General features: G+C 66.2%; 51 protein-coding genes, 1 tRNA gene and 1 riboswitch (1 of these 53 only partly in view). Of the genes, 25 read left to right on the top strand and 27 right to left on the bottom strand.

From position 1 onward, the window contains the following. Positions 1-192: 192 nt before the first annotated feature. Positions 193-732, bottom strand: a complete 540-nt coding sequence (locus DSD28_RS16435; RefSeq protein ID WP_119257512.1) for a GcrA family cell cycle regulator — start codon at positions 730-732, stop codon at positions 193-195. A 423-nt stretch (positions 733-1,155) separates the two neighbouring features. Here DSD28_RS16435 and DSD28_RS16440 point away from each other — a divergent pair, with 423 nt between their 5' ends. The 3 genes from DSD28_RS16440 to DSD28_RS16450 all read left to right on the top strand — a co-directional run bounded on the left by DSD28_RS16440 (position 1,156) and on the right by DSD28_RS16450 (position 4,471). Then, positions 1,156-2,349, top strand: coding sequence for an aspartate aminotransferase family protein (locus tag DSD28_RS16440; protein WP_119257766.1), 1,194 nt, complete (start codon positions 1,156-1,158; stop codon positions 2,347-2,349). A 25-nt stretch (positions 2,350-2,374) separates the two neighbouring features. Beyond that, positions 2,375-3,286 carry an ornithine carbamoyltransferase gene (gene argF / locus DSD28_RS16445; protein WP_119257513.1) on the top strand — a complete coding sequence of 304 codons (912 nt, stop codon included), beginning with the start codon at positions 2,375-2,377 and terminating at the stop codon, positions 3,284-3,286. A gap of 192 nt (positions 3,287-3,478) precedes the next feature. After that, entirely contained in the window at positions 3,479-4,471 is a 993-nt protein-coding gene (locus tag DSD28_RS16450; RefSeq protein WP_119257767.1) for an Hsp33 family molecular chaperone, read from the top strand. 180 nt (positions 4,472-4,651) lie between these two features. Here DSD28_RS16450 and apaG read toward each other — a convergent pair whose 3' ends face one another. Together apaG and DSD28_RS16460 are read right to left on the bottom strand one after the other, a co-directional pair. Next, the gene (apaG, locus tag DSD28_RS16455; protein WP_119257514.1) at positions 4,652-5,044 is read right to left on the bottom strand and encodes a Co2+/Mg2+ efflux protein ApaG; all 393 of its coding nucleotides are present in this window, start codon (positions 5,042-5,044) and stop codon (positions 4,652-4,654) included. Positions 5,045-5,167: 123 nt separating this feature from the next. Then, complete coding sequence (locus tag DSD28_RS16460; RefSeq protein WP_119257515.1) at positions 5,168-6,352, bottom strand: O-succinylhomoserine sulfhydrylase; 1,185 nt, start codon at positions 6,350-6,352, stop codon at positions 5,168-5,170. A 42-nt stretch (positions 6,353-6,394) separates the two neighbouring features. Further along, positions 6,395-6,473: riboswitch (SAM riboswitch) on the bottom strand. A 79-nt stretch (positions 6,474-6,552) separates the two neighbouring features. Between DSD28_RS16460 and DSD28_RS16465 the strand changes: the two genes are divergently transcribed. The 7 genes from DSD28_RS16465 to DSD28_RS16495 all read left to right on the top strand — a co-directional run bounded on the left by DSD28_RS16465 (position 6,553) and on the right by DSD28_RS16495 (position 14,339). Next, positions 6,553-7,659, top strand: coding sequence for a 2'-deoxycytidine 5'-triphosphate deaminase (locus DSD28_RS16465; protein ID WP_119257516.1), 1,107 nt, complete (start codon positions 6,553-6,555; stop codon positions 7,657-7,659). 105 nt (positions 7,660-7,764) lie between these two features. Continuing rightward, entirely contained in the window at positions 7,765-8,790 is a 1,026-nt protein-coding gene (locus tag DSD28_RS16470; protein ID WP_119257517.1) for a LacI family DNA-binding transcriptional regulator, read from the top strand. A 45-nt stretch (positions 8,791-8,835) separates the two neighbouring features. Continuing rightward, positions 8,836-8,909: transfer RNA gene (locus DSD28_RS16475), tRNA-Gly, on the top strand. 219 nt (positions 8,910-9,128) lie between these two features. Then, on the top strand, positions 9,129-9,875 hold the full coding sequence (locus tag DSD28_RS16480; RefSeq protein WP_119257518.1) for a transporter substrate-binding domain-containing protein: 747 nt from the start codon (positions 9,129-9,131) through the stop codon (positions 9,873-9,875). A 63-nt stretch (positions 9,876-9,938) separates the two neighbouring features. Beyond that, on the top strand, positions 9,939-11,594 hold the full coding sequence (locus tag DSD28_RS16485; protein ID WP_119257519.1) for an amino acid ABC transporter permease: 1,656 nt from the start codon (positions 9,939-9,941) through the stop codon (positions 11,592-11,594). Next, entirely contained in the window at positions 11,575-12,252 is a 678-nt protein-coding gene (locus DSD28_RS16490; RefSeq protein WP_119257520.1) for an SDR family oxidoreductase, read from the top strand. The genes DSD28_RS16485 and DSD28_RS16490 overlap by 20 nt, the downstream gene beginning before the upstream one ends. A gap of 65 nt (positions 12,253-12,317) precedes the next feature. Further along, positions 12,318-14,339, top strand: a complete 2,022-nt coding sequence (locus tag DSD28_RS16495) for a beta-galactosidase (protein ID WP_432430869.1) — start codon at positions 12,318-12,320, stop codon at positions 14,337-14,339. A gap of 16 nt (positions 14,340-14,355) precedes the next feature. Here DSD28_RS16495 and DSD28_RS16500 read toward each other — a convergent pair whose 3' ends face one another. Beyond that, the gene (locus tag DSD28_RS16500) at positions 14,356-16,305 is read right to left on the bottom strand and encodes a glycosyltransferase family 2 protein (protein ID WP_119257521.1); all 1,950 of its coding nucleotides are present in this window, start codon (positions 16,303-16,305) and stop codon (positions 14,356-14,358) included. A 55-nt stretch (positions 16,306-16,360) separates the two neighbouring features. Here DSD28_RS16500 and DSD28_RS16505 point away from each other — a divergent pair, with 55 nt between their 5' ends. Further along, positions 16,361-17,242 carry a transporter substrate-binding domain-containing protein gene (locus tag DSD28_RS16505; RefSeq protein ID WP_119257522.1) on the top strand — a complete coding sequence of 294 codons (882 nt, stop codon included), beginning with the start codon at positions 16,361-16,363 and terminating at the stop codon, positions 17,240-17,242. Between the two features lie 12 nt (positions 17,243-17,254). Here the strand turns inward: DSD28_RS16505 and DSD28_RS16510 are convergent, their stop codons facing one another. Beyond that, on the bottom strand, positions 17,255-17,917 hold the full coding sequence (locus DSD28_RS16510) for a S24 family peptidase (RefSeq protein WP_119257523.1): 663 nt from the start codon (positions 17,915-17,917) through the stop codon (positions 17,255-17,257). Positions 17,918-18,012: 95 nt separating this feature from the next. Continuing rightward, positions 18,013-18,918 carry a DMT family transporter gene (locus DSD28_RS16515; protein WP_119257524.1) on the bottom strand — a complete coding sequence of 302 codons (906 nt, stop codon included), beginning with the start codon at positions 18,916-18,918 and terminating at the stop codon, positions 18,013-18,015. Between the two features lie 188 nt (positions 18,919-19,106). Between DSD28_RS16515 and DSD28_RS16520 the strand changes: the two genes are divergently transcribed. The 4 genes from DSD28_RS16520 (at position 19,107) to DSD28_RS16535 (ending at position 23,099) form a co-directional block, all read left to right on the top strand. Then, a complete protein-coding gene (locus tag DSD28_RS16520; protein ID WP_119257525.1) occupies positions 19,107-19,988 on the top strand; it encodes a DMT family transporter in 882 nt (293 codons plus the stop codon). A 115-nt stretch (positions 19,989-20,103) separates the two neighbouring features. Beyond that, positions 20,104-21,600, top strand: coding sequence for a sensor histidine kinase (locus DSD28_RS16525; RefSeq protein ID WP_119257526.1), 1,497 nt, complete (start codon positions 20,104-20,106; stop codon positions 21,598-21,600). Next, positions 21,597-22,043: a response regulator gene (locus DSD28_RS16530; protein WP_119257527.1), complete on the top strand. Its 447-nt coding sequence runs from the start codon at positions 21,597-21,599 to the stop codon at positions 22,041-22,043. The genes DSD28_RS16525 and DSD28_RS16530 overlap by 4 nt, the downstream gene beginning before the upstream one ends. Next, positions 22,044-23,099 (top strand): sensor histidine kinase, encoded by a 1,056-nt coding sequence (locus DSD28_RS16535; RefSeq protein ID WP_119257528.1) that lies wholly within the window; start codon positions 22,044-22,046, stop codon positions 23,097-23,099. A gap of 905 nt (positions 23,100-24,004) precedes the next feature. Here the strand turns inward: DSD28_RS16535 and DSD28_RS16540 are convergent. From DSD28_RS16540 to DSD28_RS16585, 10 genes are all read right to left on the bottom strand, one after another. Continuing rightward, entirely contained in the window at positions 24,005-24,226 is a 222-nt protein-coding gene (locus tag DSD28_RS16540) for a hypothetical protein (RefSeq protein ID WP_119257529.1), read from the bottom strand. A 172-nt stretch (positions 24,227-24,398) separates the two neighbouring features. Then, positions 24,399-24,635 carry a 30S ribosomal protein S21 gene (gene rpsU / locus DSD28_RS16545; RefSeq protein ID WP_119257530.1) on the bottom strand — a complete coding sequence of 79 codons (237 nt, stop codon included), beginning with the start codon at positions 24,633-24,635 and terminating at the stop codon, positions 24,399-24,401. A 68-nt stretch (positions 24,636-24,703) separates the two neighbouring features. After that, on the bottom strand, positions 24,704-24,988 hold the full coding sequence (locus tag DSD28_RS16550) for a cold-shock protein (RefSeq protein ID WP_119257531.1): 285 nt from the start codon (positions 24,986-24,988) through the stop codon (positions 24,704-24,706). A 222-nt stretch (positions 24,989-25,210) separates the two neighbouring features. Continuing rightward, positions 25,211-25,420, bottom strand: a complete 210-nt coding sequence (locus DSD28_RS16555; RefSeq protein WP_119257532.1) for a cold-shock protein — start codon at positions 25,418-25,420, stop codon at positions 25,211-25,213. A 312-nt stretch (positions 25,421-25,732) separates the two neighbouring features. After that, positions 25,733-27,943, bottom strand: coding sequence for an FAD-dependent oxidoreductase (locus tag DSD28_RS16560; protein ID WP_119257533.1), 2,211 nt, complete (start codon positions 27,941-27,943; stop codon positions 25,733-25,735). Between the two features lie 13 nt (positions 27,944-27,956). After that, positions 27,957-28,355: a YbaY family lipoprotein gene (locus DSD28_RS16565; protein WP_119257534.1), complete on the bottom strand. Its 399-nt coding sequence runs from the start codon at positions 28,353-28,355 to the stop codon at positions 27,957-27,959. A gap of 61 nt (positions 28,356-28,416) precedes the next feature. Continuing rightward, a complete protein-coding gene (locus DSD28_RS25955) occupies positions 28,417-28,557 on the bottom strand; it encodes a hypothetical protein (RefSeq protein ID WP_162911432.1) in 141 nt (46 codons plus the stop codon). Between the two features lie 91 nt (positions 28,558-28,648). Beyond that, positions 28,649-29,857 (bottom strand): acetyl-CoA C-acetyltransferase, encoded by a 1,209-nt coding sequence (locus tag DSD28_RS16575; RefSeq protein WP_119257536.1) that lies wholly within the window; start codon positions 29,855-29,857, stop codon positions 28,649-28,651. Positions 29,858-29,914: 57 nt separating this feature from the next. After that, positions 29,915-30,154: a hypothetical protein gene (locus DSD28_RS16580; protein WP_119257537.1), complete on the bottom strand. Its 240-nt coding sequence runs from the start codon at positions 30,152-30,154 to the stop codon at positions 29,915-29,917. A gap of 21 nt (positions 30,155-30,175) precedes the next feature. Continuing rightward, positions 30,176-31,972, bottom strand: coding sequence for an acyl-CoA dehydrogenase C-terminal domain-containing protein (locus DSD28_RS16585; protein ID WP_119257538.1), 1,797 nt, complete (start codon positions 31,970-31,972; stop codon positions 30,176-30,178). Between the two features lie 691 nt (positions 31,973-32,663). Between DSD28_RS16585 and DSD28_RS16595 the strand changes: the two genes are divergently transcribed. From DSD28_RS16595 to DSD28_RS16605, 3 genes are all read left to right on the top strand, one after another. Further along, the gene (locus tag DSD28_RS16595) at positions 32,664-36,560 is read left to right on the top strand and encodes an SEL1-like repeat protein (RefSeq protein ID WP_119257540.1); all 3,897 of its coding nucleotides are present in this window, start codon (positions 32,664-32,666) and stop codon (positions 36,558-36,560) included. Positions 36,561-37,065: 505 nt separating this feature from the next. After that, on the top strand, positions 37,066-37,992 hold the full coding sequence (locus tag DSD28_RS16600; RefSeq protein WP_119257541.1) for a sulfite exporter TauE/SafE family protein: 927 nt from the start codon (positions 37,066-37,068) through the stop codon (positions 37,990-37,992). Next, positions 37,989-38,783 carry a TIGR02186 family protein gene (locus DSD28_RS16605; protein ID WP_119257542.1) on the top strand — a complete coding sequence of 265 codons (795 nt, stop codon included), beginning with the start codon at positions 37,989-37,991 and terminating at the stop codon, positions 38,781-38,783. Before DSD28_RS16600 ends, DSD28_RS16605 begins: the two co-directional genes overlap by 4 nt. A 4-nt stretch (positions 38,784-38,787) precedes the next feature. Here DSD28_RS16605 and DSD28_RS16610 read toward each other — a convergent pair whose 3' ends face one another. After that, positions 38,788-39,228 (bottom strand): universal stress protein, encoded by a 441-nt coding sequence (locus DSD28_RS16610; protein WP_119257543.1) that lies wholly within the window; start codon positions 39,226-39,228, stop codon positions 38,788-38,790. Positions 39,229-39,306: 78 nt separating this feature from the next. Beyond that, positions 39,307-39,810, bottom strand: a complete 504-nt coding sequence (locus DSD28_RS16615; RefSeq protein WP_119257544.1) for a winged helix-turn-helix transcriptional regulator — start codon at positions 39,808-39,810, stop codon at positions 39,307-39,309. Between the two features lie 114 nt (positions 39,811-39,924). On the opposite strand from DSD28_RS16615, the gene DSD28_RS16620 reads away from it, so the two are divergent. Next, on the top strand, positions 39,925-40,485 hold the full coding sequence (locus DSD28_RS16620; RefSeq protein ID WP_119257545.1) for a dihydrofolate reductase family protein: 561 nt from the start codon (positions 39,925-39,927) through the stop codon (positions 40,483-40,485). Here the strand turns inward: DSD28_RS16620 and pdeM are convergent. The 5 genes from pdeM to DSD28_RS16645 form a co-directional block, all read right to left on the bottom strand. Beyond that, positions 40,475-41,200, bottom strand: coding sequence for a ligase-associated DNA damage response endonuclease PdeM (gene pdeM, locus DSD28_RS16625; protein WP_119257546.1), 726 nt, complete (start codon positions 41,198-41,200; stop codon positions 40,475-40,477). The two genes, DSD28_RS16620 and pdeM, sit on opposite strands and share 11 nt — an antisense overlap. 14 nt (positions 41,201-41,214) lie before the next feature. Beyond that, complete coding sequence (locus DSD28_RS16630) at positions 41,215-43,740, bottom strand: ligase-associated DNA damage response DEXH box helicase (RefSeq protein WP_119257547.1); 2,526 nt, start codon at positions 43,738-43,740, stop codon at positions 41,215-41,217. Positions 43,741-43,813: 73 nt separating this feature from the next. Continuing rightward, positions 43,814-44,062: a hypothetical protein gene (locus tag DSD28_RS16635; protein WP_119257548.1), complete on the bottom strand. Its 249-nt coding sequence runs from the start codon at positions 44,060-44,062 to the stop codon at positions 43,814-43,816. A gap of 40 nt (positions 44,063-44,102) precedes the next feature. Next, entirely contained in the window at positions 44,103-44,732 is a 630-nt protein-coding gene (locus DSD28_RS16640) for a YitT family protein (protein ID WP_119257549.1), read from the bottom strand. Between the two features lie 19 nt (positions 44,733-44,751). Further along, positions 44,752-45,705: a methyltransferase domain-containing protein gene (locus DSD28_RS16645; RefSeq protein WP_119257550.1), complete on the bottom strand. Its 954-nt coding sequence runs from the start codon at positions 45,703-45,705 to the stop codon at positions 44,752-44,754. Between the two features lie 144 nt (positions 45,706-45,849). Between DSD28_RS16645 and DSD28_RS16650 the strand changes: the two genes are divergently transcribed. From DSD28_RS16650 to DSD28_RS16660, 3 genes are all read left to right on the top strand, one after another. Continuing rightward, positions 45,850-46,116 carry a DUF6460 domain-containing protein gene (locus tag DSD28_RS16650; RefSeq protein WP_119257551.1) on the top strand — a complete coding sequence of 89 codons (267 nt, stop codon included), beginning with the start codon at positions 45,850-45,852 and terminating at the stop codon, positions 46,114-46,116. A gap of 2 nt (positions 46,117-46,118) precedes the next feature. Next, positions 46,119-46,601 carry a CAP domain-containing protein gene (locus tag DSD28_RS16655; RefSeq protein ID WP_119257552.1) on the top strand — a complete coding sequence of 161 codons (483 nt, stop codon included), beginning with the start codon at positions 46,119-46,121 and terminating at the stop codon, positions 46,599-46,601. A gap of 170 nt (positions 46,602-46,771) precedes the next feature. Then, a complete protein-coding gene (locus tag DSD28_RS16660; RefSeq protein WP_119257553.1) occupies positions 46,772-48,118 on the top strand; it encodes an MATE family efflux transporter in 1,347 nt (448 codons plus the stop codon). Between the two features lie 21 nt (positions 48,119-48,139). On the opposite strand, the gene DSD28_RS16665 is transcribed toward DSD28_RS16660, so the two are convergent. The 3 genes from DSD28_RS16665 to DSD28_RS16675 all read right to left on the bottom strand — a co-directional run bounded on the left by DSD28_RS16665 (position 48,140) and on the right by DSD28_RS16675 (position 50,070). Next, positions 48,140-48,499: a DUF2934 domain-containing protein gene (locus DSD28_RS16665; RefSeq protein ID WP_119257554.1), complete on the bottom strand. Its 360-nt coding sequence runs from the start codon at positions 48,497-48,499 to the stop codon at positions 48,140-48,142. A gap of 138 nt (positions 48,500-48,637) precedes the next feature. Beyond that, positions 48,638-49,723, bottom strand: a complete 1,086-nt coding sequence (locus DSD28_RS16670; RefSeq protein ID WP_119257555.1) for a quinone-dependent dihydroorotate dehydrogenase — start codon at positions 49,721-49,723, stop codon at positions 48,638-48,640. After that, complete coding sequence (locus tag DSD28_RS16675; RefSeq protein WP_119257556.1) at positions 49,723-50,070, bottom strand: DUF952 domain-containing protein; 348 nt, start codon at positions 50,068-50,070, stop codon at positions 49,723-49,725. Before DSD28_RS16675 ends, DSD28_RS16670 begins: the two co-directional genes overlap by 1 nt. Positions 50,071-50,177: 107 nt before the next feature. Between DSD28_RS16675 and DSD28_RS16680 the strand changes: the two genes are divergently transcribed. The 3 genes from DSD28_RS16680 (at position 50,178) to DSD28_RS16690 (ending at position 52,191) form a co-directional block, all read left to right on the top strand. Beyond that, a complete protein-coding gene (locus DSD28_RS16680; protein WP_119257557.1) occupies positions 50,178-50,603 on the top strand; it encodes a hypothetical protein in 426 nt (141 codons plus the stop codon). A gap of 58 nt (positions 50,604-50,661) precedes the next feature. After that, positions 50,662-51,315 (top strand): response regulator, encoded by a 654-nt coding sequence (locus DSD28_RS16685; protein ID WP_119257558.1) that lies wholly within the window; start codon positions 50,662-50,664, stop codon positions 51,313-51,315. Positions 51,316-51,438: 123 nt separating this feature from the next. After that, positions 51,439-52,191 (top strand): alpha/beta hydrolase family protein, encoded by a 753-nt coding sequence (locus DSD28_RS16690; protein WP_119257559.1) that lies wholly within the window; start codon positions 51,439-51,441, stop codon positions 52,189-52,191. A 31-nt stretch (positions 52,192-52,222) separates the two neighbouring features. Here DSD28_RS16690 and DSD28_RS16695 read toward each other — a convergent pair whose 3' ends face one another. Continuing rightward, on the bottom strand, positions 52,223-55,710 hold the 3' portion of the coding sequence (locus DSD28_RS16695) for a hybrid sensor histidine kinase/response regulator (protein WP_119257560.1). The gene runs 13 nt beyond the window's last position; only the last 3,488 of its 3,501 coding nucleotides appear in the window; its start codon lies beyond the right edge, outside the window — the gene reads right to left on this strand; it ends in the stop codon at positions 52,223-52,225.

Raw genomic sequence — 55,710 nt, forward strand, 5'->3', positions numbered from 1 at the left:
GTTCAGGCCCGGAAGGACCAACCGCTCTGCGCATCGTCACCAAGGTGTTGCGATCACCCAAATGACAAACGAGGCCGGATCATCATAACCGATGATCCGGCCTCGTAATGTATAAGGCCGGATCATCTGACGATGGTCCGGCCTTCGATCTATCGGCCCGGCGATGCCAGGCCCCGCTTCGCATCCGCGCGATCAGCGCATCCGGCGGCGCTCGGCCGAGGGCTGGTAGGCGAGGCGCTGGTGGTAGGTGCAGTAGGGCGAGTTGTCCGGGGACTCGTTGCCGCAGAAATGGAAGTCGTCGTTCAGCGGGTCGCCGATCGGCCACTTGCAGGTGCGCTCGGTGAGCTGCGTCAGTTCCAGCTTGCGCGACATCGGCACGACGACCCCGTTGTTGCCGTTGGCCGGAACCGGGAGCTGCGCGCTCTGCATGTCGAAATCGGCGTCGATCTCTTCCTTGGTCAGCGCGTTGCCGGCGGAGCGGGCTGCCGGGCGGGCAGCGACGGGGCGGGCGGCGAAGTTCGACGGACGCGGGGTCGCCGCTGCCGGGCGCTTCGGACGCGAGGCGGTCTGCGTTCCGCCGGCCTTGGCGCGGCCCGGCAGGTTCAGCCGGTGCACCTTGCCGATGACGGCGTTGCGGCTCACGCCGCCGAGCTGGGCTGCGATCTGGCTCGCGCTCAGGCCTTCGCTCCAGAGCTTCTTGAGTTTCTCGACGCGCTCGTCTGTCCAGTTCATCTCTCGTCTCCGTTCGGCGCACGCAATGCGCGAATCAGTCATCGCGCCCCGGACTAGTCCGGGACCTGAACGCCTTGACTCTTTTGGTGACTAGTTCCGCCGCATGCAGTCTAGTAATTGGTCTTTAACCTAGAGACCGGGCGACTCCGTGACAAGAGTCGCGGGAATCGGCGCGAATCGATTTCTAAGTTTTCCCCAACTTGCTGGTCGGGTGTGACTCGATAGCGACACCTTCCGCGCGTGCCGTGAATCCTCACCTTGCGGCAGGTTCAGCGGCATTTCGGCCCCGCGATTTTGTTGACAGGCCGGGGGGAAATGCCGATAGTGCGGCATGCCGCCGAAAGGCGGCTTTTGATTTTTCTGGCGATCGGAAAAGTCAAGCACGAAACTTTTTTCCGCATCTCTTTTCGGAGGATCCGCGCCATGGCCGATGCCGCGCCGCTCTATGAAACCTATATGCGTGCGCCTCTGCGGTTCACGCGAGGAGAGGGCGTCTGGCTCGTCACCGAGGATGGCGAGCGCTATCTCGATTTCGCCGCCGGCGTCGCCGTCAATTCGCTCGGCCATGCCCATCCGCATCTCGTCGCCGCGCTGAAGGACCAGGCCGACAAGGTCTGGCACCTGTCGAACCTCTACGAGATCCCGGGCCAGGAAAGCCTCGGCCGCCGGCTGACGGAGGCGACCTTCGCCGACAAGGTGTTCTTCACCAATTCGGGCGCCGAGGCGCTGGAATGCGCCATCAAGACGGCGCGGCGCTACCATTTCGCCAAGGGCCATCCCGGCAAGTACCATATCCTCACCTTCGAGGGCGCCTTCCACGGCCGCACCATCGCCACCATCGCGGCCGGCGGGCAGGAGAAATATATCGAGGGCTTCGGCCCCAAGGCCCCGGGCTTCCTGAAGCTGCCCTTCGGCGACATCGCGGCCGTCCGGGACGCGATCACCGAGGAGACGGCGGGTATCCTCATCGAGCCCGTGCAGGGCGAGGGCGGCCTTCGCCCCGTGCCGAAGGAATTCATGCAGGAGCTGCGCCGGCTCTGCGACGAATACGGCCTGCTGCTCATCCTCGACGAGGTGCAGACGGGCGTCGGCCGCACCGGCCGCCTCTTCGCCCATGAGAGCGCTGGCGTCACGCCCGACATCATGGCCATCGCCAAGGGCATCGGCGGCGGCTTCCCGCTCGGCGCCTGCCTTGCCACGAACGAGGCCGCCGCCGGCATGGTCGCCGGCACGCACGGCTCGACCTATGGCGGCAACCCGCTCGCCATGGCGGTCGGCAACGCGGTGCTCGACGTCGTCCTCGAGGACGGCTTCCTCCAACATGTGCGTGACGTCGCGCTGGTCTTCCGCCAGGGGCTCGCGGCGCTGAAGGACCGCTTCCCCGAGGTCATCGAGGACATCCGCGGCGAGGGCCTGATGCTTGGCATCAAGGCGAAGGTTCCGGTCGCCGATCTCCTCAAGGCCGTGCGGGCGGAAAACCTGCTCGCCGTGCCGGCCGGCGACAACGTGCTGCGCCTGCTGCCGCCGCTGGTCGTCACGGCGGAAGAGGCGCGCGAGGGGCTCGTTCGCATCGAGCGGGCGGCGGAAAAGCTGCCGGCGGCCGTCAAGGCCGCTTAAGGGACTGGGACAGACAGGACATATCATGGCCAAGCATTTTCTCGATCTTTCCGCCGTTTCGGAAAGCGATCTCCGCGTCATCATGGATGACGCGCACAGCCGCAAGGCCGCCAGCAAGGCCGGCACGGAAGGAAAGCCGCTCGCCGGCAAGATGCTGGCGATGATCTTCGAGAAGCCCTCCACCCGAACCCGCGTCTCCTTCGACGTCGGCATGCGCCAACTCGGCGGCGAGACGCTGTTCCTGTCGGGCACGGAAATGCAGCTCGGCCGCGCCGAGACCATCGGCGACACGGCCAAGGTGCTGTCGCGCTATGTCGACGCCATCATGATCCGCACCACCGACCATGCGCGCCTGCTGGAGCTTGCCGAGCACGCCACCGTGCCGGTCATCAACGCGCTGACGGACCTCACCCATCCCTGCCAGATCATGGCCGACATCATGACCTTCGAGGAGCATCGCGGCCCGGCCAAGGGCAAGACCTTCTCCTGGATGGGTGACGGCAACAACGTGCTGCATTCCTTCGTCGAGGGCTCCGCCCGTTTCGGCTACACCATGAAGATGGCCGTGCCGATGGGCTCCGAGCCGGACGACAAGATCCTCAACTGGGCGCGCGACAACGGCGGCAACATCCTGCTCGGCCATGACCCGGAAGCCATCGCCGATGGCTCCGATCTCATCGTCACCGATTGCTGGGTGTCGATGAACCAGGAACACCGCGCGCGCGGCCACAACATCTTCCAGCCCTATCAGGTCAACAAGCAGCTCATGGCGCGCGCCGACAAGGATGCGCTCTTCATGCACTGCCTGCCTGCCCACCGCGGCGAGGAAGTGACCGACGAGGTGATCGACGGCCCGCAGTCGGTGGTCTTCGACGAGGCGGAGAACCGCCTGCACGCGCAGAAGTCGATCCTTGCCTGGTGCTTCGGCGCCGTCTGACGCGGCCTTGAAATATCTGAGGGCACGCACGATCTAGGTGCCGACACCCGGCGCCGGAAGGCGTCGTCTCTGGCGCTTGCCCGCCCGGTATGGAATGATCGGGCGGCAGGAGCGCGAAATCACGATAGACGCTGTCGGACGTGGCGGGGCGCAAGGCCCGCGGCGCGGCGGTGTGCAAGGAGCAGAACGATGATGGCTGAAAACGCCCTGAAACTCGGTGAGCCCGGCTTTGCCGGCGACGACCATGTCCTGCCGTTCCAGGTGGAAGGCCTCGATGTGCGCGGCAGGGCCGTGCAGCTCGGCCCGATGCTCGATGGCATTCTCGGCCGGCACGATTATCCCGCGCCCGTCGCCCGCCTTCTGGCCGAGGCGATCACGCTCACCGTGCTGCTCGGTACCTCGCTGAAATTCGAGGGCAAGCTGATCGTCCAGACCAAGGGCGACGGCCCCGTCGACCTGCTCGTCGCCGATTTCGCCGCGCCGGAGAACGTGCGCGCCTATGCCCGCTTCGATGAGGCGGCGCTGGAGGCCGCCGTCGCCGAAGGCCGGACGGAGCCGCACGAGCTGCTCGGCAAGGGCATTCTCGCCTTCACGATCGACCAGGGCGCGCATACGCAGCGCTACCAGGGCATCGTCCCGCTTGACGGCCACACGCTGGAGGAGATCGCCGGCGTCTATTTCCGCCAGTCGGAGCAGATCCCGACCAAGGTGCGCCTCGGCGTCGCCGAGCTCTACGACCGCGACGAGGCCGGCAAGGCCCGCCATCGCTGGCGCGCGGGCGGCATGGTCGCGCAGTTCCTGCCGCAATCGCCCGAGCGCATGCGCCAGGCCGATCTTCCCGGCGGCGACGGCGACGAGGCCGGCCACAAGATCGATGACGACGACAACTGGGCGGAAGCCAAGACCATGGTCGAGACGATCGATGCCGACGAGTTGACCGATCCCAATGTCGGCACCGAACGGCTGCTCTATCGCCTCTTCCACGAGCGCGGCGTGCGCGTCTACCAGCCGCAGCAGGTCTTCGACCGCTGCTCCTGCTCGCGCGAGAAGCTGAAAGGCGTCCTTGCCGGCCTCAGCGCCGAGGAGATCGCCCATACGGCGGACGACAAGGGCGAGATCGCGGTGACCTGCGAGTTCTGCTCGACGACCTACCGCTTCGAGGCGGCGGAAGTCCTGCCGCAGTAAGGTCGGCGACTGCCCCTCATCCGCCTGTCGGCACCTTCTCCCCGCAAGCGGGGAGAAGGGAAGGATGCGGCGTCTCGTTTTTCACTTGCGACGATAATTTGAGGAAGCCGGTGCCATGGGTCTCCTTCGCCCCGCAGCCAGGGAGAAGGAGGCCGGCAGGCCGGATGAGGGTCTATCTACTCAATTGAGGGTGCGCGCCTGTCCCGGCGTATCCAGCGAGAACGCCGGAATGGCGACGTCGAAGGCTTCCCCCGTCTCCGCCTCCATGCGATACCGCCCGAACATGATGCCCGACGGCGTCTCCAGCGGGCAGCCGGAGGAATATTCGTAGGTATCGCCCGGCCGCAGCACCGGCTGCTCGCCGATGACGCCCGGCCCGTTGACCTCGTCCACCTGTCCGTTCTGGTCGGTGATGTGCCAGTAGCGCGTCATCAGCCGCACCGCGACGTCGGAATGATTGGAGATGACGACGCGGTATCCCCAGACATAGCGGCTGTCGTCGGGATCGGACTGATCGGCCAGATAATATGGCTCTACGGTCACTTCGATGTCGCGGGTCAGCGCACGATACATGGGAATGCCTTGGAATTTATTAGGCCCAGCTATTCTACAGGAATGTGGCTGCGTCAAGAACATGCAAAGAAGGCACCGGCCGCCCTGGCCGGTGCCTTTCCATCGTTTCCTTGATGGCGCGGTTTACGCCCCGACTTTGGCAAGCGCCCGCGCGAAATCCTCCAGCAGGTCCTCGCTGTCCTCGATGCCGGCGGAGAAGCGCACGGTGCCGGGCGAGATGCCGAGTTCAGCACGGGCCTCGTCCGTCAGGTTCTTGTGCGTCGTCGTGGCGGGATGGGTGATGAGGCTCTTTGCGTCGCCGAGATTGTTGGAGATCTTCACCACCTCCAGCGCATCCTGCAGCGCGAAGGCCGCGTCCTTGCCGCCCTTCAGCTCGAAGCAGACGAGCGTCGAGCCGCCCGACATCTGCCGGGCGATGATGTCCGCCTGCGGATGGTCCTTGCGGCCGGGATAGATGACGCGGGCGACCTGGCTCTGGTCGGCGAGGAAGTCGGCGAGGCGGCTCGCATTCTCCGTCTGCTGCCTGACGCGCAGCGGCAGCGTCTCGATGCCCTTCAGCAGCGTCCAGGCGTTGAACGGCGACATGGCGGGGCCGGTATGACGGAAATAATCCTGCAGGTGCTCGGCGATCCATTCCTTGTCGGAGAGCACGACGCCGCCGAGGCACCGGCCCTGCCCGTCGATATGCTTGGTGGCCGAATAGACGACGATATGCGCGCCGAGCTCCAGCGGCTTCTGGAAGAGCGGGGTCGCGAAGACATTGTCGACCACGACCTTCGCGCCGATCTGGTTGGCGAGCTTCGCCACGCCGGCGATGTCGACGACTTCCAGCGTCGGGTTGGTCGGGCTTTCGAGGAAGAACACCTTGGTATTCTTCCGGATCGCCTTTTCCCAGTTGGCAAGGTCGCGGCCATCGACCAGCGTGCATTCGATGCCGTATTTCGGCGCCAGCGTCTCGACCACCCAGCGGCAGGAGCCGAAGAGCGCGCGGGCCGCGACGATATGGTCGCCGGCTTTCAGTTGGCAGAGGATGGCGGCGGCAACGGCGGCCATGCCGGAGGCGGTGGCGCGGGCGTCCTCCGCGCCTTCCAGCAGGCACATGCGCTTTTCGAACATGTCGTTGGTGGGGCTTGCATAGCGGGCATAGATGAAGCCGTCCGTCTCGCCCTTGAAGCGGGCCTCGGCCGCCGCCGACGTGTCGTAGACGAAGCCTTGCGTCAGGAAGATCGCCTCGGCGGTTTCGCCGTGCTGGGAGCGGGTGGTTCCGCCGTGAACGAGTTGGGTGGCCGGGCGCCAGGACTTGCTCATGTGATCGTGCCTTCAAACAAAAAAACCGGCCGCGTAAGCAGGCCGGTTTGTCACCCGGCCTTTTTAGCTACTTGTTTTACGTGGCTGCAAGCCGGCCGGCCAAATCACCACGGGATAATCTGCTAATACTGCGGCCCTGCGCTTGCGTCAATTGCCGGCATTTGGTTTTGTGCGAGCCCTCTGAGAGGGACGGTACGACCATGGCTTCTGCGACGCGCAGCACGGGCATTCTGGCGGACAACGCCATTCGCGGCTTGTTCGAAAGCGGCAGGCTGAAGAGCGAGGCGGCGCTGGACGGCGACCAGATCCAGCCGGCAAGCCTCGACCTGCGCCTCGGCGCGAAGGCGTTTCGCGTGCGCGCCAGCTTCCTGCCGGGCCCCTCCCATCTCGTCGCCGACAAGCTCGACCGGCTGCAACTCCACGTCATCGACCTTTCCGAGGGCGCGGTGCTGGAGACCGGCTGCGTCTACATCGTGCCGCTGATGGAAAGCCTCGACCTGCCGGCGGAACTCGCCGCCTCGGCGAACCCCAAGAGCTCCACCGGACGCCTCGACATCTTCACTCGCGTCATCACCGACCGCGCGCAGGAATTCGACAAGATCCCGGCCGGCTATTCCGGCCCGCTCTATCTGGAAATCTCGCCGCGCACCTTCCCCATCGTCGTGCGCCGCGGTTCGCGCCTGTCGCAGATCCGTTTCCGCAGCGGCAACGCCTTGCTCGGCGAAAGCGAGCTGCTGGCGCTGCACGCCTCGGACACGCTCGTCGCCAGCGAGACGCCGAACGTCTCCGGCGGCGGCATCGCGCTTTCCATCGACCTCAAGGGCACCGGCCCGGACGGGCTCATCGGCTATCGCGGCAAGCACCACACCTCCGTCGTCGACGTCGATCGCAAGAACCAGCACGACATCTACGATTTCTGGGAGCCGCTGTTCAGCCGTGGCCGCAACGAGCTGATCCTTGATCCGGACGAATTCTACATCCTCGTCTCGCGCGAGGCCGTGCATGTTCCGCCGCTCTATGCCGCCGAGATGACGCCCTTCGACCCGCTCGTCGGCGAGTTCCGCGTCCACTATGCCGGCTTCTTCGATCCCGGCTTCGGCCACGCCCCCGCCGGCGGCTCCGGCAGCCGCGCGGTGCTGGAGGTGCGCAGCCATGAAGTGCCCTTCATCCTGGAACACGGCCAGATCGTCGGCCGCCTCGTCTATGAGCACATGCTGAACGCCCCCGAAGGGCTCTACGGCTCCGGCCTCGGCTCCAACTACCAGGCGCAGGGTCTCAAGCTCTCCAAGCATTTCCGCGCCGGCTGAGACCGGTCTTTTCGCCCTTTACAATGAAGTTAAACGTTTTTATCCTGCGATAGGCGTTTGATGACCTTCGCGCGGGGCGAGGGAAGACGAGCCAGACGGGACGCGATGCCAAGACCCACGATCAAGACCATCGCGCAGGAGACGGGCCTTTCGATCGCCACCGTATCGAAGGCGCTGAACGACAGCCCGCAGGTGCGGCCGGAAACGCGCGCCATCGTCGTGGCTGCCGCTGAGCGCGTCGGCTACCAGCTCAACATGCATGGCGTGCAGCTTCGCACCGGAAAGACCTACCAGGTCGCCGCCATCATGACCGCGCCAGGCCCCAAGCAGAACGAATGGGAAGGCGTCGAATACGCCCAGCTCCTCAGCGGCATTTCCTGGGCGCTGGAAGAAAGCCCCTACCGCGTCTCGCTCTATGCCGTGCGCAATTTCGAGGAGAGCCTCGCCACCATCCGCCAGATCGTCTCCTTGAAGAAAGCCGACGGCATCATCGTGTCCGGTACCCGAGCGGACGATCCGCGCGTGCGCATCATGCAGGAGGCGAGCTTCCCCTTCGTCACCTACGGCATCACGCTGCACAATGCCCCGCATGCCTTCGTCGATGCCGACAACGACCGGATGATCCGCCACTCCGTCGCCCGCCTCGCCGAACGCGGCCACCGCCGCATCGCCCTGATCAATCCCATGGCCGAGCTCAGCTACGCCATCGTCCGCCTGGAAGCCTACCGAGAGGCCCTCGAAGCCGCCGGCCTCCCGTTCGACCCCGCCCTTATCGCCCACGGCCACCTGACGCCCGCCTTCGGCCGCGAGAACGTGCTTGGCATGTCCGCCCTGCCGAACCCGCCGACCGCCTATATCTGCGCCAACGAAGCCTCTGCCCTCGGCGCCTTCTCCGGCTTCCACGAGCGCGGCCTCGTCCACGGCCGCGATGCGGTGATCAACGCGACCGACGACCTCAATGTCAGCCAGTACTTCGCCCCGCCGATCACCACCTACTACCTGCCGATCCACGAGCCGAGCGAGTTGCTCGGCCGATACATCCTGCGCCGCATGGAAGGCGAGCCGCCCGAGGCTCTGCAGGCGCTCATCATGCCCCAGCTGATCGAACGCTCCGACGACCGGCTCGCTTGACACGCTTCGCGAACTGTTGGATGGATGCGCCATCGGCGCTGCCCTGCGGGTATGATGTAATGGTAGCCTGTCAGCTTCCCAAGCTGAACGCGCGGGTTCGATTCCCGCTACCCGCTCCAGCCGCCTGTCCCTCTTCCTTTCTCACCTGAAGCCGTTGATTTTCCCACGCCTATGTCGCGGGTATCCCTTCGTGCGACTCAAAATAAAAACGTTTATATTTCTTCTTGAAAACGTTTATATTCCTTGTTACCGTTTTGTCAGGATGGGAGGAGGGTGCCTGTCCGTGGGATTTGTCGAGTGTCTGCCGTTGTGGCGGAGCCGACGTTGAGGAGGAAGAGATGAGGAAATTCGTTGCAACGCTTGCGCTTGCCGCTCTCGTGGCGGGCGGTGCCCATGCGGCCGATCTTGGCGGCAAGCTGCTGAAGGTCGGGTCCGACACGACCTCGCCGCCGATGGAGAGCGTCGACACGGCGACCGGGCAGATCGTCGGTTTCGACGTCGACGTGGTCAATGCCGTCTGCGCCAAGATCAATTGCCAGGCCGAATTCGTGACGACGGGCTGGGACGGCATCTTCGCCGCGCTCGACCAGGGCAGCTTCGATCTCGTCGCCTCTGGCGTCTCGATCACCGACGAGCGCAAGAAGGCGATGGACTTCTCCGATCCCTACATCATCAACAGCCAGGCCGTGCTGACGCGCGCCGAGGACCAGGGCATCACGCTCGACAAGTTCAAGGCAGAAGGCCGCAAGCTCTCCGCCCAGGCCAACACGACGGACGCGCAGGTCGCCGAAGGTGTGGTCGGCAAGGAAAACGTCGCCGCCTATGACAGCTTCAGCGCCGCCATCATCGCGCTCAAGAACAAGGACGTCGACGGCGTCGTGATCAACGGAGCGAACGCCGCCGCCTATGAGCGCGAATTCGCCGGCGAACTCGTCGCCTCCATCAAGGATCTGGAATCCGACCCGCTCGGCCTCGTCTTCCGCAAGGGCGACGAGAATGTCGCCGCCTTCAACGAGGGCCTGAAGGCCATCAAGGACGACGGCACGCTCGACAAGCTGATCGCCAAGTACTGGGGCCTCAAGTAAGGCTCGCGCGGGGGCGCCGTCTGGCGCTCCCGTTTCCTTCCCGATTGCGCCGCGGAGGCCGGAATGTCGTTCGTCAGAAGCGTGAGGCCCAGCAATCTGGTGATCCTCGCCGCGCTGCCCTTCATCGTCTATCTCTTTGCCTCCTCGGGCGATTACCAGCGCGCGCTACGCGCCATCCTCGGCATCGAGCCGGGCTCGGGCGCCTATGTGCCGGGCTTCCTGCTGCTGACGGTCGCCTTTTCTGCGGGCCTCGGCGTCCTGATCCTGTCCCGGGCGAAGGCCGCGCGGCCGCGCCTGACGATCGCCACCGGCCTCGTCGCCCTCGTCGCGACGGCTGCCATTCTGGCCGGCGATCTCGTCCATCCCTTCATCGCCTCCGTGGTGGCGAACGGCGTCGATGCGTTCAAGTCCGACCTCGTGGTCAAGGGCGTGACGCCCCGTCAGCTGACGGAAGCGGCCGACCTCATGGTGCACGGCGTGGAAGGCTGGCTCTGGCCGGCCTATGCCGTGCTTCTGCTCGCCGGCCTCGGCCTGCTCTTCCTCGGCAGCCGGGCGGCCGTGCCGGCGGAAAGCCGCGCGCGCCGCGCCGGCTCCTGGCTCACCGGCCTGCTCAACGGCGCAGGCCTCGTCTTCGTACTGCTTTTTGCCCATCTCGCCTTCGCCTCGGGCCTTGCCACGACCATCCGCGCCGCCATCGCGGCCTATATCCTCGCCGCCATTCTCGGCCTCGTCTGGGTGGGGCTCTTGAAGCTGCGGTATACGCGCCGCAACCTCGTCACCTTCGCTGTGCTGACGGCCGTCTTCGCCGCCCTTTCGGCCTGGTTCCTGCTGCAGCCGAAGGATGGCTACGTGCTGGCCGGCACGCTGGAAGGCAAGGTCGGCATCATCACCAATACGCCCTCCGGCCTCATCAGTGCCGTGCGCTTCGGCCAGTACGAGGGCGGCCCGACGACCGAGACGCCGGTGCGCACTTTCGTGACGCCGCAGCAGGCCATCGAGGCCATCGGCAAGAAGGAGGATGTCAGCGGCGCCTTGCTGCCGTCGGCCTCCGTTCCCGCCGACTGGCCGCGCCTCTGGCAGATCGAGGCGCTGAACGACCGCGACCGCGCCACCGGCATCACCTTCGCCGTCATCGCCATCATCCTTGGGCTGCTCACCTTCGGCGGCTTCCTGCATCGCCGCCATCCGCTGTCCATCGGCTCGGAATTCGTCGTCGATACGATCCGCGGCATCCCCATGCTCGTCATCGTGCTCTATGTCGGCCTGCCGCTGTCGGGCGCGCTGAAGGATGCGACGGCCGGCGTCTTCGATCCGCCGAACCTGATGCGCGGCATCGTCGCCATGGCGCTCGCCTATTCGGCCTATCTCGCGGAAATCTTCCGCTCGGGCATCAACGCCATTCCGGCGGGCCAGATCGAGGCGGCGGGCAGCCTCGGGCTCAACCGCTGGCAGACGGCGCGGCTGGTCATCCTGCCGCAGGCCTTCCGCATCGTCATTCCGCCGCTCGGCAACGAGCTGATCGCGATCCTGAAGGACACCTCGCTGCTCTCCATCCTGTCGATCCGCGACATCACGCAGCGCATGCGCGAGTTCCAGTCGGCGAGCTTCCTGCCGTTCGCGCCCTACAATTCGGCGGCGATCCTCTACATCCTGCTGACGCTTGCCGCCGCCAGCCTCATCAGCCTCATCGAGAAGAAATATGACGTCAAGCACCGCTGACAGGGGAACGGTCCTCATCACCGGCGCCTCGCGCGGGCTCGGCCGGATGCTTGCCGATCTCTATGCGGCGGCGGGCCTGCGCGTCATCGCCTGCATGCGGCAAGCGTCGCCCGGTGCCGAAGCGCTCGACGTTGCGGATGAGGGCTCCATCGCCGCGCTCGGCGAGAGGCTGCAAGGCCAGCCGGTCGATATCGTCATCAACAATGCGGCGATCCGCGGCGATGCCGGCGGCCTCGGGTCATTGGCGACAGGCGATTTCCTCGAGGTCATGCGCGTCAATGCGCTCGCGCCCCTGCTGCTTGCCCGCGCGCTCCGGCCCAATCTTCTGGCCGGCCGCCGCAAGGTCCTCGTCAATATCAGCAGCCGTGCCGGCTCGCTGGCCGAAGGCACGATCGACGACGATGACGGCGACTACGCCTACCGCTGTTCCAAGGCGGCGCTCAACATGGCGACGGTCAAGCTGGCGCAGGATTTCCGCCGCGACGGCATCGCCGTGATTTCGCTGCATCCCGGCTGGGTGCGCACGGATATGGGCGGCGCGGAAGCCGCCATCGACGTGGCCGAGAGCGCGGCGGGCCTGAAGGCTCTGATCGACGCCACGACACTCGCCGAAACCGGAAGTTTCCGGGCTTACGACGGCCGCACGGTCGCCTGGTAAAGCCCCTCCGATCGTAACGATGACGGCGCCATGGAACCGGTGCCGGGAATGACAAGGACAAGAAAGTGCATAAGCCGCTAGACCACCGGAACCGCTTCGATGCCGCCCGCAAGGAGGCCGGCATGCTGGAGCTTGGCGTCTGCTACTATCCGGAACAGTGGCCGCGCGAGAAATGGGACGAGGACGCCCGCCGCATGGTCGAGCTCGGCCTTGCCTGGGTGCGCATCGGTGAATTCGCCTGGTCGCATATCGAGCCGCAATCCGGCGTCTTCCACTGGGAGTGGATGGACGAGGCGATCGAGGTGCTCGGCCGCGCCGGCCTCAAGGTCATCCTCGGCACGCCGACGGCCGCCCCGCCGAAATGGCTGATCGATCGTTACCCGGATATCCTTCCGGTCGATGCGCGCGGCGTCGTGCGCAAGTTCGGCGCGCGCCGGCATTACTGCTTCTCCAGCCGCCGCTACCGCGTGGAGGCTGCGCGCATCACCGAGGCCATGGCGCGCCGCTACGGCGACAACCCCTTCGTGCACGCCTGGCAGACGGACAACGAATACGGCGACCATGACACGATCCACAGCTATTCCGACGAGGCGAAGCGCGCCTTCCGCGAATGGCTCGCCGCGCGCTACGGCACCGTCGAGGCGCTGAACGAGGCCTGGGGCACCCGCTTCTGGAGCATGCATTACAACGGCTTCGAGGAGGTGGACCTGCCGAACAACCTCGTCGAGGAGCCGACGCCGAGCCATCTGGTCGATTACTTCCGCTTCTCGTCGGATCAGGTGAAGAGCTTCAACAAGGCGCAGGTGGAGATCATCCGTCGCCATTCGCCGGGCCGCCTCGTCACGCATAATTTCATGAACCAGAACACCGACTTCGATCACTACAAGGTCGGCGAGGATATCGATGTCGCTTCCTGGGACGTCTATCCGATGGGCGGTCTCATCAACGGCCGGCTGAGCAACGAGGAGAAGGCACGCTACCTGCGTGTCGCCGATCCCGACCAGACGGCGTTCAACCACGATCTCTACCGCGCCGTCGGCAAGGGCCGCGTCTGGGTGATGGAGCAGCAGCCGGGGCCGGTGAACTGGGCGGCCTACAACCAGTCGCCCGCCGACGGCATGGTGCGCCTGTGGACCTGGCTCGCCTATGCCCATGGCGTCGACATGGTCTCCTATTTCCGCTGGCGCCAGGCGCCCTTCGCGCAGGAGCAGTTCCATGCCGGCCTGCTGCTGCCGAACAGCGAGGCCGACCAGGGCTATCTGGAGGTTGCCGAGGTCGCCGCGGAAATGGCGCGCCTGCCGCAAGGTGAGGTCCGCGAAAAGGCAGCGGTCGCCATCATGCTCGATTACGAATCGCGCTATGCCACCCGCGCCCTGCCGCAGGGCAGGGGCTATGCCGCCTCCGCCATCGCGCTCGACTGGTATTCCGCGGTCTCCCGGCTCGGCGTCGATGTCGATTTCATCGGCCAGCATTCCGATCTTGCGGGCTACAGGCTGGTGCTTGCGCCCGATCTCGTCATCCCCGATGCGGATTTCATTGCCCGGCTAAAGGCCTCCGGCGCCAAGGCGCTGTTCGGCCCGCGCAGCGGCAGCAAGACGCGCGACATGCACATTCCCGCCGACCTGCCGCCCGGCCCGCTCGCCGACCTTATCGATTTCCGCGTGACGCGCGTGGAGTCCCTGCCGGACTACCACAGCGAGCCCGTGCGCTACGGCAATGCCAGCCATCCGGTCACCGGCTGGCGCGAGATGATCCGCACCAGCGAGACGGTACTCGCGACCTTCGAGGGCCCGCACCATGCCGGCACCCCGGCGGTGATCGGCAACGAGCGCGCGCGCTATGCCGCCACCCTGCCGCAGGGCGACTTCCTGATGCGGCTGGTGGGCGACACGCTCGGCTGGGCGGGCGTCGTAAGCCTGCCTGATCTCGGCGACCTCCGGCTTGCTCGCCGCGGCCGCCTGCGCTTCGCCTTCAACTATGGCAGCGCCCCGGCCACCGTGCCGGCCGCTCCCGATGCCGATTTCCTCGTCGGTGCTCGTGAGCTCGCGCCGGTCGGTGTGGCGATCTGGACGGAAGACGGGCGCTGATACCAACCCCGGCCGCTCACTCGGCGGCGGCCGGCATCGCTTCGGGCTGCACCTTCGTCTGTGCCGGCCGGTGGGCCGTCTTGTTCCAGAAGAACGGGTTGCTGTGCAATTCGCGCACGGCGCGCCAGGCGGCTTGCGAGATGAGCAGCCAGTAAAGCGGCGTCAGCAGCCAGCGCGGACCGACCGCCAGCCGCTCGGCCTGCGTCATGCCGATGCGGCCGAGCGCGATGAAGACCGCATAACTGCCGGCGATATTGGCGAAGTCGAGGGCGAAGAGCGTCAGGTCGAGCGGGCCGACGGTGGTCGCCTCCAGCACCGCGAGGCGCCAGACGATGACGCCGATATAGCCGAGGATCAGCGGATGGGCGAGCGAGGAGAGAATGAGCCCGCCCACCAGCACCTGGAAGACGAGGCTCGGCCCGAGTCCCATTTCGCGCACCAGCTGCGCGGGCTTGCGCATCAGCACCAGCCATGTCTGCAGCCAGCCCTTGAACCAGCGCGTGCGCTGGCCGAGCCAGGCGCGGACCTGCGTCGGCGCCTCCTCATAGGTTGGCCGGCTGATCACCCCGCATCGGTAGCCGCGCCGGTAGAGGCGCAGGCCAAGGTCGGCATCCTCGGTGACGTTATAGGGATCCCACCCGCCGACCTCCTGCAGCACCGCGGTGCGGAAATGGTTCGACGTGCCGCCGAGCGGCATCGGCATGCGCGCGGCGGCGAGCCGCGGCAGCAGCACGCGGAAGAGGCCGGCATATTCGACCGCGAAGAGCGCACTGATCCAGTTCTCCCGCGCATTGGTGATGATCAGCGGCGCCTGGAGGCAGGCGATATGCGCCGGCCCCGCCGTGAAGGTGCGCCAGGCCTCCTCCAGCTGCATCGGGTCGACCCGGTCCTCCGCGTCGTAGATGACGAGATAGTCGCCCCGCGCCGCGCCCAGCGCATAGGTCAGCGCCTTCGGCTTGGTGCGCGGCCGGCCGGGTGGCACCTCCACCACCTCGTATTGCGGGCCGAGCGGCATGGCGGCGAGCGCGTCCAGCGTTTCCCGGTCGTCCGCCTCGCAGATCAGCTTGATGTCGAGGCAGGAGGCCGGCCATCGCAGCCGGTCGAGCGTGGCGACGAGCTGCGGCACCACCGCGGCCTCCCGGTAGAGCGCGACGAAGACGGAATAGACCGGCCGCTGGCCAACCGGCAATGTCGGGCGCGGGCGGTACGTCTCCCACCATTTGGCGAAGAGCGCCACGGCGCGGATGACGACGGTGGCGGAAAAGAAGAGGCCGAGCACGATATGCAGCAGCAACAGCACCGTGCCCGGCTGCGTGAGGAGCAGCATGGTGACGAGCGTGAGCGCGGTGCCGATATAGAATCCCTGCTGCCCCCAGAGCGTGATGCGGGCGCTCGCCTCCGGCGCCGTGCCGAAAAGCTGCTCGACCGTCTCGCGCAGCCGGCGGCCGCGGCCCGCCTGCCAGAGGGCGGCGCGCAGCGCGGTGGGCGTGGTGGCGATCATCCGGGAGCGCATTTCCCCGGAAGCCTGCAGCCTCTCGCGAAGATCATCGAGCCGCGCCGCGCTCGGCACGATCGCCGTTATCGGCGCGCGGGCCGGCTGGCGCAGCCGCACCATCACCGGCTCGACGAGCTGGCTGTCCGCCCCGGGCAGGTCCTCGATCTCCTTCGGGTCCAGCGCGGGATGGAAGGGCAGGCCGAGGATATCGGCAAGCGCTTCGTAATAGATATCGTGCGAGACGACGCCGCTCGCCAGCACCTCGGCTTCCAGTGTCGTGCCGTTCCGGCCGGCCTGCACCAGCATGGCGGAAATCAGCGGCTTGGAAAGGCCGAGCCGGCGGAAGAGCCGCGCCTCCTCCATGAGGCGGTCGGGCACCTGTCCCTCCTCGGTCGGCGGCAGGACCGTCTCCTGCCGGACACCGATTGCGGTGGCGAAAGCCATGTCGTCGGGATACTCTGCCAGCGTCATGCCGTCCCACCGTCGCTTTCGCGCCGGCGCCCTCCTAAACCCCAAGTTGATTGTAATGTGGCAAAACAGAATTTCATCCCTTAAAATGCATGGGCTTTTTGCGCTCTGCCTGCTGGCGGCGGCGATGAAACCGCTGTCCCTTGCCGCGGAGGAGCGGTCGCCCGTCGATCTGCCGATCCTCTTCGACACCCGCGAGCGCATCGCCCGGCCCGACCTTTCCGGCCTCGTCCGGCTGCGCTTCCTGACGACGGTGGATTTCCCGCCGTTCAATTTTATCGACCAGACCGGCAAGCTCGCCGGCTTCCATGTCGATCTCGTGCGCGAGATCTGCCGCGAGCTGGCGCTGACGGAGAAGTGCCAGATCCAGGCGGTGACCTTCCCGGAGCTGGAAAAGGCGCTCACCGACGGCAATGGCGAGGCGGTGGCCGCGGGCATCGCTGTCAGCACGCCGCTGCGCGAACGCTTCGCCTTCTCCCGGCCCTTCATGCGCCTGCCGGCGCGCTTTGCCGTCGGCAAGAAGACGCCGCCCCCGGGCGAGACCGCGGCAAGCCTTGCAGGCCGCAAGGTCGGGGTCGTCGCGGCAAGCGCCCATGAGGCGATGCTGAAGGCCTTCTTCCCGAAGATCGAGGCGCAGCCGTTCCCCGACCGGGCGGCGCTGCTTGCGGCGCTGAAGGACGGCAAGGTGGACGCCGTCTTCGGCGACGGCATGCAGCTCGCCTTCTGGACGAGCGGGGCGGCTGCCGCCGGCTGCTGCCGCCTGTTCGACGGTCCGTATCTGTCGGAGAAATTCCTCGGCGAGGGGCTGACGATCATGCTGCGCAAGGAGGACACCGCGCTGACCGGCGCCATCGACCACGCGCTGCTTGCGCTTTCGCGGAGCGGTCGCCTGCAGGAAATCTACCTGCGCTACTTCCCGGTCAATCTCTACGGCGGCTGAAGCAGAACGCCTCTACTGGCTCGCCCAGATGATGCGGGCGATCCAGTCGACCTCGTCCATGTCGAAATTGCGGTTGGGATGCTCGGGATTGAGCGAGACGAGCTCGATGCTGCGCGGGCTCTGGCGGTGCAGCACCTTGGCCATCACCTCGCCCTCGCGGGTCTTCACCACGACACGGTCGCCGCGGCGCACCTGCGCGCCCGGCTCGACGATCAGCACGTCGCCGTCGCGGTAGAGCGGCAGCATGCTGTCGCCCTGTACCTCCAGAGCATAGACGCCGGCCTTGCGGTCGGGCGAGGCGGGAAACTCCACCACGTCCCAGCCCTGTCCGGCGGGAAAGCCGCCATCGTCGAAGAAGCCGCCCGCGCCGGCCTGGGCGAAGCCGAGCAGGGGAATGCTGCCGGGCTGCGGCGGAAAGGCGCCCTGCGGCAGGGCCGCGTCGCGGACGGGGTCGGAAAGGGTGAAGAACTCATCGATGGATGCGCCCGTCGCGTCGAGCACCTTGGCGATCGATTCCGTTGAGGGCCAGCGCTGCCGGCCGTCGACGCCCTGCCGCTTGGATTTGTTGAAGGATGTCGGGTCCAGCCCCGCACGGCGGGCAAGCCCGGACGGGGAGAGCCGATGGCGCTCGGCGAGGGCGTCGATTGCCGCCCAGATCCGGTCGTGGGAGAACATGCTTGCGAAACCCTGCCAAGGCGGCGGACCGGCTGGTGCCGGTCCGAATGGTCGGAAGCATAGCCAAGGACGCCGTCCGAGTAAAGAAAAAAGGATTATTTTCCTGTCTCTGCGCCGGCCGCAGCCTGCTGCGCGCGACGGCGCGCCACCACGCTTTCCCGCCAGATGGTGAAGATGCCCGCGCCGACGACGATGGCCGAGCCGATGACCGTGTTGAGGTTCAGCGTCTCGCCGAAGACGGAAACGCCGATGATCGCCGCCAGCACCACCTGGAGGTAGGTGAGCGGCTGCACCGCTGCCGCATCGAGGAGGTCGTAGGCGCGGATCAGGAAATAGTGGCTCGACATGCCGGTGACGCACAGCAGCCCCATCCAGAGCCAGTCCGTCGGTGTGAGGCTGGCCCAGAAGAACGGGCCGACGAGCGAGATCGCGACGGCACCCGCCACGCCGATATAGAAGAAGCTCGTCGAGGCGGGATCGTCGCGGCTGGCAAGCCGCGTCGCGATCACATAGAGGGCGAACATCAGCGCGCCGGCCAGCGGCAGCAGGACGCTGGCGTCGAAGGCGCTGCCGGTGGGGTCGATGACGATCAGCACGCCGCAGAGGCCGACGGCGATGGCCGTCCAGCGCCGCCAGCCGACCCGCTCGCCGAGAAGCGGCATGGACAGCAGCGCCACGAAGATCGGCCCGGAGGAGAGGATCGCCTGCGAATGGGCAAGGCCGACCGTGCTGAAGGCGGTGATGACGACGACGATCTGGAAGGCGAGCAGCACGCCGCGCAGGATCTGCAGCAACGGCCGCTTCGTCGCCGCCGCGGCCCGCAGGCCGCCGGGGCTGCGCGCACCCAGCACCAGCGCGAAGGCGCCGAAGGCCCAGAAGCGCAGCATGGCGATGAAGACAGGCGGATAGGCGCTGCCGAGATGCTTCGAAATGGCGTCCTGCACGCTGAAGATCATGATCGCGAGCAGGGTGAAGGCATAGCCGAGTCGTTTGGTGTCCATGGTCCGCGCATATACCTCTCCCGCCGCGCTTGCACGCCGGAATTTCAGCGTCTCGGGACATTTCCGGGCTCGGCCGCGGGACGCAGGAAAAGTTTCCTCTCCCTGCGATTTCCAGCCACTTTCGCAAAACGGCGCGGCGCGCTATCAAGAGGGGGCGCGAGACTGCTTGCGCCTTCGAGGTTCCTTCCGTGCACAAGACCGTCTCTTCCGGCATTCTGCTGACGTCCTTCGCCTATTTCCTGTTTTCCCTGCAGGATGCGTCGGTCAAATGGCTCGTCGTGGCCCTGCCGGTCTGGCAGATCCTCTTCGTGCGCAGCGTGACGATCTTCTCGCTGTGTCTTGCCGTCGGCGGGCGTCCGCTGCTGCGGGATGCGCGCCGCTCGCCGGTGCTCAGGCCGCTCTTCCTGCGCAACCTGCTGCTTCTGGCAGCCTGGCTCTGCTACTATACCGCCGCGCGCGATCTCGGCCTGGCCGAGCTGACGACGCTCTACTATGCCTCGCCCGTCGTCATGACGATCCTTTCGGTGCCGATCCTCGGCGAGAAGGTGCCGGGCTACCGGTGGCTCGCCGTCGTCGTCGGCTTCGTCGGCGTGGTCATTGCCTGCGGCATCGCGGCGAGGGGCATCACGCTGTCGCTGCCGGTCTATCTCGCGCTGCAGGCGGCGATCTTCTGGGCCGTCGCCACCGTGCTCCTGCGCAAGACAGCGCTGCACGAGCGCACGCAGGTGCAGATGACCATTTCCAGCGGCTTCTTCATCCTGTTCACCGCGCTCGCCATGCCCTTCGTCTGGCAGCCGGTCACCGCCATGGACCTTGCCCTGATGTCCGGAACGGGCCTCATCGCGGGTCTTGGCCAGTTCGCCATGTTCGAGGGCATGCGCCGCGCGCCCGTCTCGGTGCTGGCGCCCTTCGAATATACCTCGCTCGTCTGGGCCTTCGCGCTCGGCTATCTCATCTGGAGCGACGTGCCCGGCTCGAACGTCTTTGCCGGCGCCGCGCTGATCGTTTCCGCCGGCATGATCATCATCGCCCGCGAGCGCCTCGGCGGGCGTTTCCGGCTTCGCGCATGACGGCTAAGTCCGGACCCTACCAAAAGAATCCACTTTGCGTCGTCACGCCCCGTTGCATGCCGCGGGCATAACGATATTGTCGCCTCGTAAACGGCGAGGTGAACCGGGGGAAGGAATGCCGATATCGAACGCCGCCTTCGTGCGCTCGACCATCGTTCTGCTGCTCGCCGGCATGATCGCGCTGCTCGGCATCGTCGGCACGTCGCTCTGGCTCGCGGCCAAGGTGGAAACCTATTTCACCGGCTTCATCGAGCTGCGCGAGGTGCGCAGCGCGGCGGCCGACCTGCTGTCGACGCTGCAGGACGCCGAAACCGGCCAGCGCGGCTTCGTCATCACCCGCGACCCGAATTTCCGCGAGCCCTATGACGAGGCGCTGAAGGCCGTCGCCGAACGTCAGCAGGCGCTTGCCGAGAAGGCCGCCCGCTTTCCGCATTACGAGGAGCGCGTTCCCGACATAAAACGTCTCGTCTCCGAGAAGCTGGCCGAGCTGGCCGGCGTCGTGGAGGCTGTCGAGCAGGGCCGGGCCGACGATGCGATCAACGAGGTCAGGACCGACCGCGGCCGCCTGCTGATGGACCAGCTCCGCGAGCAGCTCGGTGCCATCATGGAGGACGCCGACGGCCGGCTGCAGGAGAGCGTCGCCGATACGCTCTGGTCGGCCGGCGCGCTGAAATGGACGACGGTGATCGGCGCCATCGCCATCATCGGCGTGCTGGGCGGGGCGATCGTGGTCATCGCGCAATATACCCGCGACATCATCGTCGCCCGCCGCGAGGTCGAGACGCTGAACGCGACCCTCGAGAAGCGGGTGGACGAGCGCACCGAGGAGCTGATCCGCGCCAACCAGGAGGTCCAGCGCTTCGCCTATATCGTGACCCACGACCTGCGCGCGCCGCTCGTCAACATCATGGGCTTCACCAGCGAGCTGCAGGCCTCGCTCTCCGCCATCCAGGCCTATGTGCTGGCGGACGGCAAGGCGCCGAGCGAGGCCGACATCATCGAGGCGCGCCGCGCCGCCGCCGAGGACCTGCCGGAGGCGATCGGCTTCATCCGCTCCTCCACCAAGAAGATGGACGGGCTCATCAACGCCATCCTGAAGATCTCGCGCGACGGGCGGCGGGAACTCAAGATCGAGCGGGTGGACCTCCGGGCGCTGGCCGAGACGGGCGCGGCGGCGGTGGGGCACCAGGTCGGCGAATCCGACGGCGTCGTCACCATCGACCGCAACCTGCCGACGGTCGTTTCCGACCGGCTGTCGCTGGAGCAGGTCTTCGGCAACCTCTTCGACAATGCCATCAAGTACCAGTCGCCGGACCGGCCGCTGCGCATTTCCGTCGCGGCGCGCAATGCGGGCCGGGCCGGCTTCTTCATCGATTTCACCGATAACGGCCGCGGCATCGCGCCGGACGACCATGAGCGCGTCTTCGAGCTTTTCCGCCGCTCGGGAACGCAGGACAAGCCGGGCGAGGGCATCGGCCTTGCCCATGTGCGTTCACTGATGCGCAATCTTGGCGGTGATATCGTGGTCAGATCCGAACTCGGGCAGGGGACGACCTTCGTGCTTCGTCTGCCGCCCGACCTCAGCAAGGTTGTCAGGAGTATGCAGGCATGAACGGTTTGGGCAAGGAAGTCACCATCGTGATGGTCGAGGATGATGAGGGCCATGCGCGCCTCATCGAGAAGAACATCCGCCGCGCCGGCGTGCACAACGAGATCGTGCCCTTCACCAACGGCACCGAGGCGCTCGACTTCGTGCTCGGCAAGGACCGCAGCGGCCTTTCCAGCGCCGGCAAGTTCCTGCTGATCCTGCTCGATCTCAACCTGCCGGACATGTCGGGCATCGACATCCTGCAGAAGATCAAGTCCAACATCCACACCAAGCGCCTGCCGGTCGTCATCCTCACGACGACCGACGACGAGCGGGAGATCCAGCGCTGCTACGATCTCGGCGCCAATGTCTACATCACCAAGCCGGTCGAATATGAAAGCTTCGCCCATGCGATCCGCCAGCTCGGCCTGTTCTTCTCCGTGATCCAGATTCCCGAGACGCAATAAATGAGGGAAGGCCCCGTCCGCATCCTCTATATCGACGACGATCCCATCCTCGCCCGGCTCGCCCAGCGGGCGCTGGGCCGTCTCGGCTATGAGGTGCTGCATGCCGAAGAGGTCGAGCGCGGCCGCGAAATGCTGGCCGAGGCGCGTTTCGACGCCATCGTGCTCGACCATTTCCTGAAGGCCGGCACGGGCCTTTCCTTCCTCAAGGAGCTCGCCGATGCGCCGGACCCGGTGCCGGTCGTCTATGTCACCGGCTCGAACGACGCGCAGGTCGCCGTCGAGGCGCTGAAGGCGGGGGCGGCAGACTATGTCATCAAGTCGGTTGGCGACGATTTCATGCCGCTCCTGGCCAATGCGCTCGGCCAGGCGCTGGAAAACGCCGAGCTGCGGCGCGCCAAGCTGAAGGCCGAGAAGGAGATCCGCGCCGCCAAGGAGCGCGCCGAGATCCTGCTGGCCGAGGTGAACCACCGCGTCGGCAATTCGCTGGCGCTCGCCGCCGCCCTCATCCGCCTGCAGATGTCGAGCGCTCCCGACGGAGCGGTCAAGGAGGCGCTGTCGGAAACGCAGGCGCGCATCACCGCCATCGCCGGCATCCATCGCCGCCTCTACACCTCCGAGGACGTGCGCCATGTCGACATGGGCGCCTATCTCTCGACGCTGCTCTCCGAGCTCGACGCCTCGATAAAGGGGGACGGCCGCAACATCCGCCTCAACCGCACGCTGGAGCCGCTGCATGTGCCGACCGACCGGGCCGTCTCGCTCGGCGTCATCGTGACGGAACTCGTCACCAACGCCTTCAAATATGCCTATGGCGAGACCGGCGGCGAAGTGCGCGTCGGCTTCACCCGCCTCGACGGCGAGAACGCCGTCCTCTTCGTGGAGGATGACGGCATCGGCTGGCGCGGCGAGGGCCCGGTGCGCGGCACCGGCCTCGGTTCGAAGATCATCAGCGCCATGGCCGGAAGCCTCGACACCAAACTCGACTATGCCGCCCGCGCCATCGGCACGCGCGCCGAAATGCGGGTGCGCGTGGCGGAAGTGCCGGGAGCGGCCTAGCGGGCCGCGCGTCCATCCGCATGGGCGCGTGGTTTCCCTCGCGCGGTGGACGGCTTCTCCCCTGCAATACCTTTATCCACGCGGCGGCTTCGCCCGTGGCTTGTCAAAGAGCATCGGACGGGGCGCTGGAAGCTGCCTCATCTTAGATAGTTTAGTGTGGCACCTTTCAGCGCCCCGTTCAGCGGTTTGTGCCCGCGACTTCGGTCCCTCTGCAAAGGCAGAAGACGGGGATGTTGCTCGCCGGTTTCCGGCATGGGCCTTTCCGTTTTTGCATCCGCCCAGCGCTCCATGGCGAAACGGACGGAAGGGGTTTCCTTCCGGACGGTACCCATCCCGGCGGACGATGCCGACGCATCCGCCGTCTCCTGCCCCCTTGTGTGCCGCACAGGCACGCCCGGCGCGCCGTTCGGGGCGTGAAGCGAAAGGGTTGGTCCGATGCCCTGCCGCTTCCCCCGTGTCGCCGGAGGGGGACCATTTTCCGCAGGCCCGGTGCGAGAGGTTCTGCGTCTTCCCCTCCCGCCCCGCGCCGACCCCGCCTCGCTGCAACGCCTTGCAGTGTATCCGTGGCGGGATGAGGGGATTGTAGGCACAGGTTCGGAGGGCGGGGAAAAGGCGGGGGTGTTTTCCCTGGAAGTGAGGGGGTGCCGTGCCGCGTGGATCCACGGGTCGAGCCCGAGGATGACGCAAGAAGAAAGGGGCGAGAGCGAGATGCAACGTCCCCTATGCCGCACTGTTCAGTGGACGGGAACCGCCTCGTCCCCTCCGTCTTGAGCAGAGGGCCCACAGCCGCCGGCGCTTCCCATGATGACGTTTGAAGGAACGTCGTGCAGACGCTCGGGGTGAGCCTCAGGGGCAATAGCCACCCGTCTCCCCATGACGGCAGTCCATCCGGACGCGCGGCGGCTCTATACCTTGTCGGCGGCGGTGGTCTTCCGGCCCTTGCGGGGGGCTGGGGCGGGCTCTTTCGTCTGCTGGTCGAGGCGCATGGCGCGCAGGCGGGCCGTCTTCGCCTCGCGGGCGTTGGTCTCCTGCGCGATGATGCCCCGCGCGGTGTCGTCGGTCCTTGCCGCCTTGTCCTGCGCGGACAGCTTGGCGGGCTTGAAGAATTCTTCCTTGGTTGCGGTCATGCTCTCTGCCCTCCCGGGGCGATGGCCGGGGACGGACGGGCTCTGCGAGGCCGTCCGTCCGGCGGCAATTCATGCGGCGCCGGATGCCCGGCGTGGCAGGCGCGAGGCCGGAGCGTTCCGCTTTTCGAAAAAGCGAGCAACGCTCCGGAACCCGGCATTGGCCGTAATGGTGCTAGCGGGTGCGGGCCGCCTTGCGGGGCGCGGGCAGGAGCCCCTCGCGCTGCATCTTCTTGCGGGCGAGCTTGCGCTGGCGGCGAATGGCCTCGGCCTTTTCGCGGGCACGCTTTTCCGACGGCTTCTCATAGGCGCTGCGGGCCTTCATCTCGCGGAAAAGGCCTTCGCGCTGCATCTTCTTCTTCAGGACGCGAAGCGCCTGGTCGACATTGTTATCTCGAACGAGAACCTGCAATGGATGTCCTTTCTCTTGCGGCCGGAGCCGCGCTGGGTTGAAACGGGCCTTGCAGCCGTGCTGTCCGGCTATCTGCCGACACGGATGCTCGACGGTTTCAGCCAGGAGCCCGCCTTGCCGGGGGACGCCGGGCTGTCGCAGGACACCGGCACGGCGCTCTCGGCCGTATCGATGTCGCTATGCACGATGCGCCGCTCGAAGGTCTCGCCTTCGCGCCGCACGCGATACTGGACTTCGCCATGGTCTGCGGGCAGCAGGCTGACGATGCGGCATGTCCGCTCGCCCGCCGGACTGCGGGACAGGCCGGCCCTCAGGACGATCCGGTCGCCGATGGCATAGGTTTTCCGGCTCATGACGCTTCTCCTTCGAGGATGCCCGCTGGGGCGCTTCCGCTATTCTTCGAATTGCAAAACCGCTGCGCACTTTTGCTGGAATTGCTCCAATGCGCATGCCTGCGCGAATTCCCGGGCGGGTAGCGGAAATAAAAAGGCCGGGGCGTGACCCCGACCTCTCCCGTCATTCGACTCTCTGCTGCCAGTACATCCGTGGTCAGCGAAGAGGAACGACAATCTTCTTCAAGCAGCGCGAAGGTTGTCGGCCGAGTTCTTGCCGGACTTGCGGTCGCGGACGATCTCGTAGCTGATCTTCTGGCCTTCGGCGAGCGAGCCGAGGCCCGCACGCTCGACAGCCGAGATGTGCACGAAGACGTCGGTCGTGCCGTCATCGGGCTGGATGAAGCCGAAACCCTTGGTGCTGTTGAACCACTTTACGGTGCCTGAATTCATAACGATATCCTTTCCATCGCTAGTGTAATCGGACGATATTTTGTCCGTTATTGATCGATCTTGAAAGGAAATCTGACAGAGCTTTTCAGCTCGAAGACAAAGGTCGCAAGCAGTTTTCGATATGTTCTATATAGGGTTTATTTCGAAAAGCGCAATGGCGGGCCGGGATTTTTCTGAAAGGACCCGGAAACCCGCCCGAAAATACGGCCGATTTCGAAGGCTCTGTCGCAGTATTATTTTCACAACTTGAAGATGATGCAAGCAAAAAGGGCGGCGCCAGGCCGCCCTTTCGCGTTGCAAGCCGTCGCGTGGTCAGGCCGCCTGCTTCGTCCCGGCGGCAAAGCGGCTGTAGAAGGTCTCGCCCTTGGCGGCCATGTCCTTGAGGAGCGGCGTCGGCTGGAAGTGACTGCCGTATTTTGCGGCGAGCTTCTCGCAGAGCGCGACGAAGGTCTTCACGCCCATGCCGTCGATGTAGGAGAGCGTGCCGCCGGTATAGGGGGCGAAGCCGAAGCCGAGGATGGAGCCGACATCGGCCTCGCGCGGGTCGGTGACGATGCCCTCTTCCATGGTGCGGGCCGCTTCCAGCGCGATGGTGACGAGCAGGCGCTCCTTGATCACCTTGATATCGACATCATCAGGCTTCTGCTGCGGATAGAGGTCCTTCAGGCCCGGCCACAGCTTCTTCTTCGCCGGCTTCGGCGGGTAGTCGTAGAAGCCCTTGCCGGCCTTGCGGCCGAGGCGGCCTTCGCCTTCCACCAGCTTCGTGACCAGCTCCATGTGGCGCGGATCGACGGATTCGGCGCCGAGATCGGCGATGGAGGCCTTGAAGATCTTGTAGGACAGATCGACGGCGACCTCGTCGTTGAGCGACAGCGGGCCGACCGGCATGCCGGCCATCTTGGCGGCATTCTCGATCATCGCCGCCGGCACGCCTTCGATCAGCATGTCATAGGCTTCGGCCATGTAGCGGAAGACGCAGCGGTTGACGTAGAAGCCGCGCGTGTCATTGACGACGATCGGCGTCTTCTTGATGGCCGCGACATAGTCGAGCGCGGTGGCGAGCGCCTTGTCGCCCGTCTCCTTGCCGAGGATCACTTCCACCAGCATCATCTTGTCGACCGGCGAGAAGAAGTGGATGCCGATGAACTGGTTCGGGCGCCTGGAGTTCTTGGCGAGGCCGGTGATCGGCAGGGTCGAGGTGTTGGAGGCGAAGATGGCGTCCTCGCGCAGCACGGCCTCGATCTTCTCGGTGACGTCTTTCTTGACGGTGCGGTCCTCGAAGACGGCCTCGATGACGAGGTCGGCGTCCGCAAGGCTCGCATAATCAGGCGTCGGGGTGATGAGGGAAAGCAGCGTCTCGCCGTCCTCCTTCGACATCCGGCCCTTGCCTATCGCGCCCGTGACGAGACCCTCGGAGTGTGCCTTGCCCTTGTCGGCGGCTTCCTGGTCGCGGTCGATCAGCACGACCGGGATGCCGGCGGCGGCGGTGACATAGGCGATGGAAGCGCCCATGAAGCCGGCACCGACGATGGCGACCTTCTTGAACTCTGCCTTCGGCACGCCGGCCGGGCGGCGCGCGCCCTTGCCGAGTTCCTGCATGGAGATGAACAGCGACCGGATCATCGAGAAGGCTTCGGTCGTCTGGAGGATATAGGTGAAGTAGCGCTGCTCGATCTTCAGGCCCGTTTCGAAGGGAACCTGCAGGCCTTCATAAACGCACTTCAGGATGGCGAGCGCGCCCGGATAGTTGCCCGCGGTCTCGCGGCGCAGGATCGCAGGAGCAGCCGGCCAGAGCTGGGCGGAAGCCGGCGTCCAGATGCCGCCGCCGGGCGCCTTGAAGCCCTTCTCGTCCCAGGGCTGCACGGGCTTGAGGCCATCCTTGATCATCTGCTTTGCGGCGGGGATGAGCTGGTCGGGCTCGACCACCTGATGCACGAGGTTCATCGCCTTGGCGCGCGCGCCCGTCAGCGAGGAGCCCGTCGTCATCATCTGCAGGGCGTCCTGCGCATTGGCAAGGCGCGGCACGCGCTGGGTGCCGCCGGCGCCGGGGAAGATGCCGACCTTGACTTCAGGCAGCGCGATCTTCACCGACTTGGCATTGGAAGCGACGCGGCCGTGGCAGGCGAGCGACATCTCGAAGGCGCCGCCCATGCAGGTGCCGTTGATGGCCGAGACCCACGGCTTGCCCGAGGTTTCCAGCTTGCGGAACAGCCAGGTCATGCGGCCGGTGGCATCGAACAGCTTCTGCACGGCAGTTGCCGGGTCGGTCGCCTCGGCGTCCTTCAGGAGATCGAAGCTCGCCTTGATCATCGAAAGGTCGGCGCCGCCCGAGAAGGAGGACTTGCCCGACGTGATGACCGCGCCCTTGATGGCGGCATCGGCCACGACCTGATCGATGATCCTGTCGAGTTCGTTCATCACCTCGACGGTGAAGACGTTCATCGACTTTTCAGGCATGTCCCAGGTGACCAGCGCAATGCCGTCGGCGTCGGTCTCGATGGTGAAGTTCTTGTATGCGCTCATGGTTTTCTCCCCCTCAGTAGAGAATGGGTTCGATCTGCAGCGAGGCCTTGCCCCGGCCGCCATATCCCTGTTTCGTCGTATTGGTGGCGATGAGGCGGCCGTGCCGTTCGAGACGGACGGTAAAGCCCGGATCGACCGCCCTGCGCAGCGCCGAACGCTTCACCCGCATCGAAAAGCGGATGGAATGCCGGTCGCCCTTGCTGATGACGGTGATCGCGGCGATGCCCCGCGCCGGCGCGTCCATGATGCCCTGCTCCTCCAGCCGGATCGTCAGGCGGCCGGGCGGAATGGCGCCCTTGGCTGCATAGGTGACAGTGCCCGACAGCACGAAGCTGTCGCTCGCCTCGGCCGAGGAGGCGATGAGACCGGCCCCGATGAGGGTCAGAAAGCTGCGCCGCGTCGGGCTCGTCATGGACGGATCCTTTCGGTGATGAAATTGTCTGTCACGATGGATTCCTCTTTCCAGAAATTTCTTACCAGAGGTAGGCGATGGCGAGGCCGGCGAGACCGATGAACAGGAAGCAGAAGAGCAACTCGCCGCGAAGGCCGGCACGCACTGTGCGGGCCTCCTCCTTGGTCTTGACCTTGGTAAAGGCCGCGTAGTCGTCTTTCATGTCCTTCTCGCGATGGAGGTGAGCGAATTCCTGCTGTACCTCGTTTCGCACCCGTTCATACAAGTCCCGGTCCGGCCGGCCGTCCCCCATCTCAGACCCGTTCGACGATCGTCGCCGTGCCCATGCCCGCGCCGATGCAGAGCGTGACGAGGGCAACGTTGAGATCGCGGCGTTCCAGTTCGTCGAGCACGGTGCCGAGGATCATCGCGCCGGTCGCGCCGAGCGGGTGGCCCATGGCGATGGCGCCGCCGTTGACGTTCATCTTGTCGTGCGGGATGTCGAAGGCTTGGCAGTAGCGCAGGACCACCGCGGCGAAGGCTTCGTTCAGCTCGAAGAGGTCGATGTCGGAGAGCTTCATGCCGGTGCGGGCGAGCAGCTTTTCCGTGACGTCGACCGGGCCGGTCAGCATCAGCGCCGGGTCGGAGCCGATATTGGCGAAGGCCTTGATGCGGCCGCGCGGCTTTTTGCCGAGGATGTTGCCGCCTTCCTTCGAGCCGAGCAGCACGGCGGCCGCGCCGTCGACGATGCCCGAGGAGTTGCCGGCATGGTGCACGTAGTTGATGCCTTCGATTTCCGGATGGGCCTGGATGGCGACGGCTTCGAAGCCGCCCATCTCGCCGGGCATCTGGAAGGAGGGCTGGAGCTGGGCGAGCGCCTGCATGTCGGTGCCCGGGCGCATGTGCTCGTCATGGGCGAGGATGGTCAGGCCGTTGATGTCCTTCACCGGCACGACGGAGTTCTTGAAGTAGCCGTTCTGCCAGGCATGGGCGGCACGCTTCTGGCTCTCGACGGCATAGGCGTCGACGTCGTCGCGTGAAAAACCGTATTTGGTGGCGATCAGGTCGGCCGAAACGCCCTGCGGCATGAAATAGGCCGGGAAGTTGACCGAGGGGTCCATGAACCAGGCGCCGCCCGACATGCCGAGGCCGACGCGGGACATGCTCTCCACACCGCCGGCGATGACGATGTCGTCAGCGCCCTGTGCGATCTTGGCCGCGCCGAAGTTCACGGCATCGAGGCCGGAGGCGCAGAAGCGCGAGATCTGCATGCCCGGCGCGCGGTTCGAATAGCCGGCCTCGAAGGCGGCGGCCTTCGGGATGACGGCGCCGGCATCCATGACCGGATCGACGCAGCCCATGACGATGTCGTCGACCTTGTTGGTATCCAGCCCGTTGCGGTCGCGCACCGCTTCCAGCACCTTGGCGGCGAGGCGGACGGACGGCACTTCGTGCAGCGAACCGTCCTTCTTGCCGCGCCCGCGCGGGGTGCGCACGTGATCGTAGATGAAGACGTCGGTCATTTCAGTTGCTCCTCACTGCGGCCGCTTGGACGCTATCGATGCCCACGCACCGGAAATTTATACTAGGGTCCACTTGCCCCGCCGGTCTTCTTCGGCGGAAACAAGCCTGCCCTTCTTTCTTAGTTCGGTCGCAGCCCAGCGCATGTCGTACTGCCACGAATAGAAAAGGTCGTTTTCGCGAAGTTCTTTTTCGTGATGCGACCAAATATGTTGGGCAACGAACAGGATCGAAGCGGTGCCGTTGTTGGCTTTAAGGGCTTCGACCACCCAATCAGTCAGATCAGCTTTAGTTGCCATTTTTCCTCCGAGAGATGTGGTTTAGAACGCCTCGGCGGCCAGTTCCATCGTCGTGTCCGCGCCGGCCTCGATGCGGGTCTTGCGCAGGCCCGTTTCCGGCATCAGGCGTTCCATGAAGAACTTTGCCGTGATCAGCTTGTTCTTCAGGAAGTCTTCGCGCTCGCCGGCGCCGTTCGCAAGGCCCTCTTCCGCGGCCTTGGCGATCTTCGCCCACATGTAGCCGATGACGACGAGGCCGAAGAGGTGCATGTAGTCGGTCGAGCCGGCGCCGGCATTGTCGGGCTTGGCCATGGCGTTCTGCATGAACCACATGGTTCCGGCCTGAAGGTCGTTCAAGCCCTTCTTGAGCGCCTTGGTGAAAGGGGCGAGCTTCTCGTCGCCGCGATTCTCCTCGCAGAAATCGCCGATTTCCTTGAACAGGGCCATGACGGCACGGCCGCCATTCATGCCGAGCTTGCGGCCGACGAGATCGAGCGCCTGGATGCCGTTGGCGCCTTCGTAGATCATGGCGATGCGCGCGTCGCGCACATACTGGCTCATGCCATGCTCTTCGATATAGCCGTGGCCGCCGAAGACCTGCTGGGCCATGACGGCATGGTCGAAGCCCTTGTCGGTGAGCACACCCTTGAGGATTGGCGTCATCAGGCCGAGGATGTCGTCGGCGGACTGGCGTTCCGTCTCGTCGGCGGAGCGGTGGGCGATGTCGGATTTCAGCGCCGTCCACAGCGTGAAGGCACGGCCGCCCTCCGTCCAGGCCTTGATGGTCATCAGCGCGCGGCGGATGTCGGGATGCACGATCAGTGGATCGGCCTTGCCATCGGGGTTCTTGACGCCGGAGAGCGAACGGCCCTGCAGGCGCTCGCGGGCATAGTTGGCGGCGTTCTGGTAGGCGACTTCGGCAATCGACAGGCCCTGCAGGCCGACGCCGAGGCGCGCTTCGTTCATCATCACGAACATGGCGTTGAGGCCCTTGTTCTCCGCGCCGATGAGGAAGCCCTTCGCCTCGTCATAGTTCATGACGCAGGTGGCGTTGCCGTGGATGCCCATCTTGTGTTCGATGGCGCCGCAGGAGACCGCGTTCCGCTCCCCCGGCGTGCCGTCGTCCTTGAGGAGGTATTTCGGCACGATGAAGAGCGAGATGCCCTTGGTGCCCTCCGGCGCGCCCTCGATGCGGGCGAGGACGAGGTGCACGATGTTCTCCGACATGTCGTGCTCGCCGGCGGAGATGAAGATCTTCTGGCCGGAAATCTTGTAGGAGCCGTCCGCCTGCGGCACGGCCTTGGTGCGCAGGAGGCCGAGATCGGTGCCGCAATGCGGCTCCGTCAGGTTCATCGTGCCGGTCCAGGTGCCTTCCACCATCTTCGGCAGGTAGGCGGCCTTCTGCTCGTCGGAACCGTGCACGAGGATCGCGGCGATCGCGCCCTGCGTCAGGCCCGGATACATGGTCAGCGCCATGTTGGCCGAGGACATGTATTCGCCGACGGCGGTGTGCAGCACGTAGGGCAGGCCCTGGCCGCCGAATTCCTCCGGCACGGCAAGGCCGATCCAGCCGCCCTGGCGATAGAGGTCATAGGCCTCCCTGAAGCCCTGCGGCGTTACCACCGTGGCATCGTCGTTGCGCCTGCAGCCTTCCTGGTCGCCGGAGAGGTTGACCGGGAACAGCACTTCCTCGGCGAGCTTGGCCGCCTCGCCGGCAATCGCCTCCAGCATGTCGCCCGTCGCGTCGGCGAAGCCGGGCAGATTGTTGTAGCGCTCGAGCGAGAGCACGTCGTTCAGGATGAAAAGCGTGTCATTCACGGGGGCCTTGTAGATCGGCATTTCTCGCGTTCCTCACCTATGCCACGGACAGGAGTCCGGTCCTTGGGGAGGGAGTGTATAAAACTTTGACGTTTGCGTAAACGTCAAAAGGTGGCAGTGCGTTGAATTTTTCGTCGCAGGGAGAGGAGGGGAGCATATGAGGCCGGGCTCCATGCTTGCCGACGTTCCCCAAGGGAAGTCCGCCACCCATGGCAAGGCGCCGGCCACATCCTCCTTCTCCCCGCTTGCGGGGAGAAGGTGCCGGCAGGCGGATGAGGGGCCGCCCCGGTTTTCCACGCCCTCCACGGGAGAATGTGCTGCCTGCGCCTCATCCCGCTGCCGCGATCTTCTCCCCGCAGGCGGGGAGAAGAGGCGGCGCGCGCCTTCGTCCCTAAGCAAATCGTGACGGCTGCAACCTCCCCACGTCCCGCAACCGTTCATCTTTCCCTCTCCGGGACCAGTCTATGAGCAAATCGTTAAAAAATTTCCGGTCGAGTTAACCCCTTGTTTACCACGTTTCATGAATTGTGGCGCTTGAGGGCGTGGGATCGGGAATCATTTCGGCTCCCCTCTGTGAGACCCGGGCGGACGGTCCGGGCGACAACAGGGACGATACGGTTTTCCGCCACAACGCAGGAAGAGCGCAGCCGGGCGGGCAGCGCTTTCAAGGGTATCTCCCGACGGGCCGACGGCCGTCAAAGCGAGGCGAAAGATGAACGGATCGCGAAACCCGCAACGTCAAGGCGAACGCTCTTCGCTCGACGCGCTCAATCGCACCATCGAGGGGCTGGAAGCCCGCATCGAGGGCCTGATGGCGAACAGCCGGGATGCGCGCGGGCGCGGTGAGGAGCGCTTCGCTTCCCGCACCGAGCAGGCCCGCTCCGAACAGATCCGCCCCGAGCCGTCGCGCTACGAGCCGGCGCGCGGCGTGCCGCTGCGCGAAGACCCCGTTTCCGAAATCATGCAGCGCCAGCGCGCCATCGAGGGCAGCCGCGAGCGCGTCGCCCAGCGCATCGAGCGCCACCCGCTCTCGGCCGATCACCACGCCGCCGCCCAGCACGCCCACACCGCCTTCGGCGGCCAGCCGGCCGCAGCGCCCGCCCGCGCCGACAGTTCCGTGCAGGATATCGCCCGCTCGCTCGTCTCGCTCCGCCAGGATCTCAAGAAGGATATCGCCGAGGGCCTCGAACGCGAGATGCAGTCGCTGCGCTCGGAAATCCGCGGCATTCGCCAGATGGCCGAGGGCCGCGGCAATGGCGATGACCTGCGCGAGGAGCTGCACCGCCTTTCCGCCGGCATCAGCCAGCTCGGCCGCCAGTCGGGGCATACGGAAGGCCTGCGCGTCGAGTTCGATGCGCTGCGCTCCGTGCTCGACGGGCTTGCCCGCGAGGATTCTGTGCGCCGCATGGAGGACCGCTGGAACGGCGTCGAAGAGAAGCTTTCCGTCTTCGACCAGAGCCGCGACGACGAGCTGGTGGCGCTCGCCTACCGGCTCGACGAATTGAAGAACCAGATCAACGGCATGAGCGCGACACCCGCCATCCGCGCGCTGGAGGACAAGATCGAATCGATGGTGCATGCCGTCGACATGATCGCCCGCCAGGGCGCGCCGGACGACGGACGCTTCGTTTCCGCCGTCGCCTCGCAGTTCGAGGGGCTGGATGCTCGCCTCGACGAGATCAGCCGCGCCATCGCCGCCGCCGGCCGCATGCAGCAGTCGTCCTTCGCCGACCAGGGCATGATGCAGCGCCTCGAAGGCCGCATCGCCGATCTCGCCGGCCAGATCGACCTCATCGCCCACCGCCCCGCGCCCGCCGACCAGAACCTCTCCGCCCGCATCGAGGCGCTGGCAGGCCGCATCGAGGACCTGTCGAACGAGCGCACGGCGCTGCGCCTCGAAGAGCGCATCGAGCACCTGTCGCAGATGCTGGAGCAGGGCCAGCAGGCCGCGCCCGCCCTCGTCGGCGGCGACGAGCTTGCCTATTACCTCTCCGACATTTCTCGCAAGATCGACGCGCTCGACCAGGGCAGCGTCAACAACGAGCTTGCCGGCCGTCTGGATGCGCTCGCCCGCCGCATCGACACGCTGGATACGCCCGTCGGCAGCCCCTTCCAGGAAGACCGTTTCTCGCGCCTCGAAGGCCGCCTCTCGGATATCGCCGACCGGCTCGACGCGACCCGCGCGGCGCCCGCCGGCGACCACGAGGCGCTGCGCAGCCTGGAGGCGCAGATCGCGCATCTCTCCACGCTGATCAGCACGCCCTCCGCCGCGTCCATGGCCGCCATGCCCCCGGAATTCGAGAACCGGATCGCCACCATCGAAGACTATATGGCGACCAATGACGAATATATTGTCGAGGCCGCCCGCCAGGCGGCGGAAGCCGTCATGGAGGCCTATCGCCATGCCGGCCCCGCCTCCGCCGCCAATACCGACATGGAGGCGATCGCCGGCCTTGCGAACGACCTTCGCGCGCTGGAGGAGCTGACCCGCGCCGGCGAGGAACGCACCGCCCGCACCTTCGACGCCCTGCACGACACGCTGGTGCAGATCGCCGGCCGCCTCGAACAGCTCGACGCCCCGCGCGAAACCTTCGGCCGCCGCGAGGCCGCCCAGCCTCGCGCCGAAATGCCCCGCGCCGAGATGCCGGCCATGGGCTTCGGCGCGGATGCCGGCCTTCACCGCAACGACTACCCTTTTGACGACGACGCCTTCGGCGCCGCCGAGCTGAAGGCGGAGATCGCCGCGCCCGAAGAGGAAAGCCGCTTCGCCGAGATCGAGGTCGAGCATATTCCCGCGCCCGTGCGTGCCGAGGCAGGGGATGCCGTTGCCGAGGAGGCCGTGGCGCTTGCCGGCGATATCGCCGAAGCCCAGCCCAGGGCCGGCCTGCTTGCCGGCCTGAAGCGCCGCTTCGCGCCCGGCCGTAAGGATGTGGCCCCGCAGGCCGAGCGCCAGCAGATCGATCCGGCGCCCTCCATCGATCCCGTCGACGAGCTGGCGCCGGAAGAGGCGAACCAGCTTCTGGAGCCGGGCTCCGGCGTGCCGGACGTGCGCCGCATCCTCGAGCGTGTCCGCGCCGGCCAGGCCGCGGGCAGCCGCGCCGCTCCCGGCAGCGAAGGCGAGAAGGCGGACTTCATCGCCGCCGCCCGCCGCGCCGCCAAGCTCGCCGCCGAAGAAACCGACACGATCTCCCGCGTCGCACCGGCCAGAAAGCCGGAAAAGGCGGCCAAGGGCGACACGCCGGCCGCCACTTCCGCCTTCGCGCGCCATCGCCGCCCGATCCTGCTTGCCGTCGGCGCCGTGCTGCTCGCCATCATGTCCTACCCGCTGGTCAACACGCTGGTCCGCGGCGACGAGGCCCCGGCCGTCGTGGAGCAGGCCGCCGTCAGGGAAGAGGCAAGGCCCGCCGCGACGACGGACGGTGCCGACAAGGCCGTGACCGCAAACATTGCCGCAGCGCCCGTCGCGGGGGAAAAGGCCGTGACCGATCCCGCGCCGGCCGGCACGGAGGGCGAGCGCAGCCTCGCCGCGCCCGAAAAGGCGACGGATGACGGCGCATCCCTTCAGGTGACGCCGCTCCAGACGAAGGGCACCGACGCCCTGACGACACCCCTTGCCGCGGATGACGATGCCACCGCCGGCTTCGAGCCGCTGACGACGCCGGAAACCGTGCCGCTCGCCGGCAAGGATGCCAAGGCCGGCTGGGAAGAGGCCGCGCCGCTCGGCGCCGCGCAGACAGCGGCGATCGCCGTGCCGGAAGCGATCACGCCCGCCTCGCTCTCCAAGGCCGCGACGGAAGGTGACCCGCTGGCGCTGTTCGAGATCGGCGCGCGCTACACGGAAGGCCGCGGCGTCGCCACCGACCTCAAGGAAGCCGCCCGCTGGTACGCGCTTGCGGCCGACCGCGGCTTCGCACCGGCCGAATACCGCCTCGCCAACCTCTACGAGAAGGGCCAGGGCGTCGAACTCGACCTTGCCCGGGCGCGCAAGCTCTACGAGGATGCGGCCGGCAAGGGCAATGCGAGCGCCATGCACAATCTCGCCGTCCTGCTGGCGACGGGCTCGGGCGATGCCGCGCCGGACTTCAACGGCGCCGCCAAATGGTTCCAGAAGGCATCCGAGCTCGGCGTGCGCGACAGCCAGTTCAACCTCGCCATCCTCTATGCGCGCGGCAACGGCGTGAAGCAGGACCTGGAAGAATCCTACAAGTGGTTCGCCATCGCCGCTCGTGACGGCGACCACGACGCCGCCGAAAAGCGCGACGAGGTGGCCAATGCCATGAAGCCGGAGCAGCTCTCCAGCGCCAAGGCCAAGGTCGACCTCTGGAAACCGCAGGCGCTCGACGAGAAGGCAAACTCGGCCGACCTGCCGGACGAATGGGTCGGCAAGCCGGTGAAGACCGCCAGCGTCGACATGAAGAAGGCCATCCGCAACATCCAGGCCATCCTCAACAACAACGGCTTCAACGCCGGCACGCCGGACGGCGAGATGGGCAAGAAGACCGTCTCCGCCATCAAGGCCTTCCAGAAGTCCGTCGGCCAGAAGGAAACCGGCGAGATCGACGACGCGCTCGTCACCGAGCTTCTGAAGCGCAACAAGCAGCCGGGCTGACCGGCGCATCGCCGGAGGCCCGCCAGGCGGCGCCTCCGGTCACGTCTCTCTCGATCCAAAGGGCATGACGCCCGCCCATGGCGCCCGCACGTCGCTCACGATGTGCGACGGGCGCCGGAGCAATTTGATCCGCTGCATATTTTCATCCTTAAATCGGCCCCGATTTGCGGATTATGCAATAGAAAATTCATGTCGCTCCAAGATGATAACGCCAGGAAGAAACGTCATCATCCGAAAGGGCTGAGGCACGCGCCGCAATGGCTGCGTTCCAGAACCGGTCCTTGCCGGATGCAAGGCGCGGCCGGCCGCCGAGGGGCACTCCCTTTGCGGCGGGGCGCGTCGTCGTATTCGCTGCCTGCCGAAGAGGAGCCGCGGCAGGGGCGGGAAGGGGTGAAGGCGGCTGCCGAGTATCGTTTGACGCAAGTCCGGAGGCGAGCCGCTTCGCGCGTCCGCCGGAATTGCCTGGGCTTCCGCGCAAGCGGGAATTGCCGATCGGGGTATTGTTGTGACTGTCTATCTGCCCATCGCAGAGCTTTCGGTGAATATCTTCATCATTCTCGGCATGGGCGCGGCCGTCGGCTTCCTTTCCGGCATGTTCGGCGTCGGCGGCGGCTTCCTCATCACGCCGCTCCTCATCTTCTACAACATCCCTCCGGTCGTCGCGGTGGCGACGGGCGCCAACCAGGTCGTCGCCTCGTCGATCTCCGGCGCATTGTCGCATTTCCGGCGCGGCACGCTGGACGTCAAGCTCGGCGCGGTCCTTCTCGTCGGCGGCCTCACGGGGGCGACGGTCGGTATCTGGATCTTCGCGCTGCTGCGCAGCGTCGGCCAGCTCGATCTCGTCATCTCGCTGCTCTATGTCGTGCTGCTCGGCACGGTGGGCACGCTGATGCTGCTCGAGAGCATCCGCGCCATGCGCCGTTCGGCCAACAACCAGCCCGTCTCGCTGCGCCGGCCCGGCCAGCATAGCTGGGTGCACCGCCTGCCGCTGAAGATGCGCTTCAAGAAGTCGAAGATCTATTTGTCCGTCATTCCGGTGATCGGGCTCGGCTTCTGCATCGGCATCCTCACCTCGGTCATGGGCGTCGGCGGCGGCTTCATCATGGTGCCGGCGATGATCTATCTCCTGCGCATCCCGACCAATGTCGTCGTCGGGACCTCGCTGTTCCAGATCATCTTCGTCACCGCCTATACGACCGTCGTGCAGGCGACGACCAACTATTCCGTCGATATCGTGCTCGCCTTCATCCTGATGGTGGCCGGCGTCATCGGCGCGCAATATGGCGTGCGTGTCGGCCAGAAGCTGCGCGGCGAACAGCTGCGCGCGCTGCTCGCGCTGCTCGTCCTTGCCGTCGGCGCCCGCCTTGCGGTCGACCTCGTCGTCACGCCGGCCGACATCTATTCCATCGTCAGCGAGGGGGTCTATCGATGAGAGCCCTCGCGACGCTCCTCTTCGTCCTTGGCCTTGCCCTTCCCGCCGGCGCGCAGGTGCTGGAGGACAGGCCGGTGGAATTTCCCGAGAAGCTGGAGATCGGCATCTCGACGGACGAGATCGCCATCTCGTCGGACTTCCGCGGCGCGGACCTGACGATCTTCGGCGCCATCGAGGGCTACGATCCCGCGCTGCTCGCCCAGAGCAAGTACGACATCGTCGTGGCGCTGGAAGGGCCGAAGGACAACAATACGGTGCGCATCAAGGAGCGCGTCTTCGGCATCTGGGTCAACCGCCGCTCCATGACCTTCGAGCTGGTGCCGGAATCCTACTCGCTGTCGAGCACGCGGGACGTCGAGACCATCGCCGAGCCCGCCATGCTCAACGGCGTCGGCGTCGGCATCCAGCATATCCGCCTCTCGCCCATCGGCTATGTCGGCGACGGCTCGAAGCTCACCGAGTTCCGCGACGCCTTCCGCCGCCTCAAGGAAAGCGGCGGCTTCTACCAGCGCGATCCCGGCGGCGTGCAGTTCATCAGCGCCAGCCTGTTCAAGGCGACGGTCAAGCTGCCGGCCAACGTGCCGAACGGCACCCATGTCGTGCGCGCCCACCTCTTCCGCGATGGCGTGTTCATCGCGGAGAAGGCGCTGCCGCTGCGCGTCATGAAGACCGGCATCGAGCAGATGATCTCGAATGCCGCCTACAACAATTCGCTGGCCTACGGCCTCTTCTCGGTGCTGCTCGCTCTCCTGACGGGCTGGCTCGCCAGCGTCGTCTTCCGCAAGGACTGAGCGGTCAGGACCGGTAGACCAGCACGGGCACCTTCGCGTGGCTCAGCACCTTCGTCGTGACGCTGCCCATCAGGAAGGCGCTGACGCCGCGCCGGCCGTGCGAGGCCATGGCGATGAGGTCGCAGCCGCGCTTTTCCGCCGTGTCGATGATCGCCTGCCAGGCATCGCCCGCCGCGATCTGCAGCGTCTCGACCGGAATGCCGGCCGCCGCCGCCTTCGCCTCGACCGCGCCGAGGATGCGGGCGCCGTCCACCTTCAGATGCGCCTCGTATTCCGCGCGCAGGTTGACGGTGGCGCCGGGCGTCACGGGCAGGAAGTGCAGCGGCTCGGCGACGGTGAGCGCCGTCACCTTCGCCCCCAGCGCCTTTGCCAGTTGCAGCGTCTGGTCGATAGCGGCGGCGGAAAGATCCGAGCCGTCGGTGGGAACGAGGATATGCCTGTACATGGTCGCAGCCTCCTTTTTTACCCAGAGTAGGCCCGGCTTCGGGCCGTGCCTTGATGGAAATCAACCGTGCGGCTTTCGTCAAGTGCCGGTTGTGGCCCGCCTCGCCACGGTCGCCTCATAGGCCGTGCGCAATTCGTTGAAGACCGAGCGGGCGGGCGGCGGGCTGCCGAGATGGATGGCGCGCAGTTCCTCCATGAAGGCCTCCCACATCGCCGGCCCGCCCTCTTCCAGAAGCTCGGCGCGGATGGAGAGTTCCTCCGTCACCGGCAGGAAGCGCCGGCCCCAGGCGCCCATCATGGCGAAGACCGGCACGAGCGCGATGCCCATCTCGGTGAGGCTGTAGAGCGCCTTCTGCTTGTGGCTCGGATCGTCCGCCTTGCTGATCAGTCCCTCCTCTACCAGCCGGCGAAGGCGGTCCGCCAGGATGTTCGAGGCGATGCCTTCCTCCGATTTCGTCAAAAGCTCGCGGAAATGCCGACGGTTGCCGAACATCATGTCCCGCAGCACGATCAGGCTCCAGCGATCCCCGAGGATTTCCAGTGTAAGATTGATCGGGCAGCCGGAGCGGCGGGTATCCTTCATGCAGTCTCTCCAAAAACTGCTTGCATAGTAAAATCGGTTTCTCTATCCATCAACCAGTTGCAATTCGCAATCGGTTTGGCGCGCAGCGGCACGGCCGCAACGGAGGACAGGACCATGGCAAAGGTAATCATCTGGAATCTCGTGACGCTCGACGGCTTCTTCGAGGGCGGGACGAAATGGGACCTCGGCTTCCACGGCAAGGCCTGGGGGCCGGAACTGGAAGCGCTTAGCATGGAGTTCGGCGCGTCCGCGGGCCTCCTCGTCTTCGGCCGCATCACCTATGAGGGCATGAAGGCCTACTGGACGACGACGGAGGACGAGGGCGAGGTGAAGACCTTCATGAACGCCCTGCCGAAGCTCGTCGCCTCGCGCACCCTCGCGTCCTCCGACTGGAACAATACCGAGGTGACGGCCGATATCGTCGGCGAGCTCTCCCGCCGCAAGCAGGCGCTGGACAAGCCGATCTATGTCTTCGGCAGCGCCGAGCTGGCGGATTCGCTGCTCGAGGCGGGGTTGGTCGACGAGGTGATGCTGGGCATCGTGCCGGTGCAGCTCGGCAAGGGCACGCCCTTCTTCAAGGACGGTGCGCGGCGCGACTTCGATCTCGTCGAGGCAAGGCCGCTTTCCAACGGCACGATCCTTACGCGCTATGCGCCGGAAGGCGTCAGCCTCTGAGATTGGAAAACCGCACCGAATAGATGCGGTCGCGGCCGAGCATGTGGGCGACGAGGCTCTGCCGGTCGAAGAGACCGGCCATCGCCTTGTGGCGCAGGTCGAGGCCGCCGGTCATGATGCCGAAGGCGGGCATCAGAAGGCGCCTGCCGTCGGTCGCAAAGCACAGGCGGCGCACCGCCTTCTCGCGGCGGATGACGGTGGCGGCCGGGTGCAGGTGCCCGGCGATCTCGCCGGCCGGCGAGAGGAGCGACGGCTCGTGCCGGAAGGCAAGGCCGGCATAGTGGAGTTCGTCGGCCGATTGGCCCGGCAGGTCCACGGTGCCGTCCGGGTCGTGGTTGCCGTTGATCCAGATCCATTCGCGCCCGCGCGCAAGCTCCGTGATTTTCGTGCGAAAAATCTCCGGCAGATGGGCCGAGCCGACGCGGTCGTGGAAATTGTCGCCCAGACTGACGACGATGGCGGGATCGTGCCGGGTGATGACGGCCTCCAGCATCTTCAGCGTCGCCAGCGTATCGTAGGGCGGCAGCATCATGCCGCGGCGGGCGAAGGCCGCGCCCTTTTCCAGATGCAGGTCCGAAACGACGAGCAGACGCGTTTCCGGCAGATAGAGCGCGCCGAGCGGATCGCACACGGCCTCGACGCCGGCGACGACGGTGCGGGCCGAAACCGCGCCGAAATCCTGAATATCCATCGATGCCAGAGCCAGTCTCTGCATGCCCGTTGCTTTTCCTAAATGCCGGCCTCGCCCATCGCCTCGGCGATCAGGTCCTCGGCGGCTTCCGCCAGCAGCGAATCCTGCGCCTCGCCCGCCACCGTCTCCTTGCCGATTTCCAGCATGATCGGCACGGCGAGCGGTGAGATGCGGTCGAGCCGCCGGTGGGCGATGTGGCCCTTGATTCGCGCCAGCATATCGCCCAATCGCTGAATATCCAAAAGCCCCGCCGCCGCATCGCTGCGCGTGGCCTCCAGCAGGATATGGTCCGGCTCGTGGCTCCTGAGCACGTCGTAGATGAGGTCGGCGGAAACCGTGACCTGCCGCCCGGTCTTTTCCTTGCCCGGATGGCGCTGCTCGATAAGACCGGCAATCACGGCGCAATTGCGGAAGGTGCGCTTCAGCATGAAGCTTTCGTCGAGCCATGCTTCCAGATCGTCGCCCAGCATGTCCTCGTCGAAGAGGTTTTCGAGCGAGGGGCGCTCGACGGCGAACGAGTGACCGAGGTCGTCCAGCGCCCAGATCGCCAGCGAATAGTCGGTGGCGACGAAACCGAGCGGCCGCCGCCCGGCGCGCTCCAGCCGGCGCGTCAGCAGCATGCCGAGCGTCTGGTGCGCCAGCCGCCCCTCGAAGGGATAGGCGACCATGTAGTGCCGGCTGCCGCGCGGAAAGGTCTCGATGAGCAGTTCGTTGCGTTTCGGCAGGCTGGAGACGTCGCGTTGCAGGGCGAGCCAGTCGCGCACCTGCTCGGGCAGCTCGCCCCAGCGATGCGGGTCATCGAGCATGCCACGCACCTGGTCGGCGAGATAGGTCGAGAGCGGGAACTTGCCGCCTGCGTAAGCCGGCACTTTCGGATCGAGCGAGAAGGCCTGGGAAACGAGGCACTCGTTCTCGCGGATACCCTCGAAGCGCAGCACCTTGCCGGAGAACAGGAAGGTGTCGCCGGGCGAGAGCATTTCGAGGAAATACTCCTCCACCTTGCCGAGCGAGGCCCCGCCGCGCCCGACCGCCCCCTTCGCGCCGCGTTTGACCATGCGCACGTTCAGCATCGGCATCTCGACGATGGTGCCGAGGTTCAGGCGATATTGCTGCGCGACCTGCGGGTTGGAGACGCGCCAGAGACCGTCAACGGTCTTGCGGATACGGGCATAGCGCTCGTAGGTCTTCAGCGCATAACCGCCCGTCGCGACGAACTGCACGATGCGCCCGAATTTTTCGCGGGGAAGCCCGGTATAGGGCGAAGCGGAGGTGACTTCGGCAAAGAGCGCGTCCTCGTCAAACGGCGCGGCGCAGGCCATGCCGAGGACGTGTTGGGCGAGCACGTCGAGCGTGCCCTCGCCGACCGGAGGCGTATCCTGCGCGCCGAGATAGTTGGCGTCGAGCGCCGCCTGGCACTCCATCACCTCGAAGCGATTGGCCGGCACGAGGATGGCGCGGCTCGGCTCGTCCATGCGGTGGTTGGCGCGGCCGATGCGCTGGGCGAGCCGGGAAGCCCCTTTCGGCGCGCCGACATGGATGACGAGATCGACATCGCCCCAGTCGATGCCGAGGTCGAGCGTCGAGGTGGCGACGACCGCACGCAGGCGGTTCTCCGCCATGGCCTGCTCCACCTTGCGCCGCTGGCCGACATCGAGCGAGCCGTGATGTAGCGCGATCGGCAGCGTGTCCTCGTTGATGTTCCAGAGTTCCTGGAAGAGGATTTCCGCCTGGCTGCGCGTGTTGACGAAGAGCAGCGACGTCCTGTGCGCCTTGATCGCCGCATAGACCTCGGGCATCGCATATTTCGCCTGATGGCCCGACCACGGCACCCGCTCCTCGCTTTTCAGGATGGTGATGATCGGCTTCGCCCCGCCCGGCGCGGTAACGAGCCCGGCATGGTTTTCCGCCTCCGGCGCCTGCTCGACCAGCCAGCGGCGCAGGTCCATCGGCTCGGCGACGGTGGCCGAAAGGCCGATGGTCCTGAGCCCCGGGGCAAGCCGGCGCAGGCGTGCGAGGCCGAGTGACAGCAGATGCCCGCGCTTGGAGGTGACGAGCGAATGCAACTCGTCGAAGATCACGTATTTCAGGTCCTTGAAGAAGCGCGGGGCCTCGCCGTTGGCGATCAGCAGCGCAACCTGCTCCGGCGTCGTCAGCAGGATGTCCGGCGGGTTGAGGCGCTGGCGCTGGCGCTTGGCCTGCGGCGTGTCGCCGGTGCGCGTCTCGATAGTGATGGGCAGGCCCATTTCGGAGACGGGCTTCATCAGGTTGCGCTCGATATCGACGGCGAGCGCCTTCAGCGGCGAGATGTAGAGCGTGTGGATGCCGGTGAAGGCGGAGCCGGGCGGGATTTTGCCGCGCTGCGCAAGGTCCGTCAGCGCCGGCAGGAAGCCGGCCAGCGTCTTGCCCGCGCCGGTGGGTGCGATCAGCAGCAGGCTTTCCCCCGCCGTGGCGCGCGCCAGAAGCTCCATCTGGTGGGCGCGCGGCTGCCAGCCCTTGGCCGCGAACCAGTCGGCGAAGGGTTTGGTAAGGAGGGAGGGGCTGGCGGCGGAATCGGCGGTGCTCACCGCACTAAGCTAGTGAGCGGCGCGTGAATGTGAAGTCGTGAACCGAAAAAACAGGCCGCCGCCGGGCAGGCGGTCAATCGCGCCACGAAAGGATCGTCATGAAGACGGGCGTCAGGACCAGTAGGCCGGCGATGGAAAACAACGGCCCGTAGAGGAGCGCGCTGAGGGGAATTTCGGAAAGGCATGTCCCGACCCCGTCAGAAAGGCAATTGTACGAGCCGCCTTCGACGATGCCGTAGACGGGCAGAAACAGTCCCGCGACGATCAGGCTGGCGAGGATCGCCAGTATGGCGGAGAGGACAAGGCGGCCAAGGGTCTTCATGCCTCCGCAATACCGGGATTTCCCGCCCCGGCCAACGCCCCTACATGGCGATATAGCGGTCGGCGCGGTGGTTGACGGTGAGGAAGAGGTTCAGCACCACGGCGCCGACCACCGAGCAGAGCACGATGAAGGGCGCGGCGACGGCGAAGGCGGCGGCCAGCACGACGAGGTCGAAGGCGAGCTGGACGAGGCCGGCGGGCCAGCCGAAGCGCTCCTGCAGATAGACCGCGAGCACGCCGATGCCGCCGAGGCTGGCGCGGTGGCGGTAGAGGCCGAGCAGGCCGAAGCCGAGCAGGATGCCGGCCAGCACCGCCGTCCACATCGGATCGATGCTGTCGATGCTGAGGAAGTGCGGCTGCAGCTCGGTGATGAGCGAGGTGAGGGCGACGGCGGCGATGGTCTTGATGGTGAAGGCCCGGCCGAGGCGCTTGAGGGCGAGGATGTAGAACGGGATGTTCACGACGGTATAGTAGAGGCCGAAGCTGACGCCCGTGAGATAATGCAGGATGAAGGCGACGCCGGCGGTGCCGCTGGCCACGAGGCCGGCGCTGCCCATCAGGGCAAGGCCGAGCGCGGCGATCATGCTGCTGGCGAAGAGGCCCTGCGCGTCCTCCAGCAATGTGTGGCGGGTGGGTGTGGGGTTCCAGAAGCCGAAGTGCCGCTTGTCCATGGCCGATCTCCGATGGTTCTCAGTTGCAGGCCTGGCCGTGGCGCCGGGCGAGGAAGAGCAGGCCATGCACGGGCTGGCCGGCATCCCGGCGGATCACGCTTCTTTCGAGGGCGAGAAGGTCGAAGCCGCTTTCGGCAAGCCGCCGGCGGATGAAGGCTTCCGGATGGGCATAGCGCAGGGATGGGCGCAGCAGCGGCGCATCGCCCGTCCCGCCGTCCTCGACCGAAAAGGCGAAGAGCCCGCCCGGCCGCGCAAGGCGCGCCACGCTCGGGAAGACCTCGGCAAGGTCGCCGAGATACATCAGCACGTCCGCCGCGCTGACGAGATCGGCACGCGCCTCGGGCCCGTTCGCGAAAAGGCCGCTTTCTCCGGCGGGAAGCGAAAGGTCGGCCTGGGCGAGATGGTCGTAGACGGCCTTTTCCTCCGCCTTGGCGAGCATGCCGGCGGAAAGGTCGAAGCCCTCCAGCCGCCCGGCATGGGCGCGGAATTCCACGCCGAAAAGGCCGGTGCCGCAGCCGATGTCGCAAACGAGGCCGAATTTTCTGTCCGCGCCGGCATGTTTCAGCACCAGCCGGGCGAGCGTCTGCGGAACGGTATAATCGAGCTTTTCGACGAGCGCGGTGTCGAAGCGGTCGGCATAGTCGTCGAAGAGGCGCTCGACATAGGGCGTCGGCGGCGCGGCGGGCGGTTCGGCGGCGCCGAGCACGGCGAGCTTGAGGCTCGCGCCGAAGATGTCGGACGGGTCGAGCGCCACGACCTTTTCGAGCGCGGCGGTCGCCGCCTCCTTCCGGCCCGATTTCTCGGCATATTCGGCGAGCCGGAACCACCCGGCGGCCCAGAGCGGCACCTGTTCGAGCGCCTGTTCCATGAGTTCCGCAGCCTCCGCGAACTCGCCGGATTCCGCGAACATGCGGGCATAGTCGGCGCGGCGGTCGGCGATGAGATCGCCGGAGGAAAAATGCGGGCTCGTCATGGGCACCTTTGATGCGGGAAAGCTGGCTGAGCTACATGGCAGGGCCGTTGCAAAAGGCAAGCGATTTCTCATGAAGCCCGCTTGCTTGCCGCGGGCGCGGTGACGGCTTATCTGGATGGACACGAATTTTTGGAGAATCAACCGATGTCGAATGGCGTGAACGGCTTTCTCGGCGACACACCGGTCCGCGTGATCGTCAAGCTGCTGATCCTGTCGGTGGCCGTGGGCTTCCTGATGTCGATCTTCGGGCTCTACCCGCATGACATCCTCATCGCCGCGCGCGATTTCGTCATCGACCTGTGGAACACCGGCTTCAAGACGCTGGGCCGCCTCGGCGACTACCTGCTGCTCGGCGCCGCCATCGTCGTCCCGGTCTTCATCGTCATCCGTCTCTTGAGCTACCGTCGCTGATCATGATCTCCCGCAGACACTTCCTTGCCGCCTCCGGGGCGGCCGTCGCCGCGCTTGCCGCCGGCTGCACCACCCGCCCGCCAGCCCCTTCCGCCGGCACCGGCAGCGACCAGACCGCCGCCTCGCTCGCCCTGGTCAACAAGCTGCGTGCCACGCGCGGCCTGCCGGCGCTTGCCGCCGACGGCGCGGCGCAGCGCGCCGCCATGGACCAGGCAAGCCGCATGGCGGCCGTCGGCCGGATGGAGCACAATATCGGCCTCGGCGCGAATTTCGGCAAACGCATGAAGGGCATGGACGTGGCGCTTCCGGCCGCCGAGAACATCGCCGCCGGGCAGGCGGGCGCGGCGGAGGCCTTCGAGGCCTGGCACCAGTCGCCCAAGCACCTTGTCAACATGCTGGGCAACTATCGCGGCCTCGGCGTCGCGGTCGTCTCCAATCCGGCATCCGGCAACCGGCGCTACTGGGCGATGGTGCTCTCGAACTGAGCGGGATTGCCCCTCACCCCAGCCCTCTCCCCGCAAGCGGGGAGAGGGAGCATGTTGTGCATGGGGCGAGGGGTGAGGAAAACGGTGCGGTTTACGTCCTTCTTCCCGCTCGCGGGGAGAAGGTGCCGGCAGGCGGATGAGGGGCTGCAGGGGCAGCGGGGGACGGGAACATGAGCGTAGCGACGATAGAGGAAAACGAAGGGGCCGGCCCCTTCGAGGTGACGCACCGGCTGGTGCTGTCCATCGCCATTCCCATGACGCTCGGCTTCCTGACGACGCCGCTGCTCGGCCTCACCGATACGGCGGTCGCCGGCCGGCTCGGCTCGGCCGATGCGCTGGCCGGCATGGCGGTCGGCTCGGTGCTCTTCGATCTCCTGCTCGGCAGCTTCAACTTCCTGCGCGCCTCCACCACCGGGCTCGTCGCCCAGGCCTTCGGGCGCGGCGACCGGCGCGAGGAGCAGGCGGTCTACTGGCGCTCGCTCACCATCGCGCTCTGTTGCGGCCTGGCGATCGCGCTGCTTTCGCCGCTCCTGCTCTCCGCCGGCCTCTTCCTGATGGCGCCGTCGCCGGCCGTCGCCGAGGTGACCTCGACCTATTTCACCATCCGCGTGCTCGCCGCGCCCATGGCGCTCGCCAATTATGCGCTGCTCGGCTTCGTGCTGGGGCGCGGGCAGGGCATGACGGGGCTCGCCCTGCAGGCGATCATCAACGGCATCAACATCGTGCTGTCGATCACCCTCGGCCTCGGGCTCGGCTGGGGCGTCGCCGGCATCGCCTGGGGCACCTTCACCGGCGAGACGGTCGGCATGCTCGCCGGTCTCCTCATCGTCGTCACCCGTTTCGACCGGGCGCATCGCCCGGCGCGGGCGGAGATCTTCGCCCGTGCGCGCATGAAGGCGCTGTTCTCGCTCAACCGCGACATCATGATCCGCACCTTCGTGCTGATCGGCGCCTTCGCCATCATGACACGCATCGGCTCGTCCATGGGCCCGCTGGTGCTGGCGGCCAATGCGGTGCTGATGAACATCTTCCTCGTGGCCGGCTATTATCTCGACGGCATCGCCAATGCGGCCGAGCAGCTCGTCGGCCGGGCTTTCGGCGCGAATTTCCGTCCGGCCTTCGACCGCGCCGTCCGGCTCACGTTCCTCTGGTCCTTCGGCCTCGGCATCGTGACGACGCTGCTCTTCCTTCTTTTCGGAGCGAACGTGATCGGCTTCCTGACGACGACGCAAAGCGTGCAGGCGGAGGCCGTGAAATACCTGCCCTGGGCGGCGCTGACGGCGATCACCGGCGCGCTCGCCTTCCAGATGGACGGGGTCTATATCGGCGCGACCTGGTCCTCGGCCATGCGCAACATGATGCTGGCCGCCTTCGTCGGCTATCTCGCGGCGCTCGCCCTCTTCGTGCCACTCCTCGGCAATCACGGGCTCTGGCTCGCGCTCAATCTCTTCCTGGCGTTTCGGGGGATTTTCCTGGCGCTCCGCCTGCCGGGGCTGGCGGGGCGGCAATTCGCTTGAGGCCTTTCAGCGGACCGGCCGTTACAGGGGCTGGTCGAGCTGGGCGTCCATGTCGCGCGCGTCGAGAGGCTTTCTGGCGCGGGCGGGTTTCATCTGGGTGATGCGGTCGGGATTTTCCGCCGTCGGGTTTTCCGGCACGGTGCCGGGCGGAAGCGCATTGCGGGCGATATCGGCCCTGGCCGCCCTGTCGAGCCTTTCCTTCGGGTGAAGGTCGGGGCGCAGGATGAGGCCGCTCTTCGCATGGGGGGCGGCGTCGCCGTCCTCCTCCGCTATCTCCGCCCGGGCGCGCAGCCAGTGCGAATATTCGCGGCCCTCCGGGCGGCCTTCCGCCTCCCAGATCTCGTGGACCCTTTGCCTGATACGTTCGTCGTGATCGTTCATCGTATCGTCCCTTCCTGGCCTTTTCGGCCGTTTCGGGCGGGGTCGGCGCAGGCTACCGCGGTGCGAGCCGGCTTCTGCCGAACGCTCCACCCGCAAGGGGAAAACCCCTAGCGGGAAAGTTTGGTTCCCGTGTGACGATCAGAGGGGACGATCGGCCCAATGGGCCGTGCGCGTGCCGCAAAGCGCTGAGATGGAGGCGATCTGCTCGCGATCACAAATGCGCGAGAGGCCGTTCACGATCTCGCCCGGCAGCGTCGGGCCGGCATAGACCATGCAGGAATAGAGCTGCACGAGGTTTGCCCCGGCGCGGATCTTCTCCGCCGCCGTCTCCGCCGAGGAGACACCGCCGACGCCGATGATCGGCAGGCGCTCGCCGACGCGCCGGCGCATCTTGGCAAGCACCACGGTCGATTTCTCGAAGAGCGGCTTTCCGGAAAGCCCGCCCGCCTCGCCCGCATGGCGGGTGTCGCGCAGCCCTTCGCGCGACAGCGTCGTGTTGGAGACGATGAGGCCGTCGAGCGGATGGGCGAGCGCCACCTCGGCGATGTCGTCGAGGCCCTCCTCGGTGAGATCGGGCGCGATCTTCAGGAAGACCGGCACCGGGCGGCCGCTGCGGGCCTCTTCCTCGGCGCGGGCGGCGAGCACGGCCGACAGCAGCGCATGCAGGCTTTCCTTCGCCTGCAGGTCGCGCAGGCCCGGCGTGTTGGGCGAGGAGATGTTGGCGGTGAAATAGCGCGCGACGTCGTAGAAGGTACGGATGCCGGCCACGTAATCGGCGATGCGGTCCTCGCTGTCCTTGTTGGCGCCGATATTGACGCCGATCAGCGCATCGCGCCGGCAGGCCCCGAGGCGCGCGAGCGCGGCGGCATGGCCTTCATTGTTGAAGCCGAGGCGGTTGATGACGGCATCGTCTTCGATGAGGCGGAAGATGCGCGGCTTGGGATTGCCGGCCTGCGGGCGCGGCGTGACGGTGCCGATCTCGGTGAAGCCGAAGCCGAGGCGCAGCAGCGCCTCCGGCACCTCGGCATTCTTGTCATAGCCGGCGGCCATGCCGAGCGGATTGGGGAAGACGATGCCGGCGACGGTCTGCGCCAGGCGCGGATCGGCCTTCACCGGGCAGGCCGGCACCACGCCGGCCTTCAGCGCGGCGATGGAAAGGCCGTGCGCGGTTTCGGGGTCGAAGAGGAAGAGGCCCTTGCGGCCGAGGCTCGAGAGAAACGACATCAGAGGGACATCTCCGGAAACTGGTGGGCGCCGTCGGGGCCGAGCGGCAGGGGCTTTTCCCAGAGCACGGCGGAAAGCGGCAGGTCGGCATAAAGATGCGGGAAGAGATCGCCGCCGCGCGAGGGTTCGAAGACCAGCTTGTCGCCGAGCGCATCGCCGTCGATGGCGACAAGGAGAAGGTCGCTCTGGCCCGCGAAATGGCGGGCGGCGGTCTCCTTCGCCTGGGCCGCGGTGGAGAAATGGATGTAGCCGTCCGCAAGGTCGATGGCCGCGCCCTTGAAAATCCCGGCGTCCTTCGCATCTTGCCACAGACTTGCCGGAACGATCTTGTAGATTGTTTTCGCCATCTCGTCCGTTCCTCCATTGGCTGCCGCGTTTGACGGTAGCGCTTGCCGCAAAGAACGGCGAATGTCCACCGGCGACAGGCCGCAAACCGGCTCTTGGAGGATTTTGCATGCGAATCTCTGCTCTGCCCCTGACCTTCGCCGCTCTCCTTCTGGCAGGCTCCGCCCATGCCGAGGGCGAGGGCCGCTACCGCATGGAGAAGACCGAGGCCGGCCTGGTGCGGCTCGACACGGTTTCCGGCGAGATATCGCTTTGCCGCGAGCAGGACGGCCAGATCGTCTGCCGCATGGCGGCGGACGAGCGCGCGGCCTTCGAAAAGGAACTCGACCTCCTCACGAAGCGCGTCGAAGCGCTCGAAAAGGGCGCGGCGAGCGGCCTGACGGCCGCAAAACCCTCGCTCCCGTCGGACGAAGAGATTGACCGGACCATGAGCATCATGGAAAAGATGATGCAAAGGTTCATGGGCATCGTGAAGAACCTGGAGGATGGCGAGGAGGAAGCCGCCCCCGGCAAGGCGGTGCCGCAGAAGACCTGACGGGCTACCTGCGCCGGCAGAACCGTGCTGCGCCCGTCACATTCCTGGGAGGGAGCGCATGGCATCGGCACTCACGATCATCATCGCGGATGACCATCCGCTGTTCCGCGGCGCTTTGAAACAGGCGCTGACCGGAATGGCGGGCAATCCGAACATCGTCGAGGCCGGCGATTTCGAGGCGGCGCGCAAGGCGGCCGCCGCCAATCCGGGCGCCGACCTCATGCTACTCGACCTCGCCATGCCGGGCGTCAGCGGCCTTTCCGGCCTCATTTCGCTGCGGGCCGAGTTCCAGAGCCTTCCGGTCGTCATCGTCTCGGCGAGCGACGATGCGGCCACCATTCGCCGCGCGCTCGATCTCGGCGCCTCCGGCTTCATCTCCAAATCCGCCTCCATCGAGGATATCCGCGAGGGGATAAGCTTGGTGCTGGAGGGCAATATCTATACGCCCGGCTTCTATGTGCGCGGGCCCGAGCAGGACAGCGAGGTGGCCGACCTCATCGCCCGGCTGCGCACGCTCACCCCGCAGCAGTCGCGCGTTCTCGCCATGCTGGCCGAGGGCCTGCTCAACAAGCAGATCGCCTACGAGCTCGGCGTCTCCGAGGCGACCATCAAGGCCCATGTCTCGGCGATCCTCCTCAAGCTCAATGTCGACAGCCGTACCCAGGCGGTCATCCAGCTCGGCAAGATCGGCGCAGCGCAGGCGGCGGCGTGATCTGGATCATGCGATAAATCCTGCCAACCGGGAGCAAGCGACATTGGCGGCCTTGCGCCACTCGCGGCCATTCGATTGAAATGGCGATTGCGGGCTGAGCAGATATTTCCCGGGGCAAACCCAATGAAATTCGAAAAGTTCTTCATACCATCCGATGAACTTGGCGTCAGATTGGAGATCGTTGCCGCGAGGCCCGAAGGGGATGGCCCCTTTCCGACTGCCGTGTTCAATCACGGCTCTACCGGAAGGGGGCAGAACAGAGCTCTATATTCCAGGACTATGGCTCCGGCAGTCATAGCAGACTACTTCGTTGCGCGGGGATGGATGGCTCTGTTTCCGCAACGTCGAGGACGGGGCAAATCGGGAGGAGCATATGGCGAGGGTCTTGCTCAAGATGGCTCCGGCTATTCCTGCGACGCGGAAATCGCGCTCGCCGGTTTCGAGCGGGCCGTCGATGACGTCGATGCCGTCGTTCGCCATCTGCGCGGTCGATCCGATGTAAATCAGAACCGGATGATCATCGGGGGCGTGTCACGCGGAGGCATATTGTCCATTGCCTATGCCGGGATGAGGCCAGGAATGTTTTGTGGCTGCATCAACTTTAACGGCGGGTGGTTGGGGAGGGGGTGCCTGAGCCACGAACTCGTCAATCCGCTGCTCTTCGAGCGTGGTGCACCGTCGGGAATTTCGACCCTATGGCTCCATGGCAGCTACGATCAATACTACCGGATCGCGCATTGCAGAGGGAATTTCGACCGGTTCCTGTCGGCTGGCGGGCAGGGAAAATTCGTGGCGGCGCCCATGGGGCACGCGCTGATGTTCAAGCCTGCGCTCTGGAAAGGGCATGTCGACCGGTACCTTCTTGCCTTGGGTTGAACCGCTCGAAGTCTTAACCGGTCATTTCTGATTACTCTGCCGCCTCCCGCTGCAACGCCGAAAACTGCGTCAGCCATGCCCGCATCGAGGCGGGGCGGACCGGCTTGTTCTGCACGAGGATATTGTCCCGCTCCGCCTCGGCCCGCACATCGGGCGTGCGGTCGGCGGTGACCAGCAAGGCCGGCACCTCTCGGCCGAGGGCGGCGCGGAGCTTGCCGATGGCGGAAATGCCGGTGCCGTCGTCGAGGTGGTAGTCGGCGATCACGGCGTCGATGGCCGGCGGCTCGGCGGCGGCCAGCGCCTCGACCGCCGCGACGGATTCGGCGAGCGTCACCGTGCAGCCCCAGCCGGAGAGCAGCAGCCGCATGCCGTCGAGGATCTTCGGCTCGTTGTCGATGCACAGCACCCTGAGGCCCTTCAGCGGCTCGTCGCTGGCCGGCACCACCGCCGGCTTGTCGGCGACATGGCGGCTGGCGGCGGCATCGATCGGCACGCGCACCTTGAAGCTGGTGCCGCGCCCCGGCGTCGATTGCAGCTCGACGGGATGGGAGAGGACGCGCGAGATGCGGTCGACGATGGAAAGGCCGAGCCCGAGGCCCGGCGCGGTGCGCGCGCCCTCGTCCAGCCGGGCGAATTCCTTGAAGACCGTGCGGAATTTCGAGGCGGGGATGCCGATGCCGGAATCGAGAACCTGGATATAGGCATGCCCGCCCTTGCGCCGCACGCCGACGAGCACCTTGCCGGAATTGGTGTACTTGATGGCGTTCGAGACGAGGTTCTGCACGACGCGGCGCAGGAGATTGGGGTCCGTGCGGATGGCGAGCGAGGAGGAAAGCACGGTGAACCTGAGGTTCTTCGCACGGGCGACGGGCGCGAAATCGGTCTCGATGCGCTTCAGCAGGTCCTTGAGCGGAACCGTCTGCACGCGCGGCTTCATCGCGCCGGTATCGAGGCGGGAAATGTCGAGCACCGCGCCGAGGATCGCCTCCACCGATTCCAGCGAGGAATCGATATTGTGGATCATCGCCCGGTTCTCCGTGTCGCCCAGCCGCTCGACCAGCGAGGAGGAATAGAGCCGTGCCGCGTTGAGCGGCTGGAGGATGTCGTGGCCGGCGGCGGCGAAGAAGCGCGTCTTGCTGATATTGGCCTCTTCCGCGGCGGCGCGCGCTTCGGCAAGCTCGGTGTTGACGCGGGTGAGCTCGGCGGTGCGCTGGGCGACGCGCTGCTCCAGCGTCTCGTTGACCTGCTTGAGCGCGCGGTCGGCGGCGACGCGATCGGTGATGTCGGTATAGGTGGAGACGAACCCTTTTTCCGGCATGGCATTGGTGCGGATCTCGATGATCCGCTCGCCGCCGGAAAGCACCAGCGCGAAGGGCTCGTCGAAGGTCATGGTGCGGACGATCGCCGCCTCCTGGTCGGCCTCGGCGATATCGCCGCGCTCGACGAGGATCTCCACGATGTCGGCGAGTGGGAAGCCGACCTGGCCGACATATTCCGGCAGGTCGAGGAGCTGGCGGAAGCGGCGGTTCCAGACGGTGAGGTTGCCCTCGCTGTCGAAGACGGCGATGCCCTGGTCCATCTGGCCGAGCGCGGTCTGCAGCATGTCCTGATTGTATTGCAGAGCCTCGCTGGCCTGGTCGAGCAGCCAGTCCGTATCCGTCGGCGTGTCGTCGATACGCTGGAGCACGAGCGAAAGGACGAGGCGGGCGGAGGACGAGCCGATGGCGCTGCCGAGGAGCTGCTCGGAGAAATGCACGATGGCGGCATCGGCCGGCGCATTGTCCTCCAGCCAGCGGCCGACCTGCCGCTCATAGGTGTGGAAGGAGCGCTGCATGCGCTCTTCGCCGAGATATTTGGCGATTGTGCTCTTGAGGTCCTTGACCGTTACCTTCGTGCGCCGGCCGCGGAAGGCCCTTTCGAGACGCGGCTTGGAGCGGATGAAGGTGCCGGCCTGGAGGCGTTCCAGCGAGGTCGGGTTGCGGGTGAGCGAACCGACGACATAGGCCCCGACATTGACCAGCATTGAGATGAGGGTCGCGTTGACCAGCGGGTCGGCGGCATCCCCGGTGAAGATGGTGGAGCCGGGGAAGAGGAAGCCGAGGATGGTTTCGGCGACATAGGCATTGTCCGCGACGCCGATGCTCGGCAGGAAGAGCAGGTAGGCCCAGACGACGAGGCCGGAGATCATGCCCGCCATGGCACCGCGCGCATTGGCGCTGCGCCAGAAGAGACCGCCGAGCAGCGCCGGGGCGACCTGCGCCGCCGCCGCGAAGGCGAGGAGGCCCATGGAGGCAAGGCCCGCATTGGCCGTCGCCGCGCGATAGTAGGCATAGCCGAGCAGCAGCACGAAGAAGATGGCGAGCCGGCGGATGCGCAGCAGCATGCGCGACAGGTCGTCCTGCTGCTCGACGCCGCCGATGAGGTTTCGCCTGAGCACGACCGGGATGACGATGTCGTTCGACACCATGATGGAGAGCGCCACCGAGGCGACGATGACCATGGCGGTGGCGGCGGAGAAGCCGCCGATGAAGGCGACGAGCGTCAACACCGGCTGGTCGAGCGCGAAGGGCAGGGTCAGCACGTAGAGGTCGCCGTCGCCCTGGCCGTTGAAGGTCATCACGCCGCCGATGGCGACGGGCAGGACGAAGAGGTTGATGGCAATGAGATAGAGCGGGAAGAGGATGCCCGCCGTGCGCAACTCGCCCGCCGTGCGGTTCTCCACCACCGTCACGTGGAACTGGCGCGGCAGCATGACGATGGCGAAGGCCGACAGCACGATGAGCAGGATCCAGCGCGCCACCGGTGTCTCGTAGGTCAGCGCCTGCATGACGCGCGGGCTTTGCGAGGCGCGCTGCCACAGGTCGCCCGGCCCGTCGAACATCACGAAGATGACGTAGAGCCCGACGGAGGCGATGGCGATGAGCTTGACCAGCGATTCCATCGAGATGGCGAGGATGAGCCCGTCCTGGTGCTCGGTCGCGTCCGTGTGGCGCGTGCCGAAGACGGTGGCGAAGCAGGCGAGGAAGAGCGTCACGACCAGCGGCAGGTCGATGAGCCCGCCCGAGGCGGCGATGCCGAAGCCGGTCGTATCGACCATGGCGGAGACGGAGCTGGAGACCGCCTTCAATTGCAGTGCGATATAGGGGATGTAGCCGATCAGCGAGATCAGCGCGACGACGGCGGCGACGCCGGGGTTCTTGCCGTAGCGCGCGGCGACGAAGTCGGCGATGGAGGTGAGGCGTTCGGATTTCGCCAGCGTCACGATGCGGCGGATCAGCGGCATGCCGAGCGTGAACATCAGGATCGGGCCGATATAGATGCCGGCGAATTCCAGCCCGTTGGTGGTGGCGAGCCCCACGCCGCCGAAATAGGTCCAGGAGGTGCAGTAGATGGCAAGGCTGAGCGCATAGACGAGCGGCCGGCCCTTCGACGAGCGGCCGGAATGCTTGGCCTTGCGGTCGCCGTAACTTGCGACCGCGAAGAGCAGGAGCAGGTAGGCGAGCGCCAAGGCGAATATCA

The organism is Shinella zoogloeoides (assembly GCF_003574625.1).
Taxonomy (GTDB): domain Bacteria; phylum Pseudomonadota; class Alphaproteobacteria; order Rhizobiales; family Rhizobiaceae; genus Shinella; species Shinella zoogloeoides_A.

Excerpts from the sequence above, each read along its gene's own strand:
- DSD28_RS16555 (WP_119257532.1), bottom strand. The coding sequence starts at position 25,420 with ATGAATTCAGGCACCGTAAAGTGGTTCAACAGCACCAAGGGTTTCGGC.
- DSD28_RS16575 (WP_119257536.1), bottom strand. The coding sequence starts at position 29,857 with ATGACCGACGTCTTCATCTACGATCACGTGCGCACCCCGCGCGGGCGC.
- DSD28_RS16535 (WP_119257528.1), top strand. The coding sequence starts at position 22,044 with ATGAGGGAAGGCCCCGTCCGCATCCTCTATATCGACGACGATCCCATC.
- DSD28_RS16635 (WP_119257548.1), bottom strand. The coding sequence starts at position 44,062 with ATGAAGACCCTTGGCCGCCTTGTCCTCTCCGCCATACTGGCGATCCTC.
- DSD28_RS16460 (WP_119257515.1), bottom strand. The coding sequence starts at position 6,352 with ATGAGCAAGTCCTGGCGCCCGGCCACCCAACTCGTTCACGGCGGAACC.
- DSD28_RS16440 (WP_119257766.1), top strand. The coding sequence starts at position 1,156 with ATGGCCGATGCCGCGCCGCTCTATGAAACCTATATGCGTGCGCCTCTG.
- DSD28_RS16490 (WP_119257520.1), top strand. The coding sequence starts at position 11,575 with ATGACGTCAAGCACCGCTGACAGGGGAACGGTCCTCATCACCGGCGCC.
- DSD28_RS16645 (WP_119257550.1), bottom strand. The coding sequence starts at position 45,705 with ATGACGAGCCCGCATTTTTCCTCCGGCGATCTCATCGCCGACCGCCGC.
- apaG (WP_119257514.1), bottom strand. The coding sequence starts at position 5,044 with ATGTATCGTGCGCTGACCCGCGACATCGAAGTGACCGTAGAGCCATAT.
- DSD28_RS16500 (WP_119257521.1), bottom strand. The coding sequence starts at position 16,305 with ATGACGCTGGCAGAGTATCCCGACGACATGGCTTTCGCCACCGCAATC.
- DSD28_RS16595 (WP_119257540.1), top strand. The coding sequence starts at position 32,664 with ATGAACGGATCGCGAAACCCGCAACGTCAAGGCGAACGCTCTTCGCTC.
- DSD28_RS16685 (WP_119257558.1), top strand. The coding sequence starts at position 50,662 with ATGGCATCGGCACTCACGATCATCATCGCGGATGACCATCCGCTGTTC.
- DSD28_RS16560 (WP_119257533.1), bottom strand. The coding sequence starts at position 27,943 with ATGAGCGCATACAAGAACTTCACCATCGAGACCGACGCCGACGGCATT.
- DSD28_RS16540 (WP_119257529.1), bottom strand. The coding sequence starts at position 24,226 with ATGACCGCAACCAAGGAAGAATTCTTCAAGCCCGCCAAGCTGTCCGCG.
- DSD28_RS16580 (WP_119257537.1), bottom strand. The coding sequence starts at position 30,154 with ATGGCAACTAAAGCTGATCTGACTGATTGGGTGGTCGAAGCCCTTAAA.
- DSD28_RS16665 (WP_119257554.1), bottom strand. The coding sequence starts at position 48,499 with ATGAACGATCACGACGAACGTATCAGGCAAAGGGTCCACGAGATCTGG.
- DSD28_RS16515 (WP_119257524.1), bottom strand. The coding sequence starts at position 18,918 with ATGGACACCAAACGACTCGGCTATGCCTTCACCCTGCTCGCGATCATG.
- DSD28_RS16505 (WP_119257522.1), top strand. The coding sequence starts at position 16,361 with ATGTGGCAAAACAGAATTTCATCCCTTAAAATGCATGGGCTTTTTGCG.
- DSD28_RS16680 (WP_119257557.1), top strand. The coding sequence starts at position 50,178 with ATGCGAATCTCTGCTCTGCCCCTGACCTTCGCCGCTCTCCTTCTGGCA.
- DSD28_RS16615 (WP_119257544.1), bottom strand. The coding sequence starts at position 39,810 with ATGAAGGATACCCGCCGCTCCGGCTGCCCGATCAATCTTACACTGGAA.
- DSD28_RS16450 (WP_119257767.1), top strand. The coding sequence starts at position 3,479 with ATGGCTGAAAACGCCCTGAAACTCGGTGAGCCCGGCTTTGCCGGCGAC.
- DSD28_RS16565 (WP_119257534.1), bottom strand. The coding sequence starts at position 28,355 with ATGACGAGCCCGACGCGGCGCAGCTTTCTGACCCTCATCGGGGCCGGT.
- argF (WP_119257513.1), top strand. The coding sequence starts at position 2,375 with ATGGCCAAGCATTTTCTCGATCTTTCCGCCGTTTCGGAAAGCGATCTC.
- DSD28_RS16605 (WP_119257542.1), top strand. The coding sequence starts at position 37,989 with ATGAGAGCCCTCGCGACGCTCCTCTTCGTCCTTGGCCTTGCCCTTCCC.
- DSD28_RS16620 (WP_119257545.1), top strand. The coding sequence starts at position 39,925 with ATGGCAAAGGTAATCATCTGGAATCTCGTGACGCTCGACGGCTTCTTC.
- DSD28_RS16655 (WP_119257552.1), top strand. The coding sequence starts at position 46,119 with ATGATCTCCCGCAGACACTTCCTTGCCGCCTCCGGGGCGGCCGTCGCC.
- DSD28_RS25955 (WP_162911432.1), bottom strand. The coding sequence starts at position 28,557 with ATGAAAGACGACTACGCGGCCTTTACCAAGGTCAAGACCAAGGAGGAG.
- DSD28_RS16690 (WP_119257559.1), top strand. The coding sequence starts at position 51,439 with ATGAAATTCGAAAAGTTCTTCATACCATCCGATGAACTTGGCGTCAGA.
- DSD28_RS16675 (WP_119257556.1), bottom strand. The coding sequence starts at position 50,070 with ATGGCGAAAACAATCTACAAGATCGTTCCGGCAAGTCTGTGGCAAGAT.
- DSD28_RS16660 (WP_119257553.1), top strand. The coding sequence starts at position 46,772 with ATGAGCGTAGCGACGATAGAGGAAAACGAAGGGGCCGGCCCCTTCGAG.
- DSD28_RS16510 (WP_119257523.1), bottom strand. The coding sequence starts at position 17,917 with ATGTTCTCCCACGACCGGATCTGGGCGGCAATCGACGCCCTCGCCGAG.
- DSD28_RS16610 (WP_119257543.1), bottom strand. The coding sequence starts at position 39,228 with ATGTACAGGCATATCCTCGTTCCCACCGACGGCTCGGATCTTTCCGCC.
- DSD28_RS16465 (WP_119257516.1), top strand. The coding sequence starts at position 6,553 with ATGGCTTCTGCGACGCGCAGCACGGGCATTCTGGCGGACAACGCCATT.
- DSD28_RS16470 (WP_119257517.1), top strand. The coding sequence starts at position 7,765 with ATGCCAAGACCCACGATCAAGACCATCGCGCAGGAGACGGGCCTTTCG.
- DSD28_RS16670 (WP_119257555.1), bottom strand. The coding sequence starts at position 49,723 with ATGTCGTTTCTCTCGAGCCTCGGCCGCAAGGGCCTCTTCCTCTTCGAC.
- DSD28_RS16550 (WP_119257531.1), bottom strand. The coding sequence starts at position 24,988 with ATGAGCCGGAAAACCTATGCCATCGGCGACCGGATCGTCCTGAGGGCC.
- DSD28_RS16585 (WP_119257538.1), bottom strand. The coding sequence starts at position 31,972 with ATGCCGATCTACAAGGCCCCCGTGAATGACACGCTTTTCATCCTGAAC.
- pdeM (WP_119257546.1), bottom strand. The coding sequence starts at position 41,200 with ATGCAGAGACTGGCTCTGGCATCGATGGATATTCAGGATTTCGGCGCG.
- DSD28_RS16640 (WP_119257549.1), bottom strand. The coding sequence starts at position 44,732 with ATGGACAAGCGGCACTTCGGCTTCTGGAACCCCACACCCACCCGCCAC.
- DSD28_RS16480 (WP_119257518.1), top strand. The coding sequence starts at position 9,129 with ATGAGGAAATTCGTTGCAACGCTTGCGCTTGCCGCTCTCGTGGCGGGC.
- DSD28_RS16435 (WP_119257512.1), bottom strand. The coding sequence starts at position 732 with ATGAACTGGACAGACGAGCGCGTCGAGAAACTCAAGAAGCTCTGGAGC.
- DSD28_RS16530 (WP_119257527.1), top strand. The coding sequence starts at position 21,597 with ATGAACGGTTTGGGCAAGGAAGTCACCATCGTGATGGTCGAGGATGAT.
- DSD28_RS16650 (WP_119257551.1), top strand. The coding sequence starts at position 45,850 with ATGTCGAATGGCGTGAACGGCTTTCTCGGCGACACACCGGTCCGCGTG.
- DSD28_RS16485 (WP_119257519.1), top strand. The coding sequence starts at position 9,939 with ATGTCGTTCGTCAGAAGCGTGAGGCCCAGCAATCTGGTGATCCTCGCC.
- DSD28_RS16525 (WP_119257526.1), top strand. The coding sequence starts at position 20,104 with ATGCCGATATCGAACGCCGCCTTCGTGCGCTCGACCATCGTTCTGCTG.